Origin of the sequence: Cyanobacterium sp. Dongsha4, from assembly GCF_036345015.1 — a bacterium.
Lineage (GTDB): Bacteria > Cyanobacteriota > Cyanobacteriia > Cyanobacteriales > Cyanobacteriaceae > PCC-10605.
The window spans coordinates 173,015-230,685 of record NZ_CP084098.1; the positions used below are offsets into that span (position 1 = coordinate 173,015).

General features: G+C 35.9%; 53 protein-coding genes, 1 tRNA gene and 1 pseudogene (2 of these 55 running past the window's edge). 29 read left to right on the top strand and 26 right to left on the bottom strand.

Annotated elements, in window-relative coordinates:
* Nucleotides 1-12, top strand: partial view of a hypothetical protein gene (locus Dongsha4_RS00775; RefSeq protein ID WP_330203900.1) — the 3' portion only. It extends 159 nt beyond the left edge of the window; only the last 12 of its 171 coding nucleotides appear in the window; its start codon lies beyond the left edge, outside the window; its stop codon occupies nucleotides 10-12.
* Nucleotides 13-1,062 (top strand): DUF3326 domain-containing protein, encoded by a 1,050-nt coding sequence (locus Dongsha4_RS00780; RefSeq protein ID WP_330203901.1) that lies wholly within the window; start codon nucleotides 13-15, stop codon nucleotides 1,060-1,062.
* A gap of 462 nt (nucleotides 1,063-1,524) precedes the next feature.
* Here the strand turns inward: Dongsha4_RS00780 and Dongsha4_RS00785 are convergent, their stop codons facing one another.
* Nucleotides 1,525-2,682: a glycoside hydrolase family 10 protein gene (locus Dongsha4_RS00785; RefSeq protein ID WP_330203902.1), complete on the bottom strand. Its 1,158-nt coding sequence runs from the start codon at nucleotides 2,680-2,682 to the stop codon at nucleotides 1,525-1,527.
* A gap of 487 nt (nucleotides 2,683-3,169) precedes the next feature.
* Here Dongsha4_RS00785 and Dongsha4_RS00790 point away from each other — a divergent pair, with 487 nt between their 5' ends.
* Nucleotides 3,170-5,638: an ATP-dependent Clp protease ATP-binding subunit gene (locus tag Dongsha4_RS00790; protein ID WP_015219504.1), complete on the top strand. Its 2,469-nt coding sequence runs from the start codon at nucleotides 3,170-3,172 to the stop codon at nucleotides 5,636-5,638.
* A 200-nt stretch (nucleotides 5,639-5,838) separates the two neighbouring features.
* On the opposite strand, the gene rimK is transcribed toward Dongsha4_RS00790, so the two are convergent.
* Nucleotides 5,839-6,744: a 30S ribosomal protein S6--L-glutamate ligase gene (rimK, locus tag Dongsha4_RS00795; protein ID WP_330203903.1), complete on the bottom strand. Its 906-nt coding sequence runs from the start codon at nucleotides 6,742-6,744 to the stop codon at nucleotides 5,839-5,841.
* Between the two features lie 223 nt (nucleotides 6,745-6,967).
* Complete coding sequence (locus Dongsha4_RS00800; RefSeq protein WP_330203904.1) at nucleotides 6,968-7,144, bottom strand: hypothetical protein; 177 nt, start codon at nucleotides 7,142-7,144, stop codon at nucleotides 6,968-6,970.
* Between the two features lie 32 nt (nucleotides 7,145-7,176).
* On the opposite strand from Dongsha4_RS00800, the gene Dongsha4_RS00805 reads away from it, so the two are divergent.
* From Dongsha4_RS00805 to Dongsha4_RS00815, 3 genes are all read left to right on the top strand, one after another.
* Nucleotides 7,177-7,395 carry a DUF4327 family protein gene (locus Dongsha4_RS00805; RefSeq protein WP_015218860.1) on the top strand — a complete coding sequence of 73 codons (219 nt, stop codon included), beginning with the start codon at nucleotides 7,177-7,179 and terminating at the stop codon, nucleotides 7,393-7,395.
* Between the two features lie 152 nt (nucleotides 7,396-7,547).
* On the top strand, nucleotides 7,548-8,357 hold the full coding sequence (locus Dongsha4_RS00810; protein WP_330203905.1) for an HAD-IIB family hydrolase: 810 nt from the start codon (nucleotides 7,548-7,550) through the stop codon (nucleotides 8,355-8,357).
* 192 nt (nucleotides 8,358-8,549) lie between these two features.
* Nucleotides 8,550-9,482 carry an NAD(P)-dependent oxidoreductase gene (locus tag Dongsha4_RS00815; protein WP_330203906.1) on the top strand — a complete coding sequence of 311 codons (933 nt, stop codon included), beginning with the start codon at nucleotides 8,550-8,552 and terminating at the stop codon, nucleotides 9,480-9,482.
* Nucleotides 9,483-9,673: 191 nt separating this feature from the next.
* On the opposite strand, the gene Dongsha4_RS00820 is transcribed toward Dongsha4_RS00815, so the two are convergent.
* Entirely contained in the window at nucleotides 9,674-10,669 is a 996-nt protein-coding gene (locus Dongsha4_RS00820) for a beta-ketoacyl-ACP synthase III (protein ID WP_330203907.1), read from the bottom strand.
* 151 nt (nucleotides 10,670-10,820) lie between these two features.
* Here Dongsha4_RS00820 and Dongsha4_RS00825 point away from each other — a divergent pair, with 151 nt between their 5' ends.
* A complete protein-coding gene (locus tag Dongsha4_RS00825; RefSeq protein WP_330203908.1) occupies nucleotides 10,821-12,041 on the top strand; it encodes a HAMP domain-containing sensor histidine kinase in 1,221 nt (406 codons plus the stop codon).
* 187 nt (nucleotides 12,042-12,228) lie between these two features.
* Nucleotides 12,229-12,315: transfer RNA gene (locus tag Dongsha4_RS00830), tRNA-Ser, on the top strand.
* Between the two features lie 138 nt (nucleotides 12,316-12,453).
* On the opposite strand, the gene Dongsha4_RS00835 is transcribed toward Dongsha4_RS00830, so the two are convergent.
* Nucleotides 12,454-13,725 carry an NAD(P)/FAD-dependent oxidoreductase gene (locus Dongsha4_RS00835; RefSeq protein ID WP_330203909.1) on the bottom strand — a complete coding sequence of 424 codons (1,272 nt, stop codon included), beginning with the start codon at nucleotides 13,723-13,725 and terminating at the stop codon, nucleotides 12,454-12,456.
* Nucleotides 13,726-13,923: 198 nt separating this feature from the next.
* On the opposite strand from Dongsha4_RS00835, the gene upp reads away from it, so the two are divergent.
* Nucleotides 13,924-14,577 carry a uracil phosphoribosyltransferase gene (upp, locus tag Dongsha4_RS00840; protein ID WP_330203910.1) on the top strand — a complete coding sequence of 218 codons (654 nt, stop codon included), beginning with the start codon at nucleotides 13,924-13,926 and terminating at the stop codon, nucleotides 14,575-14,577.
* Between the two features lie 91 nt (nucleotides 14,578-14,668).
* Here the strand turns inward: upp and Dongsha4_RS18960 are convergent, their stop codons facing one another.
* Nucleotides 14,669-14,899, bottom strand: coding sequence for a macro domain-containing protein (locus Dongsha4_RS18960; RefSeq protein ID WP_425590783.1), 231 nt, complete (start codon nucleotides 14,897-14,899; stop codon nucleotides 14,669-14,671).
* 47 nt (nucleotides 14,900-14,946) lie between these two features.
* On the opposite strand from Dongsha4_RS18960, the gene Dongsha4_RS00845 reads away from it, so the two are divergent.
* The 3 genes from Dongsha4_RS00845 to Dongsha4_RS00855 all read left to right on the top strand — a co-directional run bounded on the left by Dongsha4_RS00845 (nucleotide 14,947) and on the right by Dongsha4_RS00855 (nucleotide 17,198).
* Entirely contained in the window at nucleotides 14,947-15,393 is a 447-nt protein-coding gene (locus tag Dongsha4_RS00845; RefSeq protein WP_330203911.1) for a hypothetical protein, read from the top strand.
* A gap of 108 nt (nucleotides 15,394-15,501) precedes the next feature.
* Nucleotides 15,502-15,774, top strand: coding sequence for a hypothetical protein (locus Dongsha4_RS00850; RefSeq protein WP_330203912.1), 273 nt, complete (start codon nucleotides 15,502-15,504; stop codon nucleotides 15,772-15,774).
* A gap of 35 nt (nucleotides 15,775-15,809) precedes the next feature.
* Nucleotides 15,810-17,198: an MFS transporter gene (locus Dongsha4_RS00855; protein ID WP_330203913.1), complete on the top strand. Its 1,389-nt coding sequence runs from the start codon at nucleotides 15,810-15,812 to the stop codon at nucleotides 17,196-17,198.
* Here Dongsha4_RS00855 and Dongsha4_RS00860 read toward each other — a convergent pair.
* The 3 genes from Dongsha4_RS00860 to psaC form a co-directional block, all read right to left on the bottom strand.
* On the bottom strand, nucleotides 17,195-17,707 hold the full coding sequence (locus tag Dongsha4_RS00860; protein ID WP_330203914.1) for a hypothetical protein: 513 nt from the start codon (nucleotides 17,705-17,707) through the stop codon (nucleotides 17,195-17,197). The genes Dongsha4_RS00855 and Dongsha4_RS00860 overlap by 4 nt on opposite strands.
* Before the next feature lie 203 nt (nucleotides 17,708-17,910).
* Nucleotides 17,911-18,300, bottom strand: coding sequence for a RidA family protein (locus Dongsha4_RS00865; protein ID WP_330203915.1), 390 nt, complete (start codon nucleotides 18,298-18,300; stop codon nucleotides 17,911-17,913).
* A gap of 101 nt (nucleotides 18,301-18,401) precedes the next feature.
* On the bottom strand, nucleotides 18,402-18,647 hold the full coding sequence (psaC, locus tag Dongsha4_RS00870) for a photosystem I iron-sulfur center protein PsaC (protein ID WP_012307203.1): 246 nt from the start codon (nucleotides 18,645-18,647) through the stop codon (nucleotides 18,402-18,404).
* Nucleotides 18,648-19,042: 395 nt separating this feature from the next.
* Here psaC and Dongsha4_RS00875 point away from each other — a divergent pair, with 395 nt between their 5' ends.
* The gene (locus Dongsha4_RS00875) at nucleotides 19,043-21,049 is read left to right on the top strand and encodes a hypothetical protein (RefSeq protein ID WP_330203916.1); all 2,007 of its coding nucleotides are present in this window, start codon (nucleotides 19,043-19,045) and stop codon (nucleotides 21,047-21,049) included.
* A 202-nt stretch (nucleotides 21,050-21,251) separates the two neighbouring features.
* Here the strand turns inward: Dongsha4_RS00875 and rseP are convergent, their stop codons facing one another.
* Together rseP and Dongsha4_RS00885 are read right to left on the bottom strand one after the other, a co-directional pair.
* A complete protein-coding gene (gene rseP, locus Dongsha4_RS00880) occupies nucleotides 21,252-22,346 on the bottom strand; it encodes an RIP metalloprotease RseP (protein ID WP_330203917.1) in 1,095 nt (364 codons plus the stop codon).
* Between the two features lie 127 nt (nucleotides 22,347-22,473).
* Entirely contained in the window at nucleotides 22,474-23,718 is a 1,245-nt protein-coding gene (locus Dongsha4_RS00885) for a D-alanyl-D-alanine carboxypeptidase (protein WP_330203918.1), read from the bottom strand.
* A 118-nt stretch (nucleotides 23,719-23,836) separates the two neighbouring features.
* Here Dongsha4_RS00885 and Dongsha4_RS00890 point away from each other — a divergent pair.
* The 3 genes and pseudogenes from Dongsha4_RS00890 to Dongsha4_RS00900 all read left to right on the top strand — a co-directional run.
* Nucleotides 23,837-24,107: pseudogene (locus Dongsha4_RS00890) on the top strand (transposase); the annotation flags it as partial.
* A 125-nt stretch (nucleotides 24,108-24,232) separates the two neighbouring features.
* A complete protein-coding gene (locus tag Dongsha4_RS00895; RefSeq protein WP_330203920.1) occupies nucleotides 24,233-24,388 on the top strand; it encodes a hypothetical protein in 156 nt (51 codons plus the stop codon).
* Nucleotides 24,389-24,775: 387 nt separating this feature from the next.
* A complete protein-coding gene (locus Dongsha4_RS00900; RefSeq protein ID WP_330203921.1) occupies nucleotides 24,776-25,699 on the top strand; it encodes a hypothetical protein in 924 nt (307 codons plus the stop codon).
* A 208-nt stretch (nucleotides 25,700-25,907) separates the two neighbouring features.
* On the opposite strand, the gene Dongsha4_RS00905 is transcribed toward Dongsha4_RS00900, so the two are convergent.
* Together Dongsha4_RS00905 and Dongsha4_RS00910 are read right to left on the bottom strand one after the other, a co-directional pair.
* Entirely contained in the window at nucleotides 25,908-26,546 is a 639-nt protein-coding gene (locus tag Dongsha4_RS00905; RefSeq protein WP_330203922.1) for a response regulator transcription factor, read from the bottom strand.
* 11 nt (nucleotides 26,547-26,557) lie between these two features.
* Nucleotides 26,558-26,986: a ferredoxin gene (locus Dongsha4_RS00910; RefSeq protein ID WP_330203923.1), complete on the bottom strand. Its 429-nt coding sequence runs from the start codon at nucleotides 26,984-26,986 to the stop codon at nucleotides 26,558-26,560.
* 328 nt (nucleotides 26,987-27,314) lie between these two features.
* Here Dongsha4_RS00910 and Dongsha4_RS00915 point away from each other — a divergent pair, with 328 nt between their 5' ends.
* Entirely contained in the window at nucleotides 27,315-29,174 is a 1,860-nt protein-coding gene (locus Dongsha4_RS00915) for a hypothetical protein (protein ID WP_330203924.1), read from the top strand.
* A gap of 101 nt (nucleotides 29,175-29,275) precedes the next feature.
* Nucleotides 29,276-30,721 (top strand): YcjF family protein, encoded by a 1,446-nt coding sequence (locus tag Dongsha4_RS00920; protein ID WP_330203925.1) that lies wholly within the window; start codon nucleotides 29,276-29,278, stop codon nucleotides 30,719-30,721.
* 202 nt (nucleotides 30,722-30,923) lie between these two features.
* On the opposite strand, the gene dusB is transcribed toward Dongsha4_RS00920, so the two are convergent.
* Complete coding sequence (gene dusB, locus Dongsha4_RS00925) at nucleotides 30,924-31,967, bottom strand: tRNA dihydrouridine synthase DusB (RefSeq protein WP_330203926.1); 1,044 nt, start codon at nucleotides 31,965-31,967, stop codon at nucleotides 30,924-30,926.
* 396 nt (nucleotides 31,968-32,363) lie between these two features.
* Between dusB and ilvN the strand changes: the two genes are divergently transcribed.
* Complete coding sequence (gene ilvN / locus Dongsha4_RS00930) at nucleotides 32,364-32,882, top strand: acetolactate synthase small subunit (RefSeq protein WP_330203927.1); 519 nt, start codon at nucleotides 32,364-32,366, stop codon at nucleotides 32,880-32,882.
* 315 nt (nucleotides 32,883-33,197) lie between these two features.
* Here ilvN and Dongsha4_RS00935 read toward each other — a convergent pair whose 3' ends face one another.
* The 6 genes from Dongsha4_RS00935 to Dongsha4_RS00960 form a co-directional block, all read right to left on the bottom strand.
* Nucleotides 33,198-34,154 (bottom strand): MBL fold metallo-hydrolase, encoded by a 957-nt coding sequence (locus tag Dongsha4_RS00935; protein WP_330203928.1) that lies wholly within the window; start codon nucleotides 34,152-34,154, stop codon nucleotides 33,198-33,200.
* A gap of 249 nt (nucleotides 34,155-34,403) precedes the next feature.
* Complete coding sequence (locus Dongsha4_RS00940; RefSeq protein ID WP_330203929.1) at nucleotides 34,404-35,171, bottom strand: copper resistance protein NlpE N-terminal domain-containing protein; 768 nt, start codon at nucleotides 35,169-35,171, stop codon at nucleotides 34,404-34,406.
* A 165-nt stretch (nucleotides 35,172-35,336) separates the two neighbouring features.
* Nucleotides 35,337-35,951 carry a 4Fe-4S single cluster domain-containing protein gene (locus Dongsha4_RS00945; protein WP_330203930.1) on the bottom strand — a complete coding sequence of 205 codons (615 nt, stop codon included), beginning with the start codon at nucleotides 35,949-35,951 and terminating at the stop codon, nucleotides 35,337-35,339.
* An 83-nt stretch (nucleotides 35,952-36,034) separates the two neighbouring features.
* Nucleotides 36,035-36,379, bottom strand: a complete 345-nt coding sequence (locus Dongsha4_RS00950; protein WP_330203931.1) for a hypothetical protein — start codon at nucleotides 36,377-36,379, stop codon at nucleotides 36,035-36,037.
* Nucleotides 36,380-36,417: 38 nt separating this feature from the next.
* On the bottom strand, nucleotides 36,418-36,717 hold the full coding sequence (locus Dongsha4_RS00955; protein ID WP_330203932.1) for a metalloregulator ArsR/SmtB family transcription factor: 300 nt from the start codon (nucleotides 36,715-36,717) through the stop codon (nucleotides 36,418-36,420).
* 162 nt (nucleotides 36,718-36,879) lie between these two features.
* Nucleotides 36,880-38,187, bottom strand: coding sequence for an NAD(P)/FAD-dependent oxidoreductase (locus tag Dongsha4_RS00960; RefSeq protein WP_330203933.1), 1,308 nt, complete (start codon nucleotides 38,185-38,187; stop codon nucleotides 36,880-36,882).
* Nucleotides 38,188-38,532: 345 nt separating this feature from the next.
* Between Dongsha4_RS00960 and Dongsha4_RS00965 the strand changes: the two genes are divergently transcribed.
* From Dongsha4_RS00965 to Dongsha4_RS00975, 3 genes are read left to right on the top strand one after another with little or no spacing between them, the layout of a single operon-like run.
* Nucleotides 38,533-38,943, top strand: a complete 411-nt coding sequence (locus Dongsha4_RS00965; RefSeq protein ID WP_330203934.1) for a DUF302 domain-containing protein — start codon at nucleotides 38,533-38,535, stop codon at nucleotides 38,941-38,943.
* A 22-nt stretch (nucleotides 38,944-38,965) separates the two neighbouring features.
* Nucleotides 38,966-39,430 carry a rhodanese-like domain-containing protein gene (locus Dongsha4_RS00970; RefSeq protein WP_330203935.1) on the top strand — a complete coding sequence of 155 codons (465 nt, stop codon included), beginning with the start codon at nucleotides 38,966-38,968 and terminating at the stop codon, nucleotides 39,428-39,430.
* Between the two features lie 48 nt (nucleotides 39,431-39,478).
* Complete coding sequence (locus Dongsha4_RS00975) at nucleotides 39,479-40,462, top strand: arsenic resistance protein (protein ID WP_330203936.1); 984 nt, start codon at nucleotides 39,479-39,481, stop codon at nucleotides 40,460-40,462.
* Nucleotides 40,463-40,524: 62 nt separating this feature from the next.
* Here the strand turns inward: Dongsha4_RS00975 and Dongsha4_RS00980 are convergent, their stop codons facing one another.
* From Dongsha4_RS00980 to psbX, 3 genes are all read right to left on the bottom strand, one after another.
* Nucleotides 40,525-41,019, bottom strand: a complete 495-nt coding sequence (locus tag Dongsha4_RS00980) for a biopolymer transporter Tol (RefSeq protein WP_330203937.1) — start codon at nucleotides 41,017-41,019, stop codon at nucleotides 40,525-40,527.
* Nucleotides 41,020-41,067: 48 nt separating this feature from the next.
* Nucleotides 41,068-41,898: a Ycf66 family protein gene (locus tag Dongsha4_RS00985; RefSeq protein WP_330203938.1), complete on the bottom strand. Its 831-nt coding sequence runs from the start codon at nucleotides 41,896-41,898 to the stop codon at nucleotides 41,068-41,070.
* 199 nt (nucleotides 41,899-42,097) lie between these two features.
* Nucleotides 42,098-42,211 carry a photosystem II reaction center X protein gene (gene psbX, locus Dongsha4_RS00990; protein WP_015219398.1) on the bottom strand — a complete coding sequence of 38 codons (114 nt, stop codon included), beginning with the start codon at nucleotides 42,209-42,211 and terminating at the stop codon, nucleotides 42,098-42,100.
* 118 nt (nucleotides 42,212-42,329) lie between these two features.
* Here psbX and fabG point away from each other — a divergent pair, with 118 nt between their 5' ends.
* The 7 genes from fabG to Dongsha4_RS01025 all read left to right on the top strand — a co-directional run bounded on the left by fabG (nucleotide 42,330) and on the right by Dongsha4_RS01025 (nucleotide 55,192).
* Nucleotides 42,330-43,094: a 3-oxoacyl-[acyl-carrier-protein] reductase gene (gene fabG / locus Dongsha4_RS00995; RefSeq protein WP_330203939.1), complete on the top strand. Its 765-nt coding sequence runs from the start codon at nucleotides 42,330-42,332 to the stop codon at nucleotides 43,092-43,094.
* A gap of 161 nt (nucleotides 43,095-43,255) precedes the next feature.
* Nucleotides 43,256-44,644, top strand: a complete 1,389-nt coding sequence (locus tag Dongsha4_RS01000) for a TldD/PmbA family protein (protein ID WP_330203940.1) — start codon at nucleotides 43,256-43,258, stop codon at nucleotides 44,642-44,644.
* A 229-nt stretch (nucleotides 44,645-44,873) separates the two neighbouring features.
* Entirely contained in the window at nucleotides 44,874-46,211 is a 1,338-nt protein-coding gene (locus Dongsha4_RS01005; RefSeq protein ID WP_330203941.1) for a histidine phosphatase family protein, read from the top strand.
* A 313-nt stretch (nucleotides 46,212-46,524) separates the two neighbouring features.
* Complete coding sequence (gene rpsT / locus Dongsha4_RS01010; RefSeq protein ID WP_330203942.1) at nucleotides 46,525-46,824, top strand: 30S ribosomal protein S20; 300 nt, start codon at nucleotides 46,525-46,527, stop codon at nucleotides 46,822-46,824.
* A gap of 235 nt (nucleotides 46,825-47,059) precedes the next feature.
* A complete protein-coding gene (locus tag Dongsha4_RS01015) occupies nucleotides 47,060-47,836 on the top strand; it encodes a TatD family hydrolase (RefSeq protein ID WP_330203943.1) in 777 nt (258 codons plus the stop codon).
* 93 nt (nucleotides 47,837-47,929) lie between these two features.
* Nucleotides 47,930-51,205, top strand: a complete 3,276-nt coding sequence (rpoB, locus tag Dongsha4_RS01020) for a DNA-directed RNA polymerase subunit beta (RefSeq protein ID WP_330203944.1) — start codon at nucleotides 47,930-47,932, stop codon at nucleotides 51,203-51,205.
* A 153-nt stretch (nucleotides 51,206-51,358) separates the two neighbouring features.
* Nucleotides 51,359-55,192, top strand: coding sequence for a DNA-directed RNA polymerase subunit beta' (locus tag Dongsha4_RS01025; RefSeq protein WP_330203945.1), 3,834 nt, complete (start codon nucleotides 51,359-51,361; stop codon nucleotides 55,190-55,192).
* Between the two features lie 204 nt (nucleotides 55,193-55,396).
* Here the strand turns inward: Dongsha4_RS01025 and Dongsha4_RS01030 are convergent, their stop codons facing one another.
* The 3 genes from Dongsha4_RS01030 to Dongsha4_RS01040 all read right to left on the bottom strand — a co-directional run.
* Nucleotides 55,397-56,275 carry an IS982 family transposase gene (locus Dongsha4_RS01030; RefSeq protein ID WP_217983190.1) on the bottom strand — a complete coding sequence of 293 codons (879 nt, stop codon included), beginning with the start codon at nucleotides 56,273-56,275 and terminating at the stop codon, nucleotides 55,397-55,399.
* 200 nt (nucleotides 56,276-56,475) lie between these two features.
* Nucleotides 56,476-56,697: a hypothetical protein gene (locus Dongsha4_RS01035; protein ID WP_330203946.1), complete on the bottom strand. Its 222-nt coding sequence runs from the start codon at nucleotides 56,695-56,697 to the stop codon at nucleotides 56,476-56,478.
* 162 nt (nucleotides 56,698-56,859) lie between these two features.
* On the bottom strand, nucleotides 56,860-57,671 hold the 3' portion of the coding sequence (locus tag Dongsha4_RS01040; protein WP_330203947.1) for an AAA family ATPase. It continues 1,816 nt past the right edge of the window; the window shows 812 of its 2,628 coding nt (coding positions 1,817-2,628); the start codon falls outside the window, past its right edge; its stop codon occupies nucleotides 56,860-56,862.

Sequence of the window (57,671 nt, forward strand, 5' to 3'; positions counted from 1 at the left end):
ATAACCAAATAAGTGACAAACAATAAACCTTACTCCACAGTTTTAATTATTCCCACAGGAATCGGTGCTGATATAGGCGGTTATGCAGGAGATGCACTACCCATAGCTAGAGCCATAGCACAAGGATGCGATCGCCTCATTACCCACCCTAATGTTATGAATGGGGCAAATTTATATTGGTCAACAGATAACATCTATTATGTAGAAGGATACGCCCTCGACCAATTTGCCAGTGCCAAATGGGGATTGCAACCAGTCAGACAAAATAATATCGGTATCATTTTCGATCAAAGTATTGAAACAGAATTACTCTACCGACATATACAAACTATTGATGCTGTTAGGGCAACTTTAGGAATAGAAATCAACGAATATATTATTACCGATGAACCATTAGGAGTAGAGTTAAGAATTGCCGATAGTGGAGCAAGTTGGGGTACAATCAAAAACCCAGATAGTTTATTAAGAGCAGGAGAAAAACTGATTAAAGAAAAGAAAGTTAATGCTCTTGCCGTTGTTGCTCGGTTTCCTGATGATAATGATAATCAAGCCCTACAAAACTATCGTTATGGAGAAGGTGTTGACGCTTTAGCAGGAGCGGAGGCAGTGATTTCTCACTTATTAGTAAGAGAGTTTCAAATCCCTAGCGCTCACGCCCCTGCTTTATCCCCTTTACCCTTAGATATTAATATATCACCAAAAGCGGCCGCTGAGGAATTAGGTTTTACATTTCTTCCTTGTGTGTTAGTTGGTTTAAGTCGAGCACCTCAATATACCTTAATGAAAGATAACTATAGTTTTTGGGCAGAGGATGTGGATTGTTTAATTATTCCTGCAAATGCCTGTGGTGGAAGTGCAACCCTAAGTTTTAGCGGTTTAAATACTTTAATCATTGCCGTAAAAGAAAATAACACTGTTTTAGATGTCACCCCAGAAAAATTAGGCTTAAATGTTGTCACCGTTAACTCTTATTTAGAAGCAATTGGAGTAATGGTTGCCCATCGTGGTGGCATTAGTTTACAAGCGTTAAAACCGAAAATAAATTCTATTTTTACTTTCTAGCTTATATGGCAATCCTAATCTTAACCTCAGTTTCAAACTAGAATTTTAGGTAAAAGTCGGCAACAAGCAAAGTTAAAAAAGCAAGAGACAAGCCCCTTGTGTCTCCAGGGCTGTTTCATTCTAAAATTTTCTGGTTAAGGCAGGGAATGGGGAATAGGCACTCTTGCAATAGTTTTTAATGGTTTATGGTTATAAATTGATAATCTCAACATTTTTAACTACTTCTTAGTCCTCAAAGCTCTAAAACGCTATATTCTTTTACTGGCAATAGTTTTAGCGTTTTTGTATTTCTACTTTGAAACAGCCCTGCCCTGTGTCTCGCCTTTTAAGGGAAGAAGAGCAAAAGTGTTTAATTAACACGCTTCCCTAACACCCTAAGCCCGTATTTCTCCTCAATACCTTAATACCCTAATACCCCAACTAATGACTTCTACCTATTATTAATTATTTCTGTCTCTCTCTTCATATTTTACTAATAGGAAAACGAGGCTGAGGATTAAAAAATAAAGCCCTAACAACAGCTTTTCTCAAATCAGATGTTTCAGTTGCTTTTTCTATCCAAAGAGTTTCATAATAAAAAAATGAGATACCTAATCTATGTCTTCTTGCTTGTCTAACTTTATCTTCAATAAGAGTTATCGGTGTTGGATTGTTTCTTAATCCCGTTAGAATTGCAACTCCAGTTGGTATTTTTTTACGAGCATTTTGCACTTCAGGTAAATTTAACTCTCGAACAAAACTTTTCAAATCGGGGCGATAAACTTGAATAATTAATTCATCGACAATACCTAAATCAACCCATCTTTTCCAATCCTGTAAAAAGAGATTATAAGCAGTAGAGTAAGGATTAGGAGCAACAGAAAAAATAAAATTGCGATTTCTTTGTTTAAGAAGAGTATTTAATCTCACCATGAAATCAGTAATCTTATCAGCACGCCATTTTACCCATTCTCTATCTTGAGGATTAGCGGGAGGATTTTTTTTCGTTTCTTGTTTATAAAGATTTACAGTGTAAGGATCATAGCCGAAGTCTCTTGGTAGTGCCATGTGATCATCAAATTGAATACCATCTACTCGATAGCGAGTGCAAATTTCAAGAATTAAATCAGTGATAAATTGTTGCACTTGAGGATGAAAAGGATTTAGCCAGACAACCTGCCCTGCCGCACTATCCCCCATCTTACTACCATCTCGCCTATTGGTTAGCCATCGGGGATGCTTGGTTGCTAACTCAGAAGAGGGAGGAGTCATAAAACCAAATTCAAACCAAGGTACAACCAAAAGTCGGTTAAGATGACCTTGATAGGTAATTTCGGCAATTATATCTTGGTTATTACCTGCTTTAATGATAGGTATTCCCACTCTTTTAGCCACAGCACTATCATAAGAAACATAACCAGAATTCCAGACAACAGGGTAAATAGTATTAAAGTTAAGTTGAGCTAATTCTTGAATGCTTGATTCTAATTTAGGAGTATCTAACCATATGTCGCTATCATTTTTTGTAATCCAGACTCCTCTAATTTCCGAAGGGGATGTTTGACCCCATATTTTTGAAGGTTGGGGCAGTGTGATGACCATTAGTAGGGAGATAATAAACAAAATTACTATTTTTTTCATTCTTCAACTATCATTAAATTTTATAGGTCGTTTTATTGTTGTCTAAAAAGCGTGGTTACTTGTTTTTGATATTTTTTTTCATTTCAAATAATTTTCACTTTCACCATAATATCAGATGAAAAATTTTCTTATGATTTTCGCAGGTGGATTATATCGAAATAGCTTCAGTTTGATATAAGAATATCTGATTTAGACAGGTATCAAATATTCAGATGGCATATTTTCTCAACATTTATTAGTGAGTTAAAGAATTAAAAATCAACAAATTCCCACAAATTTGATATTGTTGCTAAATCAATGAGGGCAATAAGAGTTATTTTGTCGAGGTAACAATTATTTTTCTCATTTTCTAAAATGGCTGTTTTTTGCTTTTTTCAAAGTGTTAATACAGATTACCGAACAATTGAATGTACCCTCAGACACAGACTAACCCTAATCCTATGTTAAAATCAGCTATAAACATGGCATAGGGTGAGTAAAGACAATTATGTTTGAACGCTTCACAGAAAAAGCGATAAAAGTGATTATGTTAGCCCAAGAAGAAGCTCGTCGCTTGGGTCATAACTTTGTTGGCACTGAGCAAATACTGCTCGGTTTGATAGGAGAAGGCACTGGAGTAGCGGCAAAGGTGCTCAAATCTATGGGAGTCAATCTCAAGGATGCTCGGATTGAAGTAGAAAAAATTATTGGGCGTGGTTCTGGTTTTGTGGCGGTAGAAATTCCATTCACTCCTAGAGCGAAAAGAGTCCTAGAATTATCTTTAGAAGAGGCTCGTCAATTAGGCCATAATTATATCGGTACAGAACATTTGCTTCTCGGTTTAATTCGTGAAGGAGAAGGAGTTGCCGCTAGAGTTTTAGAAAATCTGGGAGTGGACTTAGGCAAGGTTCGCACTCAAGTAATTCGGATGTTAGGTGAGACAGAAACCACTGCAGTAGGTGTGGGTGGTGGTAGTCGCTCTAATAAAACTCCTACTTTAGATGAATTTGGTTCTAATTTGACGGTTTTGGCGGTGGATGGAAAATTAGATCCTGTGGTTGGTCGTCAAAAAGAGATTGAACGGGTTATTCAAATTCTCGGTCGTCGCACCAAAAATAATCCTGTGTTAATTGGTGAACCGGGGGTTGGTAAAACTGCGATCGCAGAAGGTTTAGCTCAACGTATAGCGAATAAAGATGTTCCTGATTTATTGGAAGAAAAAAGAGTTGTCACCCTTGATATTGGCTTATTGGTAGCTGGTACTAAATATCGTGGTGAGTTTGAAGAAAGACTCAAAAAAATTATGGATGAAATTCGTCAAGCAGGAAATGTTATTCTTGTAATTGATGAGGTTCATACTTTAATTGGTGCTGGGGCGGCAGAAGGTGCGATCGATGCGGCAAATATCCTCAAACCTGCTTTAGCTAGAGGTGAATTACAGTGTATCGGTGCGACAACTCTTGATGAATACCGTAAGCACATTGAAAGAGATGCGGCTTTAGCAAGACGTTTTCAGCCCGTCATGGTGGGTGAACCTAGCGTAGAAGAAACCATCGAAATTTTATTCGGGTTACGTGAAAAATATGAGCAACATCACAAGCTCAAAATTGCTGATGAGGCTTTGGCGGCGGCGGCTAAATTGTCTGATCGTTATATCAGCGATCGCTATTTACCTGATAAAGCCATTGACCTTATTGACGAAGCAGGTTCAAGGGTACGCCTTTTAAATTCTCAACTTCCTCCCGAAGCTAAAGAGTTAGACCAAGAATTAAGACAAGTTCTGAAAGAAAAAGATGAAGCGGTGAGATCCCAAGATTTCGATAAAGCAGGAGAATTGCGCGATCGAGAAATGGAAATTAAAGCCGAAATCAGATCTTTAGCAGATCAGAAGAAAAAAAGTGCCGATATTAACGATAATCCCATTGTCGATGAAGAAGAAATAGCTCATATCGTTGCTTCTTGGACTGGTGTACCTGTGCAAAAATTAACCGAATCTGAAGCTGATAAACTCTTACACATGGAAGAAACCCTCCATCAAAGAATTATCGGTCAGGAAGACGCTGTAAAAGCTATTTCTCGTGCTATTCGTCGAGCTAGAGTTGGCTTGAAAAATCCTAACCGTCCGATCGCATCTTTCATCTTTTCTGGCCCCACTGGTGTAGGTAAAACCGAACTTACCAAAGCCCTTGCAACCTATTTCTTCGGCTCGGAAGATGCAATGATTCGCTTAGATATGTCAGAATTCATGGAACGCCATACTGTTTCTAAATTAATTGGCTCTCCTCCCGGATATGTAGGTTACAACGAAGGAGGACAGTTAACAGAAGCCGTTCGTCGTCGCCCTTATACTGTAGTGCTTTTCGATGAAATTGAAAAAGCCCATCCTGATGTATTTAACCTATTGTTGCAAATTTTAGAAGATGGACGCTTAACTGATTCTAAAGGTCGTACCGTTGACTTTAAAAACACTCTCTTAATCATGACCTCTAACATCGGTTCAAAAGTCATTGAAAAAGGTGGCGGTGGTTTAGGATTTGAATTGGAAGAAGACCAAAATGAATCTCAATACAATCGCATTCGTTCTCTAGTTAACGAAGAATTGAAAAACTACTTCCGTCCTGAGTTTCTCAACCGTTTAGATGAAATTATCGTCTTCCGTCAACTCAATAAAGAAGAAGTGAAAGAAATTTCGGAAATCTTGTTAAAAGAAGTCTTTGCCCGTTTAACTGAGCAGGAAATAACTTTGCAAGTAACCGATAAATTCAAAGAACGTTTAATAGAAGAAGGATTCAACCCTGCTTATGGAGCTAGACCTTTACGTCGTGCTATAATGAGACTACTTGAAGATATTTTAGCCGAAGAAATTTTATCTAAACGTCTTCAGGAAGGTGATTCCGCCATTGTGGACATTGGCGAAGATGGAAAAGTCATCATCAATGCCCAAAGAGAAAATCCTTTATTAGCAAAAGCTAACTAAATTTGGGTTTGGATAGAACGCCCATGCACATCTTAACTCCTTTCAGTCGTGAACGGAGTTGGGAAATAAGTTTCAAGTCCTAGGGAAGCGTGTTAATTAAACACTTTTGCCTTTTGCCCTTCCCCCTAAATAAGGGGGATAAATGGGGGTTTCCTTTTTGCCTCTTGCCCCTTGCCCTTCACTTCTAGCTCATCAGAGACTCAAAATTGGATGCGATCGCGGTTATTCCCCGATTCTACGTTTTTTTCAATAAATTCGATAATTTTATCAGCAATGTCAATATTAGTTGCCTTTTCTATTCCTTCTAAACCGGGAGAAGAGTTAACTTCCATCACCACAGGACCGTGATTAGAACGTAGCAAGTCAACCCCCGCAATCCTTAATCCCATTGCCTTAGCTGAACGAATAGCGGTGCTTCTTTCTTCGGGAGTGAGTTTAATTTTCTCTGCCTTGCCTCCTCGATGAAGATTCGATCGAAATTCCCCTTCCGCCCCTTGTCTCTTCATGGCCGCTACCACCTTATTACCCACCACAAAACAACGAATATCTGCTCCTCCTGCTTCTCTGATAAATTCCTGTACCAATATATTCGCATTCAAACCCCTAAAAGCCTGAATTACTGACTTTGCCGCTTGATAAGTCTCGGCTAATACCACTCCAATCCCCTGAGTGCCTTCCAATAGCTTAATCACTAACGGAGCACCGCCCACAGTCTCGATTAAGCCATCAATATCTTCCGTATCATGGGCAAACCCCGTCACAGGTAAACCAATGCCTTCCCTAGCTAAAATCTGTACACACCTTAACTTATCGCGCGATCGAGATATAGCCTGAGATTCATTAGCACTAAATACCCCCATTACCTCAAACTGACGCACCACAGCACAACCATAGAAAGTACGAGAAGCTCCGATGCGTGGTATGATTGCATCAAAATTTTCTAACTCCTTGCCACCGTAAACTACCGAGGGTTTATGGGAGGTAATGTTCATATAGCATCTCAGATAGTTAACGACCTTTACTTCATGTCCCCTTTTTTCTCCTGCATCTCTTAATCTTCTGGTGGAATAAAGGCTACTATCTTGAGATAAAATAGCGATTTTCATGGAATCTTCTCAAATTAATTTTTCATCTTCCTTATTGTACATTTACAATTGATTTAAAGAAATTGTGAAAATCTCGTTAGTAAGTGCTATAATGTGTTAACATAATCAAAGGCAATAATATTCTATTCACCGTTGCCAAGTATTTTAATTAGGTCTAACAATTAACTTATGAATCCTGTCATAAATTGCTTAATTATTTATGTGTATTGAATCGTCAAAATTACTAAGCTATTTCAGGAATGGTAAATAATGTGTCTAAGGATAGATAAAATGTAATGGTTGCAATAAAATCCTCGCAATCATCACTCTTTTCTTTATATTTAGGTTGGTATGTATAAATTTTCAATTCATACTCATCTCTGACTAGACATAATAACCAAGTAAGCGTAATTGTTAGCATCAATTGTCATTATTAGAAAATTTAAGAAATATATGCCTAGAAAGCAAGTAATTCACCCAATGGTGAAGTTGCAACAAAAAGTGTCTTCTTTAGTAAATTCACAGATTATAAGTCCTGATGATAGTATAGGAAAAATAGCTCTGCTTTTCGGCAGTGATTGGGCTTTTCTGAAATCAGAATTAATATCCTTTGGTTTTTCAATGCAAGATCCTGTTCGTGACTTATTAGTAGTACAAAAATGGGATGATTAATAAATGGGTAAGTAAAGTTAATTGAATGTTTAAGTTGTGAAAGGGTAAAAATGCACCAAGCAAAGGCAATTAACAATTAGTGATTAAGTCAAGCCTAAAACTCGCATCTGAGGTCTAAAACCTGCAATTTGCCGCCTTTTAAGGTCTTTCCTATGCTATTTATTTTTACAGACTTAGATGGTACATTACTCAATCAAAATGACTATCGTTACGATGATGCCTTGCCAATTTTAGGGGTTTTAGAGAATAAAAATATTCCCGTTATCCCCGTCACCAGTAAAACAAAAGCGGAAGTTGAAAGTCTATGTAATAAAATAGGCTTAAATAGTCCTTTTATTACTGAAAATGGTAGCGGTATTTTTATCCCAAAAGGTGATTTTCGTTTTGATACAACACAAGCATTAACTACAGATTTGTATAAGTATATAAGTTTAGGTCTTGATTATCATAACGCCAGAGGTATTTTAGGGGAAATATCTCAAAAGTTAAAAACTGATTTAGTGGGTTTTGGGGACTTATCTCCAGAAGATATTGTTAATTTAACTGGTTTATCTTTAAATGAAGCGATTTTAGCCAAAAAAAGAGATTTTACAGAGCCTTTTCTTACTCCTAAGCACATTAATGCCGACTTATTACAAAATATTGCCAAAGAATATCAAACTACAATAGTAGTGGGCGATCGCTTCTCCCATTTAATTAGTGAAAAAGCGGGGAAGGGAAACGCAGTGAAATGGCTACTCAATCATTACCATAACCGTGAGGAAAAAATAGCAACTATAGGTTTGGGGAATAGTCCCAATGATATTAGTTTATTAGAAAACGTAGATATTCCTATTATCATCCCGAATCCTGATGGAGTACACAAAGGATTACAAAATAAGAATTGGCAAGTTGCCCCCCATAGCGGCAGTAAAGGATGGAGTCAAATTATTACAGAAATAATTTTAGGTCATAAAATATGATAGCTTTTCCCGATTTTTTCGTTGATTAATAAATGTTTGAAACGTTAAACCTAAAATCTGGTCTTTCTAACACCTGAAACCTGACACCTAACCTTGTCCGATATTCTTAAACCGAACTGAGGTTAAGATAAGACTGTGCAAAATCTAAGTTATGATTAAATACTGCATAAAAAGTATGAAGAAAAGTTAAAAATGAAAGTTTTAATTACTGGTGGTGCAGGTTATATCGGGTCAGTTTTAACCCCGACACTTCTAAAGAGAGGTTACGAGGTAACTGTTGTTGATAACTTTATGTTTCATCAAAATAGTCTCGCTGATTGTTGCCAATACGAAACTTTTAATGTTGTCAGAGGCGATTGTCGAGATGAGTCTTTAATGAAAGATTTAGTTAAAGATGCAGACGTAATCATTCCCCTAGCGGCTTTAGTGGGAGCTCCCTTATGTAATCGGGATAAAATCGCTACTGAAACCACAAACAGAGATGCAATTCAAATGTTGTGTCGTCTAGCCAGTAAAGAACAAAGATTTTTAGTACCAATTACCAATAGTGGTTATGGTGTCGGTGAAAAGGGTAAATTTTGTACAGAAGAAAGTCCTCTACGCCCAATTTCTACCTATGGAGTGACTAAAGTTGAAGCAGAAAAAGCCATCTTGGAAAGAGAGAATAGTATTAGTTTCCGTCTTGCTACTGTCTTTGGTATGTCTCCGAGAATGCGTATTGATTTGTTAGTGAATGATTTTGTCTATCGTGCTGTAACTGATCGCACTGTTGTATTATTTGAGGGACATTTCAAGCGTAATTATATTCATATTCGTGATGTGGTGAATGTCTTTTTACACGGATTAGATAATTTTGAGGCGATGAAAGGAAAACCTTATAATGTGGGCTTAGAAGACGCTAATCTTTCTAAACTGGAACTATGTGCCGAAATACAGAAGCAAATTCCTAGTTTTGTTTATATGGAAGCTCCTATTGGCGAAGACCCAGATAAAAGAGATTATATTGTTTCTAATGCCCGTATTTTAAGCACTGGTTTTGAACCCCAATGGCCTTTAAGTCGAGGTATTAAAGAGTTAATCAAGGGTTACACGATGATTCGTAATACTATTTATTCCAATGTTTAACTAAAATTTTCGGTGTTGAAAAGGTGACAGGTATCACCTGAGTTTGATATAAATTTGTCGGTTAAGGTGAGCAACAGGCAAAAATATTTAATTAACACGCTTCCCTAATATCTCAACACCTTAAGGGTTGAATATATTCAACCCCTAGCCCCAACATCTCAACACCCCCATACCCGAATTCGGATTTTTTTCTATCCCCAGCGAAAAACTGTTGCACCCCATGTCAAACCTGCACCAAATCCAGAGGTAACGATGGTATCTCCTGCTCTAATTTTTCCTTTACTAACAGCTTCATCTAAGGCTATGGGAATAGATGCGGCGGAAGTGTTGCCATATTCGCTCAGATTTGAGATTACTTTCCATTTGGGGATATTAAGTCTTTCGGCTACTGCATCGAGTATTCTTTGGTTTGCCTGATGAAGAATCAACCAATCTATCTTTTCGGTGGTTAAGTCTGCTTTGTAAAGGGCTTTTTCTATGACTTCGGGAACTTTATTAACAGCAAAACGATAAACTTCTCTTCCATTCATGGTAATGGGGTTATATTTTCCCTGAGTAACTTGATGATTATTTCCTAGTTTTTGAGTTTCTCCTGTGAAGGCAAGATTTAGACAGCCGTTAAGTGTTCCATTACTACACATTTCAAAACCTAACAGGTTATCTTTTTCCTTGCTACCTTGACAGACTACTGCACCAGCACCATCACCAAATAAGACACAAGTAGTGCGATCGCGCCAATCAACCCAACGAGATAAACAATCTGCACCTATCACAAGGATATTCTGATAAACTCCATTGCGTAAAAATTGGGAAGCAGTATTTAAAGCAAAAACAAATCCTGAACAAGCGGCAGTTAAATCAAAAGCAACAGCACGAGAAGCCCCCAACATTCCTTGAACTTTACTAGCACTACCAAATAGGTCATCTGGGGTAGATGTTGCTAAAATAATCATATCAATATCTTCCGAGGTCAAACCTGCATTGAGAATGGCTTTTTCCCCTGCTTTCACCGCTAAATCAGAAAGAGATTCAGAGGAACAAATATGGCGTTTTTGAATACCTGTACGAGTTTTAATCCAATCGTCAGAAGTATCAACTATTTTGCTTAAATCGTGATTATCTAGGATTTGTGGGCTAGTGGCTGAACCGCTACTGATGATTGTTACCCCTCGTTTTATTTGCTCCAATGATTTTCTCCTTTTTTGTGATGATGTTAATTATTAATTGTCGATTATTATGGTTTTATATTAATTATTTAGACTATCATACCACCCTAGTTTCACAACAGCGATAAAATGGTTTGAGATGGATTTTGATAACGAGGAAAAGTTAAAGCTAATGAAAATCGCTCCCTTACCTAATAACGAGTCCGAGCGAATTGAAGCCCTATTAAGATACGATATTTTGGACACGGAATTTGAAAAAGCCTATGACGAGATTACGCAATTAGCCGCCGCCATTTGTGGTACTCCTGTCGCTCTAATTAGTCTCATAGATCGCGATCGCCAATGGTTTAAATCTAAAAGAGGTATTGAACCGAGGGAAACTCCCAGAAATTTGGCCTTTTGCTCCCATGCTATTCTCGATACAGAAATATTTATCGTTGAAGATGCCTCTCAAGATGAACGCTTTGCCGATAATCCCTTAGTTTTAGAAAATCCTCCTAATATCCGTTTTTATGCAGGCGCACCTTTAATTACACCAGACGGATTTGCACTAGGTACATTATGCACCATTGACTCTCAACCACGTTGTTTAACAGAAGAACAATTAAACTCTCTAAGAATACTCGCAAAACAAGTTGTTACCCAGTTAGAGTTAAGATTAGCAATGAAAACTCTACAAAACTATTCTCAAGAATTAAAAGAATTAAATGCTAGTAAAGATAAATTTTTTTCTATTATTGCCCATGATTTAAAATCCCCTTTTAACACAATTTTAGGATTTGCTGAAATTCTCAAAAATAATATTTTAGAGCTTACCAAAGAAGAGATAGAAGAATTAGCAGGGGAGATATATAGTTCTGGTAAAAATGCCTTTAAATTATTACAAAATCTTTTACAGTGGTCTAGGTTAGAAACAGGAAATATGCAAATCAATCCTGAAATATTAGATCTTGATAAGTTAATTAAGGAAGTTTTACTAATTATTGGACCAATAGCAAAGGAAAAAAATATTCAAATTCATACTAATTTTTCAACCAATAATTTTATGGTGAAATGGGACTATAATATGTTAGTTTCTACCATTCAAAATCTATTAACTAATGGTATTAAATTTACTCCTTCAGGAGGAAAAATCACCATCGAATTAGAAGAAAAAGAAGCTCAAATACAGGTAAATATTATTGACAATGGGGTAGGAATGACAGAAAAACAACTGGAAAATTTATTTAAAATTGATTGTTGTCAAACAACGGAAGGAACATCAGGAGAAATAGGAACAGGATTAGGCTTATTATTGTGTAAGGAATTTGTGGAAAAAAATGGAGGTCAAATTTGGGTTAAATCTCAAATCAATCAAGGATCAACTTTTTCTTTTACTATTCCATTGAGGTGATTAACCTAAGTTTGGTTTAAGTTATCGCCTTGTGACTTTTATGTTTACAAAAAAGGATTTTTATCTTGAACTCAGGCTAAATTTAATTTAAATTAAATTAGCCCTAAATTAACAAATTCAAAAGGCAATGGATAACTAAACTCAAGCCAAAAACAAACCGTATTGGTTATAATAATATACCTAAAGTGGAGAGATGGCAGAGTGGTTGAATGCGGCAGTCTCGAAAATTGCTAAGGGGTAACACCCTTCGAGGGTTCAAATCCCTCTCTCTCCGTACTTTTATTCTATTGTTGATAATATCATTTGGTAACTTTAGTTGTACCATTTAACTTAATTAAATAGGCAGAAAGAGAGGAAATTGTGGGAACTAATTTAGACTTGAAAAAAGTAAATAAGCAGTTGTCTAAAATTGCTAAAGAGTAACACCCTTCGAGAGTTCAAATCCATCTCTCTCCGTTGCAGATATAGCTATTCCAGCTAACCATCCCGTAGTCCAAGCATTCTGAAAATTAAATCCCCCCGTTACTCCATCAATATCTAAAATTTCTCCTGCAAAATATAAATCAGAGCATTTTTTACTCATCATCGTTTTAAAATCTATTTCTTTTAAACTCACACCTCCACAAGTAACAAATTCATCTTTAAATACTCCTTTTCCCTGAATTTGATATGCACCTCTTATTAATTCTTCTGTCAATTTATCTATTTCTTTTTTTGTAATTTCAGCCCAAGTTTTGTCCCGATTAGTTAAGCTATAAGTAACCAAACTTTGCCATAGTCTTTTTGGTAAATCAAAACCATGATAATTAATAACTTTTTGTTTAGCTATGGTATCTTTACAGCTAATTAACTCTTTCTTGACTGATTCATAATCTTTTTGAGGAAGCCAATTAATCACTAACGGTAAATTATATTTATTATCATGTAAAACCCTTGCACACCATGCTGATAATTTTAGAGTAGCAGGTCCACTTATCCCCCAATGAGTAACTAATAAAGCACCATTTTGCTCTAATTTTTTACCTTTTTTTAGAGATAATTTTAATTGAACATTTTCGCAAGTAATTCCTGCTAAATCTGCTAAACGTTGGTCTTTTATTTTAAAGGTAAATAAAGAGGGAATAGGAGTTTGTATCGTATGCCCCAATTTTTTTGCCCATTGATAACCATTAGGATTACTGCCAGTCGCAATTAATACTTTTTCAGCTTCGATAATTTCCCCTGATTTAAGAGCAATATTAAAGCCTAATTCTGATTTATCAATATCCTTAACAGGAGTTTGAGTATAAATTTTTACCCCCAATTGAGTAGCAGTTTCGGTTAAGCAGTCAATAATCGTTTGAGAGTTATCGGTGACAGGAAACATACGCCCATCGCCTTCAGTTTTTAACTTAACTCCTCGTTTCTCAAACCAGTTAATGGTATCTTGGGGTTGAAAACGAGAAAAAGCACCTCTTAATTCTCTACCACCACGAGGATAATTATTGACTAATTCAGAAGGGTTAAAGCAATGATGAGTAACATTACATCTACCTCCCCCCGAAATTTTGACTTTTGTGAGAGGTTGTTTTCCTGCCTCTAGGATAGTCACCGTCAGAGGAGGATAGCCAGAAACACAATTTATTGCCCCGAAAAATCCTGCGGCACCTCCCCCAATGACTACTACTTGCGATTTTTTGATCATTTATTTTTTTAGTTATCTGAGTTTCAAGAAAAAATTATTAAACAAGGTATTGATTTCGATACTTATTTAACTATGTAGTGTTTTTTATTTTGGCCACTCATGCTTTTGGGCATAGTAAAATAACCTCATATTGCAATCAGTTGTTAGGGTATAATTAAACACGAAATTAAATTTTTATACAATTTAGAATAAAGTTGAATGGCGCCTCAATTAAAAATATATGTCCCCCCTCATCCTTTAATCAAACATTGGCTCGGAGTTGCAAGAGATAAAAATACACCTACTACTCTATTTAAAACCGCTATGGTGGAATTGGGACGTTGGTTAACCTATGAGGCAATTAGAGAATGGTTGCCGACGATGGATGTGACAATTGAAACTCCTCTTGCCTTTGCACCAGCCACTTTTCTAAATCCTGAAACAAAAATAGCAATTATCCCTATTTTGAGGGCTGGTTTAACCCTTGCTGAAGGTAGTCAAACTATATTACCTTTAGCTTCTACTTATCATCTTGGAATGATAAGAGATGAAAAAACACTTACCCCAACCTGTTATCTAAATAAATTACCAACACAATTTACTGCTGATACTCATATTCTAATTCTTGATCCTATGTTGGCCACTGGGGGTACAATTATATTAGCGATGGAAGAAATTATCAAACGGGGTGGGAATCCTGATCTAACTAGAATTGTTTCCGTAGTATCTGCACCTCCAGCCTTACAAAAATTAAGTGCTAGTTATCCTACTCTTAATATTTATAGTGCCATGATTGATGAGCAGATCAATGATAATGGTTTTATTGTACCGGGTTTAGGTGATGCTGGCGATCGCACTTTTGGTACTGAATAGAGAGTTAGGAGTTAGGAGTTAGGAGTTATTTATTATCAATATTAATCATATAATTATCCATAATTTCTTTTAACTTTTTTTTCGTGACTTCTTAAATAACTTTGATGTTGGGCTTTTGAGATTTTAATTGATAGTCTAAAACTGCCCCATGAAAAATATATTTTGCTGACAAATTACCAGCATTTGTTATGGCTACATCCCCTAATTTAATGGGTGCTAATTTTCTGGATTCTTCTCTAATATTTTTTCTGCTTTTCTTAAAATAGTTCCAGAAACATCTCCTCTCATTAGTTAGATAATTATCATCTGAACTTACTATAATGTAGAATTATGAATCTTTACTTTCTACAAACATTAAATGATTATCAGATGGAAAAATCTCTTTTTTTGCATTATATGAAACCTAATTTAAAAGCCCAACGAATAAGAATACAAACTAGCACTATGCGATCGCATCTCAGTTGTTTTTTACTATCATTAATTTGCTTATTCACTGGTTTAACGAATTTTTCTTATGCTCAAGACAATCAATCTTCTGATTCACTCTCTATATTAGCCAAACGTTGTCGCTACTATTATATTCGTTCTCGTGCAGGAGATTCTCGTGCCACCTACTTATTGATTAGTAAAAATGAAGGTAAAAATACTTTAACAGGCTTGGAAAAATGTTTAAATGTACTAAATGAATATCTAGTTAGTGATAGTATTACTAATGATGAGAAAAAAGTCTATCAACAAGTTTACGATCATTTGTTTATATTGAAAGATAAATTACCTAAAGATGAAGAAACGAATAATTCTAATAATCAGCAATAATTTAAACGTGAGTAAAACTTCAACTCTTTAGATAAATTTTAGATTTAATATTTGATAATTAATGGCTAATTTAGGTTTTAAAAGAGACGAAAATTAAAATTAAAATAAATGGTTTATTTAACGGAAGTTGAAGAAATAAAAGAGATTATTCTTGATTTAACAGATACTGATATTCTTTGGGTAGATACTGAAGTTGCCGATTATCAAACTTCTCATCCTCGCTTATCTCTTATTCAAGTTTTAGCCTATCCTCAAGACACAAGAGGCGATCTCGAAGGGATCTACTACGCAGCACGCACTTATATAATTGATGTATTAGAAAAATCAGAAATAATAGAATTTTTTATTGATCATATTATAGTAAATGAAGACATTACCTAATTGATACTCTCTTCAAATTTTATAGTTGATAGAAAATGAGTCAATTTGAACAAGCATTAGATAAGTCAAAACTAACTACTCCCATGTGGTTATTATGGATTTTATCCGCAGGATTAATCGCCCTTGATGGTTTTGATTTTTTCATCATCGGCATTGCTTTACCTTTCCTCGAAAAAGATTTTTTACTAACTCCTGCCCAAATTGGTTCGGTAGCAGTAGCGGCAATTGTTGGTTCACTAATTGGCTCACTAACTTTAGGGGCAGTAACGGATAAAATTGGGCGACAAAAAATGTTATTAATTGATGTCATAATTTTTATCATTTCTAGTGCAGGTACAGCTTTAGCTTGGGACGCTTTTTCTTTAATTTTCTTCCGCTTTTTAGTCGGCATTGGTATTGGTGCAGATTATCCCATTAGTGTTGCCTATATTACGGAAAATATTCCTTCTCGACTGCGGGGAAGAATGGTTGTCGGTGCATTCACTTTTCAGGCTGTGGGTGCTTTATTCGGTGCTTTAACGGGTATTTTAGTCATTAAAGGATGTCTTTTTTTCTCTGATGATGCGACTATTTTTGCTATTCAATATGGTTGGCGAATTATGCTAGGAGTAGGTTTAATTTTAGCTATTTTAGTGGGCTTTTTAAGGATGCAATTTTTATTAGAAAGTCCTCGTTATTTTATTGCTAAAGGAGATTATCAAGAAGCTACCCTTGCCGCTTCAGAATTATTGGATATAAATATAAAAATTACCCCTGAAACTGACCCTCAACCTCAAGAAAACGATTTTAATTATAATACTTTATTCTCGAAAAAATATCTTAAAAATACTTTATTTGCTTCTTTACCGTGGTTTTTACAAGATATTGCCACTTATGGTATTGGTATTTTTACTCCTACAATTATCGCTGTTTTAGCTTTTACCCAAGAGGATAATTTTTTGTTAAGTCAAAGTCAATCGGCACAGGGTTCAGCTATTGTGGATTTATTCTTAATAATTGGTTTTTTAGCGGCAGTTTTATTAGTAGATAAAATAGGCAGAATTAAATTACAAATTTTCGGCTTCATTGGCATGGCTGTAGGCTTATTTCTTTTAGCTTTAGCAGGAGTTAGTAATTCTAATTTAATTTTGGTTTTTACAGGATTTTTTATCTTTAATTTTTCTATGAATGCTGGTCCTAATTCTACAACTTTCCTACTTTCAGGAGAGGTTTTTCCCACTTCTATTCGGGCTAGTGGTGCTGGATTGTCGGCTGCGATCGCAAAGTTAGGTGCTGTTTTAGGCACTTTTTTACTACCGATTCTCAGAGTTAAAATAGGAGTTAATAATGTATTATATTTTTTAGTTATTATTTGTTTATTAGCGGCAATTTCAACTTATTTCTTAAGAATTGAAACCATGAATAAACCATTAGAAAATGTTTAATCTTCATCAAGTTTGGAAGCGATAGAAAGATGTAAAGTGTCTCGTCGTTCTTCTAACTTAAAATCAAAAATAACACGATCAATATCAGCAAAATATTCTAACTTTCTGTTAATAAAACCTTGTAAAAATTTTTTAAAAGCCTGACTTTCTAAAGGGTCATTATCAATACCTAAATCCACTAAATAACTATTAATATTATCTTTTCTTTCTTCTTCGGATAATAGGGATAAGTTCCATGCTAATATTGCCAAAGAAACTAACCTATGACCTTCTTCTAAATCACTTACGATTTCCATCTCTGGAGCAACAAAATCCCATATTACTTGAGACATTTTCAATTCTCCTTTTTTGACTTTTCTCATCACTAAATCAGGATGATTTTCTTTTATATCATGAGCGAAATTATCAAGAGAAGATGATTTTTTTCTACTTATTTTAATCTTTTGTTTTTTTTCTATGGGTTTTAGATTTTGTAAGTCTTGCAATGCTTTAGATAGTTTTTTTCCCATGACAATGATTGTTTTCTATTTTATTCATTGTAAACCGTGATCTAAGTAGCTCAACTTTTTTTGTCATAAATTTACCTGAGAGGCAAAAGTAATGAATAATTAACAATAAAACATTAGACTTCCAAAAATTCTGATTTTTACATTGTATTTCGGGCTTCTAGCCCGAATTTTGCTATATCTATGGGCTGTTTTTTTGTATTGTTTTATTTTACAGCAATACATTCAATTTCTACTAAAACATCCTTGGGTAAACGAGAAACTTCCACACAAGCACGGGCAGGAGGTTGTTCTTGAAAATACTCGGCATAAACCTCATTCATGGGAACAAAATTAGTTAAATCACTGAGAAAAACTCCCGTTTTGACAACATTAGACCAATTAACACCACTTTCGATTAAAATGGCTTCAATATTTTTCATCACTTGTCTAGTTTGTGCTTTTATGTCTCCCTCTCCGACAATTTCCCCCGTTTCTGGATTTAAAGGAATTTGCCCAGCAAGAAAAATTAATTCCCCCGTAGCTGAGATAGCCTGACTATAGGGGCCAAGGGGAAAAGGGGCATTTTCTGTAAAAATAACTTTTTTCTGACTCATAATAAAATTTAGTTAATGATCATAAAAGACTATTTAAGCAAAAAAAAACCAACTGCCGTCAAAAAAAGAGACAACAGTGGCGATTTTGATATATATATTTATTAGTAGGCTAGACCCATACTGCGAGTGGTTTCTGCACCTAAATAAACACGGATACTTAAAAAGTCGGTAGGACAAGCAGTTTCACAACGTTTGCAACCTACACAATCCTCAGTGCGAGGAGAAGACGCAATTTGTCCAGCTTTACAGCCATCCCAAGGTACCATTTCTAATACATCAAGGGGACAAGCACGAACACATTGAGTACAACCAATACAAGTATCGTAAATTTTTACACTATGGGACATAAAAAATACTCCTTAGCGAGTTGTTATTAATGATTTCTTAAGTCAGTTTACTTAAACGCAGTATATAATCTCTGTCACCTTTTCTGATATATAACTTCAAACTCTGTAACAATTTTTCTTCTTTTAGGATGGACAACGATAGATAAAAATCAATGATTAGAAATTATAAAGTTTAAAATCAGGATAAACAATAAATAATTCAATTTTAAATATATAGTCAATGATTAAATTTCCATTGAGAAAGAGTCGTTTTTTAAACTTTTGCCATGTGAAATCTAGCTTCTTATTTTACTTCTGTAAGAAGTTTGACAATACTAAAAAAAGTAATAATTATATTACATAACTATGATATATAATTTCTCATCATTAACCAATTTTGTTTTTCTAATAACACTTTGAACACATCATCAACGGTACATAAAAGAAAGTCAGAAAAAGTCATTTTACTATTAACATTAACCTCTGGTTGTATTCTGATTCCCTCATTCATATTACTTATCGCCTCATCATGGGGTATTGATGACTACTTTATCGCTAAACTTTATCAGACAGAGAACTTTCATGGTTTATTTAACAGAATTTTCTTTTGGAGTCCAAGGTTTTTTTCCGAAATTGTTTTATATATATATTATCGATTAGTTCCTTTTCTTGGTAAACCATTAACAGGAGGGGTTAATCTGATCACATGGCTTTTTTTAATAAGTTCTATTTTTTTATTTATCAGGGAAACTCTGAAACAACATAGTTTAGTCCAACAAGATGTTTACGTAAAATTATTAATCCCACTTTTAGTAACATTTATTCTGCTAATTTACTTCCTCTTTAGTCAAAATCCAGGTGAAATGTTTTACGTAACTGTAGTTAGCTCCGCATATATTTTAACGTTAGGAGGAATCATCTTTAATCTCAACTTTTTTATTAATCAAAGTAATTCTCAGCACATTTCTAGACCTTATATTTTTTATTTAATTATCTTTGGTATTATTACATCGTCTTCATGGGAAATGGGAGCAATTTATCAACTATTTTTCAGTACTTGCTTATTTTTAATGTTGTTATTAACAACTTTTTCAACGAAATTTAATTACCTGCCTTTTTTTCATCTGGATAAATTTAATCGCTGGAAATTATCAATAGCCAATTTAATTCCTTTTTGCCTTTCCTTATATATTCTATTCTTGCTGAAATCTCATCGAACCGGTACTGTTGAAGTAATTTACATAGAATCGACTTTGAGAGGTAACTTTCAAGCTAGTATGATTACCTCCTTATGGCAATTTTTTCAAGAAATCTTCTTTTTAAATCAACCCGCATGGAAAACAAATCTTGATTTCTATTCTTTTAGCTATTCTGTAGTTTATAAATTAGGTTTATTGTTATTACTCATCATTTTATTTTATCAAGTAAAATTTAAACTTGATACGGTTACGAGAAATGCTTGTTTTTTATCTATTTTGCCTCTAGTTACTACTAATTTTATCATTACATTTTCTAGTTATTATAAATTCGGGATACCTTCTTTCCCTCGCCAAACAAGTTTTAAATCAGCACTAATAGGATTATTGTTGCTTATCATAGCATTCATTATTTCATCATGGTTTTCATATAGATCAGATAAATTGAGGATAATTTCAATTCTAAATAGCCCAATTAATTTAATAATTACTTTTTCTTTAACTTTTATTCTTTTAGTCAATTTACAATTCAAACATCTCAGGCAAGATCTCAGTAATTTTAATAGTATTATTGTGAGCAATAATCAAAATTGGCAGGAAAATTTAGGTTCTGATCAATCAATTGCTAATTATACAACAATACCAACATTTTATATTTTTAGAACATATTTAGATGATGGAATTTATCCTTCTTGTGAAAAAGAAGAAAGACTTAATATTTTTGCGGAACGGTATGCAAATTACTTTAATAAGAATAAATTATATGTAATTCCTTTTAATTCTGAATCCTCAAGTTTGAATGTAAATATATCGCCAAAAAAAGCAAATAGGATAGATTTTATTTGTAGTCATAGCAGTGATTTTGGTAATGTCGATTCTATTAATCAAAGTGAAATTAAAAATTCTGTTTTTGAGTTAGTGGAAAATCAAGAAATTGTATTAACAGGATGGGCGATAAACCCAGATAAAAGTAAAGGGAAAAAAGTATTAATTACGATGGGTGATGATAATAAAATAATTAAAGAGACACAAGTTAATTTAGCACGTCCAGATGTTGCTGATTATTTCAATAATCCAATTTACCTTGATTCAGGTTGGTCAGTATCTTTTATTCCCACAATTAACGCTTCTGAAGATCCTGTTAAATTTAGAGTATGGTCTTATGACCCTATTATAAAAGAGGCTTACTTATTCAAAGAATTTTACCTTAAGTTTCAGGAATCTTAATTTTACTCTGATTGAATTTGATTAAATAATATGCTTAGAATCTTAATATTCTTGAGAAGAGCGAAAAAAAAAGCTATCAGGGTGAAGCTATTTGATTACAATTTTTTGGGTATTAAGTCATAAATAATAGCTTTCGATAACTTATATCTAAAAATAATAAGTGTTCCTAATTCCAGATAAAATATACAGTATTTTGACTTTTTTATTCGGGCAATAATTGTTGGAAGAAAGCGAGATTTGCAGTGTCTCTTAAAATTAAGAAAACTCCTAAACCTAAAAGTAATACTAAGCCTGTTTGCATAATACCTTCTTGTAATTTATTGGGTAAGGGTTTACCTGTAAGTCCTTCCACCACTAAAAATGCTAGTTGTCCTCCATCGAGGGCGGGTAAAGGTAAGATATTGATAATGGCTAAGTTAATACTAATTAATGCTCCAAATTGGAAAAGATTACCTAGATCATTTTTGGCTAATTCTGCTCCTACTGCAACAATGGCGACAGGCCCCGCTACCTGACGGGCATTTTCTTGAAAATTGGTGATTAATTGTCCAAATCCTTGAACTGTTAAGGTTGTATAGCGTTCAAATTGTTCGGCGGCAAGGGTGAATGGTTCAATTATATTTTGAGGACGACGTTTTATAATTTCTCCATTAGGTGCTAACATTACTCCTATTTTTCCTTGTCCATTTTCTCCCAATTCAGGGGTTATAGGTAAAGATAGGGTTTCTTCTCCTCTTTTAATTGTAAAGTTAAGGGTTTGATTGGGTGATTTCTGGATGGTTTGTCGTAAAATATCGATCGCATCTTCTTGAATAGGTAAAGTTTGATTATCGATGGCTAAAACCACATCACCACTTTTTAAACCTGCTTTTTGGGCTGGAGATTCTATTTCCGTGAGAATTTCAGGAATTAAGACACCTTGTTGATAATTAAAATCCTGAACCCCAACAGTGGCCACTTGTCCTACTAATAAGAGATAGGCAAAAATAAGATTTGCGATAACCCCTGCACTAATAACAATAGCGCGATCGAACACTGGACGATTTCGTAATAAATTGGGATCATCTAAAGGGATTTTACTATCAGGATCATCATCTGGAAAACCGACATAACCCCCTAAAGGAAATGCTCTGAGGGCATATTCTGTTTCTTTACCGTCATATTTAGCCAAAACTGGTCCAAAACCAATAGAAAACTTATTAACGTGAATTCCCTGTAATCTAGCCGCACCAAAATGTCCTAATTCATGTACTACTATTAATATTCCTAAAACGGCGATCGCTGCCAACACTGACATAATTATAATTTACCTTTGTTAAGAAATCTTTAACATTTATTATAATATAACCTCCGTTCGGCATAAGAATAGGCGTTGGTGAATTAACCTATAATCTTTAGTTTAAATCGGGAATATGTGACCTCGCTTAACGGAGATAGCCAAATTTAACTTCAATATCGGAATTTGGTTTTAAGGGTTCAACAGTCCAATGATTATGCAAATTTTGTAATAAAGCATCCTGTTGATTACGCAGGTTATCTAAGCCATTTCCATAGTTAATAATAGCAAAATAAACTTTTTCCCTCTCAGATGTTTGAATAACTCCTGCTAAGGCACTAACTACCGCCAGAGAGCCTGTTTTACAGGGGATACCAAAAGGAATATTTCGAGCTTCGATCGTACCTTTATTATCCACTCCTGATACTGGAAATAAGTCTCCTAAATTGTAATTAGTTTTTTCAAGAAAGGTATCTAACGCCATAAACATTCTAGCGACGGCACGGGGGGAAATACGGTTATCAACTCCCAATCCAGAGCCGTTTTGCAATAAAATTTCTTCTTGAGGTACGTTCGCCACTTGAGACGCAATTTGGGCGATTTTTTCTCCTCCTCCTATCTGTTGAGCAAGAGATTCAGCGATTTTATTGTTACTATAAACATTCATTAAACGCAGAATTTCTCTGAGGGTTAAAGATTGATGCGTTAAGATTAACTGGGAATTATCGGGCTTCTGAGAAAAAACTTTTACTCCCCCTTGAATAGTAATTTTAGGACGTTTTTGCCAGTTTTGAATCTCCTGATATTGTTTTTCGATTACATAAGACCAATTATCGCTGTTGAATGCTTGTTTTAACATTTCCCCCGATTTTAAGGGGTTTTCTTGATAATTCATCTGCCAATTACCCACTAAAATCAAATCCCCTGTAATGCTATTGATACCTAAATCCTGTAGTCTATTAGCAAGGGCGATCGCTTCTTCCCAGACAAATAAAGGATCTCCTCCAGCCTCAACAATTAAATCCCCCTCTAAAACACCATTATTGATTTTTCCTGTAGTGAAAATATTGGTGACAAAACGATGATCTAAAGTCCATGTTTGTAAAGATGCGATCGTAGTGGCAACTTTAGTTAAAGAAGCCGCAGGGGCAGGTATTTTACCTCGATTATCAGCTTCGATCGACCAATTAGACTGAATCCAAACCCCTTGTTGACCTTTTATGAGTCCCTGACTTGCCAAATTGTTGAGATACTGATCAACTATAACTTGTATTTGAGGATCTGATTGAGTTTGAATTTGAAAAATCTTTGCTTCATGCCATTTAATAACAGGAAAAGAATCCGACTGAGGAGACTTGAAAAACAAAAAGGCGAATAAATCAGCTATAAACATCGATGATAGAAGGGAAAAATACCAAATAGTAGCTTATCTTAACTCATTATCGGTACTTAGACAAAAAGATGTTAAGAATTGACTTATAATGATTATATGATAGTGTTTTTAGGTCAAAATGAAAGAAATCACCTCTTCATCAATGCCCCCATGTTTTAATCGCTGGTAATTATTTGGGCGGTTTATTAGGAGATTCTCAAAGAAAAAATATCACTCAAATTGCCAATAATAATCTTGATATTACTTATCATAAATTACATCATTTTCTAACAGAGTCCACATGGAATTATGATGAGGTCAATGATCAAAGATTAGAAATAATAGCATCTTGTCGTCAAACTAAAATAAGTAGATGTTTCTCTTTAATTATCGATGATTCAGGTCATCGTCACTACTCATACAAGAAAGTTTTGAAGAAATAAAGACAGGCAAAAATCAAGAAAACACTCTCTCGGTAGCAACTATAAAGATTAAATTATCAGCTTTATCGGGAATAAAAACTGTAGCTATCGTCATGAATGCAGACAGTTTTGAAAATTCCACAGATATTGATTATTTAATGACGAATAAAGCAGGGGAAAAAGTCAATGGGAATTGGATAGTAGAAACTTATACACAAAGAAATTGGATAGAAGTATTTTACCGTGAAATAAAGGGAAAGATAACGTGAAAGTATTTAGCTTATACAAAGCAAGTTTAGGGTTTATTTGGGCTTAATTTTTGTCTAAGTACCGTTAGGTATTGAGGGACTTATAGAGAGTGGATGATAGGATAAAACCGTATTTTTGATTGACAATTATTGCCTAAACATCTATATTGTCAACTAAAAGTTGACATCGTTTTTATGTAGAGTTAGAAGTTATGGAGTTGAAAGTGTGAGAAATAGTAGTTTTGAGGGGAAGCTAATTTTTAAAATACTTCTGAAACAAATTTTTGTGAAAATAGTCACATTAGATAGTTTATGGATAACAAAAAATAGACAAAAACAAGTTAGAATCTGATTGTTGATAGTTAACTGATGTCTATATTAAAGTTTTAAATTAATCTCGAATTCCTCATGAATAATTATCAAGTTATTTCTCCTCAACATTTACCGTTAATTTTGTTAACGTCTCTATGGCTTCTCACACCTCAGAAAGTTAGTGCAGGTGCGATCGAAATTAGCATTGACCCTTATAATGATTCAGGATATGAGACTATTCCTTTTGCAACGAATCAAAGTGTTGATAACAATAGACAAACACAAACTTCCCCAACACCTAACCTATCCGTTGTCGAGAAAGAAAATATATCTAGTGAAGGAATTTACTATGTAAAAGGAAACTCAACTCCTCCGCCTCCACAAATAGTTGGTGGAAATCTTATCACATCAAACCAGAGCTTACCTGCAATACCTCCTTTAAATGAACCTTACAGCCCTCAACAAACGGCTGATATTAATTCTCGAAATGTTACCCCTGCCAACGAATTATCTGTTTCTGTTTCTCCTTTTAACGTGACACCTTCCAAAGAAAACGCCACTTCTAATAATGTTCCCACAACTAATCAAACTGTGGCAGTAAATTCTAATAATAATGTCCGCAATATCAATATAAGTCCTCAAGACTCTAACTCCATTTCAGTTAGCAACAACTCAAATAACTCTCCCATCGATAATTTAGGTAAAAGAAGAAATCTAAGGGAAATTTTAGTTTTTTCTAATTCGACTAATTCTGAGAATATCAACAATAATGGCAATAATATGCCTTCTGAATCTATAAAACCTTCTTCTAACAATAGTCAAACTGTATATAAAGTTTTAGCTAAAACTAACAGTAATAGCCAAGAAGTGGGAGTAAAATCTCTTTATCCTGAAGCCTTTAAAACTAATTATCAAGGACAATCTTTGCTACAAGTGGGAGTATTTAGCACTCAAGAAAACGCCGAACAAGTATCCCAGTCTCTTGCAAATATAGGAGTTAAGGCTATTATTTTAAAATAATATAAGTTCAGGATAAATTTTTATATATATTGATTGTTTCAAGATTTTTTATTATTACTTAAAATCTGCAAGTCAAAAATCTCCCTAATCCCCTAATCCTCTAATACCCTAACACCCCAAGATTTTAAACAGCTTACTTTGAAACAGCCCTGGGGATAAAGGGAGGTTTGCTCATTGCCCTTTTTACTTTGTCTTTGTGTGAGGAAAATTAGACTAGCTCATTTTGAATTGCCCAGCGAGATAACTCCGTGCGATTATGTAAACCTGTCTTGTTTAACATATTAGAAACATGACTTTCTACAGTTCTCTGACTAACCCCCAATTCTTGAGATATTTCTTTGTTCGATAAACCTCTAGCAACTAAATTGACAACTTTAGTTTCTGTGGGGGTTAACTCTACACTTTTTGGTACTTGAATTCTCAAAGCCGGGTCAACTTTTTTATGACTGCTTCCCATTAAACGCATGGTTTGATTTAATGTGGATTTGACCTGTGCTACTAACTCATCAGGTTCAAAAGGTTTTACCATATAAACATCCGCCCCTTGAGTTAAGCCCTTAATTCGATCTTTACTTTGTCCTTTTGCTGAAAGGAAAATAACAGGCAACCATTCTAAACTCGGATTTTGTCTGATTTCTTGAACGAAATTATAACCATCCATTTCAGGCATCATCACGTCGCAAATGATTAAATCTGGGGTGTCTTGTTCAAGAATTTTGATTGCTTCTCTGCCATGATTGGCGGTGATTACTTCATAACCATTGAATTCGAGATAGTCTTTGACTAAAAGAATAAGGTTAGGATCATCATCTATAAGGAGTAATTTTTTAGTTTCTGAGTCTTTCATGATTTTTGTAATCAGTTTTCTTCATTTTTAGTATCTTCAGGACAAAGTTGTGATGTTTCTGAAAATGGCAAAGGATGTTTATGAAACACATATTCTTCTACTATTTTATTACCGATTAGGTGTTCTGCAATAATTTTTTCTATTACTTCTGGGGTTGCATGACGATACCAGATCCCATCAGGATAAACTAATAGTATTGGCCCATCCAGACAAACTCTCAAACAATTAGCTTTGGTGCGAAATACACAATAATCTCTCTCTGGGGAAGGGCGATCGAGTTTTAGTTCTTTTAGTCTATTTTTTAGGTATTCCCATGACTCTAGGCTATCTTCTTTTGAGCAACATTTAGCCTTAGTTTGATCACAGCAAAGAAAAAGGTGACGCTGGATTTGACCTAAACCTAGTTGTTTAATACACTCATCGAAAGGATTATTCTTCATATAAATATCTTGTTTGTCTTCTAAAATTAGTTAATTTGAGTTGAAATTAATTAGAGATATATAAATATAATATAGTTCTTAAAGAAATCATAAACAAAGGAAAAGTAAAGAAAATTGACTATTTTCCTCTGGAAATTTATTTTAATTCTAGTTTTGCAATAGGTCTAATATTGGAGAGTAATGAAAAAAAGATTGTTAATTGTTAACTATCGACTATTGATTATTAACTATTTATTATCCCTGTTTCCTCTCATTCGTTTTCATGTTAAGATGTGCTAAGAAAATTAAAAGCTGAACAATTAATAGCTTGATTCTTTAAGAACTGATTATGACTACAAAAATTGAGGGTAGTAACTGGAAAGTCTCATGGCAATTTTTAAGCCTGATTTTAGCGTTGACTTTCGGAGGCATCGGTTTCGCCGCTACTTCTGTACTGTTACGATTGCCCACTAATCCTAGTTGTAGTAAAGTTTCCCTTTTTTTTAGTTCCGCTACTAATCGTATTTATTGTGCCCAATTGAAAGCGGAAAAGAATACCGTTGATGATTTGCTAGATGCGATCGCACTTTTACAGGTACTATCGGAAGATCATCCTTTAAGAAATGAAATAAATCGTCACATTAGTGAATGGTCTAATGATATTTTAATTCTGGCACAAAGTAAATTTGATCAAGGAAATTTAGAAGAAGCGATCGCAATTGCCCGTAGGATACCAGAAGATGTGGCAAATCGTACCATGATAGAAGAAAAAATCAGCCAGTGGGGTGAAATTTGGCAAAGTGCAGAAAAAATCCAAGAAGATGTAGAAGCAAAATTACGAGAATCCCAGTGGAATCAGGCATTCTTAGAAGCAGTTAACTTGTTGAATGTAAATAACGAATATTGGCAAACCACCAAATATCAAGAAATTGTCAAAACCATTAATCTTGCCAGAGAAGAAAGCAAACAATTAGATGGTGCCTATGTTGCCCTAAGACAAGGAGGAATTGATAATCTACTCAAAACCATCGACATCGCCTCTATTATTCCAGCAACTAGCTATTCCTACAATGAAGCAAATAAGTTAATCGAAGAAGCAGAAAATAAAATTGTGGTCATAGTGGAAGAATATTTAGTCGATAATGATTGGAATAATCTCAGTAACCTAGCCAGTCAAATTCCCGAAAAAAGTCGCCTTAAAAATCAGGCAAGAGATTGGAATATCTTAGCCAGTGCAGGAAGAAATGCTAATCTGGGCACAGTTTCATCTATGGAATTAGCCATTGCCGAAGCTGAACAAATTCCTAGCGATAGTAAGCTATATCTTCAAAGTCGAGAATTAATGCAAAATTGGACTGCCCAAAAAGAAGACTTAGTTTATCTTGCCAGTGCTAGAGAAATAGCGAGATCTGGAGAAATAGAAGACTTAAACGCCGCAATCACCAAAGCAGAGTTAATTAGCTCAGAAAATCCCCTTTATCGAGAATCTAGGCGTGAAATCAATAAGTGGCAAAGAGAAATACAAGTTATAGAAGACCGCCCCATTTTGGTTCAAGCTAGACAAATAGCCGAAGCTGGGAATGTTCAATCATGGCAAAATGCTATTAATACAGCTACTCAAATTAAATCCAATCGGGCTTTATACAGTGAAGCTAGTGATCTAATTCGTCAATGGCGTCGTAATATAGAAAGAGTGGAAGATCGCCCAATACTAGATCAAGCGATCGCACTTGGTAGCAACAATAACTATCAACAAGCCATAAATGTTGCTAGTCGAATAGGCAGAGGTAGAGCCTTATATTCCGAAGCACAAACCAATATTCGTAATTGGCGTCGAGAAATCAATGCTCAAGAAGACTTGGAAAATGCTTATCGGGTAGCTCAAAACAGCGATCCTCAATCCTTACTCCAAGCCATAAATATAGCCCGTAGAATCCCCTCTAATAGTTCTGTAGGATACCAAAGTCGTCAGGCAGTTGAACAATGGTCAGATCAACTACTTAATAATGCCAGAAGAGTTGCAGAAACCTATTCTCTCTCAGGCTTAGAAGATGCTATAAACATTGCTCAAATGATACCTAGAGGCACTCCTGCTTATAATACCGCCCAACAACAAATAAGAACTTGGAAAAGAAATTTATTTCCGGGTTTTAACGGTGAAAGTCCCTCTAATATTGAAGAAGTACCCTTACAAGAAACCAGTTTCTAAGATTAATTTTTTTTAACAATTAGAGTCATTATTGAGGGTTTTTTCCGTGTAATATATACAATGATTAACCATCGGCGACTATTTATTAATAGCTAGAAATTATGAATATTTTAATCAAAAAACCGATTTTAGTTGCAGGCATTAGCCTTTCCTTTCTATTATGGATAGGACAAAAATTAACTAATTATTGGGATGAAATCGGTAATGTCAGTATTTTTAGCTTAATTTGTCTTGGTGGTTTATCTTATTTCTTACAACAAATTGGTCAGAAAAAATCAGTTAATCAGCTTAATTTTTTAGACATTACCATTAATGATTTAACTGCTAAAATAGCATCTATAAAAAATCAGATAGAAGTATTAAATTGTGAATTAAATGAAATAGAAGATAAAGAAAATAATCAGGACGTTAAAGTTAATATTAGAATTAGCGATTTCCAGCAACAATTAAATGCTATCCAACAGTCATTCCCTCGGAATAAAATTAACATTGCTATTTTAAATTTAAGTCAAAATACTAATTCTTTTACTCTGTCTCAAGATATAGAAAAAAAAGTTAAAACTCTGGTTAATTTTCATGGAATAACTGACGTTTTAGAAACTATTAATAATGCTAACAATTTAGCAAACTTAGTTTTAAACTATGACTTATTACTACTAATTATTAGTGAAGATTTAACCCAGTCTCAAAAAGAAATAATTTCTTACTGTAAAAACCAACAACAGAATTTAATTATAGCTTTTGATGATATTAACTACACTTTACAAGAAGAGAAAAAACTGATTTTTAATAGTCTTAAAAAAGCCCTTAATTCAGTTATTGAAGAAAAATATATTATCCCTATATCTAGTAAAAAACAAACTATCAAAGTAAGAAGATATGAAGAAAATAATACCTATAAAGAATGGGAAGAAACATCTAATGCAGATCATGAAAAACTTACGGAAATCCTCTTAATACTAACAGAAAAAGAATTAGATAAACTAACATTGTCCACAACTTACAGACAAGCAATTAACATAGAAAAACAGATAAGGGAAGAATTAAACACCATTAGAAAAAATAAAAGTTTAAAAGTAGTTGAAAAATATCAAATGGTTGCGGCAACAGCTACGTTTGCTAATCCCGTTTCGAGCTTAGATTTATTGGCAACTGCCGCTATTAATGCTCAAATGATAGTTGATTTAAGTAAAATTTATCAACATCCTCTATCTTTCAATCAAGCACAACAAATATCTTTAACATTAGCTAAAGTGATGCTTAAATTAGGCATTGTAGAAATTTCTAGCCAAACCATTAGTGCTATTTTAAAAACAAACATGATAACCTTTGTTGCAGGGGGATTAATTCAAGGCATTAGTGCCGCCTATCTAACTCGCATTTGTGCTTTGAGTTTAATTGAATATTATGAAATAGCAGACTTTACCGTTAATGACAGCATAAATATTAGTAAGGTGAAAGAAAAAATACAACTAATTTTTGAGCAGAATAAAGAAAATAATTTCTTGAGTCAATTTGTTAAAAAGACATCTTTATTATTAACTTAATTTGACTTTAGGTTCAGGATAAATTTTCTAGTTATGGGAGAGAAAAGGCAATCATTTGAGTTAGGAGTTAGAAGTTAAGATAAAAAAGAAATTTTCCGTAAGGATTGGATATATTCAACCCCTACCACCCCAATACTCTGAAACCTGAAACCTAACACCTGACACTTGAAACTCCAATCTCCTAACACCTGATACCTTATTTTTAGTGTAAAGAAAGTTTTGTTTGTGCGATCGCACTGGGTGTAACTTTAGTGATGGCATCTTGTAAAAGATTAATCCCTTCTTCCACAGTATCAATGCGAGTACATTTATCTCTAAATTCTGTCGCTCCTTTAAACCCCTGACAATACCATGTGAGATGTTTTCGAGCCTGATAAATACCCCTTTTGCCCTTATATTCCCATAAACCAATTAAATGCTCTTTAGCACATTCTAAACGTTCTAATAGAGAAGGAATAGGTAATAATTGCCCCGTTTTCAAAAAATAATCAATTTGTCCTACTAAAAAAGGATAACCCAAAGTGCCACGAGAACACATGATACCATCAGCATTAGTTATTTCTAAACAACGAATGGCATCTTCTACAGAAAAAATATCACCGTTGGCAATAACAGGAATACTCAATTTTTCCTTTACCTGAGCAATTATATCCCATCTAGCTTTACCAGTATAACCCTGCTCACGGGTACGTCCATGAATAGTAATCATTTGAACCCCTGCTGTTTCCATTTTTTCAGCAAAATCAAGAATATTAATTTCATCATCATTCCAACCAATACGGGTTTTCACTGTAACAGGCACATTTACAGCTTGTTTTACTTCTTTAACAATGGCTTCGGCAATTTCTGGTTGTCTGAGTAAGCGAGAGCCTCCCCCTTTTTTGGTAATCTTATTTACTGGACATCCCATATTTATATCAATGGTTTTTGCTCCTTCTCGAACAGCTTTTTGGGCGGCTTCTGCCATAAAATCAGGACGACAATCAAATAATTGAATACTTATGGGTTGCTCATGGGGGTCAATTTCCATTAATCTGGGTAATTGTTGCAGGTGGTGAATTTCTGTCGCACTTACCATCTCTGTATAAGTCATTGACTCAGGGGCATAGCGTCTGACTAATCGGCGAAATACTAAGTCAGTTACTCCCGAAAGAGGGGATTGTAAAACTCGACTGTTAATAAGCACTGAACCGATTTTTAAAGGAGTTGATAGTTTTTCTTTGAGTGAGGTATTTGTTATTTCCATTTTTTCGATTTTTTATTGACATTTATTAATCAATCTTTGAATTTAAACTAGACAGCATTTTCTAAATATTTTTGATTAACTCTTAAACATAGCTAAATTTTTCAATTCTTTGACTAACTAATTAATTTGCCAGAAATAGATTAAACTCTGAATCTGAAACCTTCCTAAATTAAGATATTTTTGGGTCTAACTGAGGTAATTCTTCTTAGAAATTCCTAGCTCGGTGTCCTTGATTTTGATAAAATGGGATGTTGAATTAATTATTTATATTATCAGTGCGATCAACGTAGCCGCACCTTCGGTGACTGCGTTTAAGATAAAACTTCGCATAACGTATCTACAATTAATTCTCTTTCAATCCTTATTATTGTTAACGCATTCAGTATCTAAACATCAATGAAGCATACTATCTCAGTTTTGGTAGAAGATGAAGCAGGGGTTTTAACAAGAATTGCTGGTTTATTTGCCCGTAGGGGTTTCAATATTGAAAGTTTGGCAGTAGGACCTGCTGAACAATCTGGTATTTCAAGAATAACAATGGTTGTCCCCGGTGATGATGATACCATTGAGCAACTAACAAAACAATTACATAAATTAATTAACGTCATTAAAGTAACTGATATTACTAAAATTCCCTGTGTCGAAAGAGAGTTAATGCTAGTAAAAGTCAGTGCTAATAGCAGTAATCGTAGTGAAGTTTTACAAATTGTTCAGATTTTTAGAGCAAAGGTAGTAGATATTTCTGATGATAGTCTTATTTTAGAGGTGGTAGGCGATCCGGGTAAAATGGTGGCAATTATTTCTATGTTAAGTAAATTTGGTATTAAAGAAATTGCTCGAACAGGAAAAGTTGCCCTTGTGAGAGAGTCTGGGGTAAATACTGAATATCTCAAGTCTTTACAAGTAAAAGCCTAATCACAATTAATTAGAATTTAGGGAAGAGGAAATTAAGAATTAGCTTCCTCCTTTTTCCCTATCCTAACCTGAGTTCGGGATAAACTTTCATCTATGAATGATGGTGAAAAGGGCTGCCGTTGGGCAAAGGTGAATAGTGTTGGGGTGAATAGTTGATAATTAAAAGGTGACAGGTTTCAGGTGTTAGATGTTAGAAAATTTCCGAATTTTTAATTCTCCCTACTCCCTACTCCCCACTCCCCTACTTTTATAAAACCCCGAACCCCGAACTCCGAACTCCGAACCCTTATCCGATATTCTTAAACTTAACTGAGGTTAATTTTTAATACCTTGATAGGCAATAGTTAAAAATTGATCAGAAGTTAGAAAACCATCGCCCCATTCTTGATCTAAATCTGCAAGGGGTTTTTCCGAGATAATATCATCTAAAGTCATGTTTTGAGCTACTTTCTGTTTTACTCTTTCATTAACTGTTTTTAACATCTCTTGAAATTTCATTAAAGAAGTGCGATCGCCTCTTTCTCCATGGCCTGGTATAATAATAGTCTGCTCACTACACAACGCCAAAATTTGGTCAATAGCAGAAATCATACCATCAATAGATCCTCCTGCTTCCGTGTCAATAAAAGGATAAAAGCCATTAAAAAATAAATCTCCAGTGTGAATAATATTTTCTTTGGCAAAATGAATCACAATATCACTATTTGTATGAGCAGGTGGTACAGCAAAAGCCTTGATATGATTCCCATTAATATGAAAATTACTCACATCATTAAAAGTAATTTTTGGGAGTGCCGAAACAGGAGATGCTTTGACATCCATTCCTAAAACAGGATAAGAATGATCTTTTTGCATCTGCTTAAAAGTGTTATCGTGAGCAATAATTAGAGCTCCGTCATTAGCAAAGTTCTCATTACCTCCAACATGATCAAAATGATAATGAGTATTGATTAAATAATTAATAGGTCTTCTATTTATGAGCTTAATTTCATCTTTGATTTTGTCCGATAGATAAGCGAATTGACTATCAATCATTAAAACTCCGTCATCCCCAACAGAAAGTCCTATATTACCGCCTTCTCCCGTTAGCATATAAATATTATCTTTCAGAGGAATAATTCTGATATTTACAGCTTCTGAGTTTTGAGCTAAGATTTTTTGACTATCTGTCAAGGGTTTTTCGTGAGCGGCAATACTTTCATTAAAAACAAAAATACTAGCAAGACTCACCAAGAAAATTAAACTTAGAAAACGAGATATTTTTTTCAACATAAAATTCCTCAACTACAAATTCTTTTATATATTACTTTAGTTAGAATTTATTTAAAAGTAGAGATGTTTGAGATATTAGAGATTAAAAGAATTTTTCTTTCATACTTAAAACTCAAAACCTCTGAACTGTTGAGAAATAAAATTGTTAAAAGTTATTAGATCTCTTGCAAAACTAAAATTAAAATCAATTTCTATAGAGAAATAGTCAATTTTCTTAGCTCTTATCTGTTAATTGGAACAACAAGAAATCTATTGAGCCATTTTAAATATTAATAGTGGACTCATTTTGGCTTTATTTAAACTTAGCACTCCATCTTTAATGGTGTAATTATCAACTTGTTCTAAGGTACGCAAAAAACTAATTTCTGTTTCCATATTTTCACAAGCCATCATGGTTGATGCCATTTGTTTTAACATCAGACGATTGCCTTCTTTTATTTCAAAACCGCCCATAAAATTATTACATCCTGCAAATCCGTTCACTCTATTTTCTTCCGAGTTAAAAATGAGAAAAATGGGTTCTCTTTGATTTTCACTTTTTGTGACAGGTTTACCCATCATTTCCGTTAATTGCCAACGAATATCGGTAAGGGAATCTTCATTCATGGATGCTTGTGCTACCTTGTTTAGAATGTATTTATCAGCTAAATCTCCTGAGATGCGATCGCCGTTCATGTCTAATTGAATTAACATATTTTCCCCCACAATGAATTGATTCGGGGCTTGTTCAATCCCTTGTAAAGTAATACGATTACCTGCTTCATTCCACTTAAATGTTCCTTTTTTCTCCCATGTTCTCTCGTCAATTCCTAAGTACTGCACTTGTTGAACAAAAGTTAAATCTTGATTCAAAATAATAGTAGTTTTAATTCCTTCACAACTAGCACAGGGTAAAATTCCTTCATAAACTCCATTCCAGTCTAAAGAATTTTGACTGGTATCACCAATGGCGGGAGTAACAGACTCCATAATGTCTTCAATATCTTCTGAATTTTGAGCATTAAGAGAATTTGACAAAAAATAATTAGGAATTAATAAACTTAATAAAAGAGTGGGTATAAGAATTAACTTGTGCTTCATCATCAACAGAAAAAAATAATCGGTCTTTTTATATTGTCGCATCTAAAAACGTGATACCTAAAATAATTAATCATATTTAATGTTTTTGCGTAATTTGATCACTCAATTCAATTTTCCCCAAAATCCCGTAATCAGACGACTACCATCTTTGAAAATATGAATCTCCGTTTGATCACTTGCCCAAGTAATTCTATCTTCTAATTCGGGATTAAAAACATGAACTCGTTGATTGCGGGAGGAAACGGGAGAATCGGGGGAATTAATTGCCTGAGATTGAATATAAGCACCATCAATTAAAATATCTAGTTGATTTAATAAATCTTGACTGCCGACAGGTGCAGATTCTGACTTAAGTTGTTCTAAAGTGAATCCAGTAAAAGACATCACATTTAATCCTTTAGCTTTGACTTGACGGGCAATTTCCGCTAAAGCCTCCCCTTGCCAAAAAGGTTCTCCCCCCGAAAAAGTAACTCCCTCATGACGAGGATTACTAAGGATTTTTTCCACTAATTCATCTACAGATATTAACTGATTAATTTCAAAAGACCAAGAATCGGTATTAAAACACCCTTCACATTCTCGCAAACAACCCTGAACCCAGATTACCGCACGACATCCAGGTCCATTTACTTCTGATTCATCCACATAACCCATAATGTTAAGGTATCCAGAGGGAATTTTGAGTTGTTCAAGGTAGGGATTTTTGTTGATTGCCATAAAATATTCCTTATATTAAACCTGAAACCTGAAACCTGCTACCAGATACCTGAAACCTTTATCAAATCAAGGAAGGATAATAATTAGTGCAATTCTTCAATCATAGCCGATAGTCTTTGTTTGATGTTTTCCACCTCCCCAGAGGTTTTATCTTCCATTGCCATAGATAAAATGGACAATCCCATTTCGATCGCATCTTCTCGTGTCATAATTAAACCCAATTCTTCCGCCGTAGATAAGAGACTCGGTAATTTTTGGGGATGGGTGACATCAAAAGTGAGATGAATTGTAGAAGAATCCTTGCCTCCTTGATGGGGTTGATCTTCTAAAATGGATACTTGACGACCAGTGACATTAATACTGCTAATATTGCTTAAAGCGGTTAATTCACCAGTTTTCAAAGAATGGGTGATTAATTTAGTGGTCATGATAACACCTCCGAGGTAGTGAAAATGTGTAAATAAATTTAAGATTGTTCGATTAACTGTTGGTTCGCCTGTTGGCATAATCCCAATAAATCCTCGTCAATAATGCGGTAATAACGACAATTACCCTCTCGCCGACAAGCTACCACTCCTGCTATTTTCAGGAATTGTAAATGTTTAGATACATTGGCTTGATTTAATTGAGTGCGATCGCATATCTCCGTAACCGTACATTCATTAGTACAAATAGTTTGGATAATATGTAACCGACTAGGATCGCTCAATATTTTAAAACGGTTTGCTAATTCTTCTAATCGATCGATTTCCAGGGTAGTTTTCATAATAAATTGGTAAATTTGTCTAATTAAGTTAAAATAACTCATGTTTAACTGTTATTTTTAAGTAGTTCAACTTAGATAAACAAACAATGGTTTGATTAAGAAAGAAAAATCTGGATAATCATAGTGATTCAGACATTAAAACAAAACCGATTTGATGTTTGATTAAGTAGAGCTACCTAACTGATGTTTGTCTTTTAATGGGATAGACTGCAACATAGATAAACCAAATAACACTCGCAGTCCTAACTTTTCAAACCACGGCATCCCTAAACCAGTGCGCATTTTTAACAGGAAATATTCCTCAAAAGCGGCTTTAACCCAATTCACCCAACGCCCTCTTACAGCATAGGCAAATCGTCTTTTTCCTGTGTCAGGATTAGGTAAAACAGGGGCGGCAATATAAGCAATGCCAGTATTTCCATACTCAGCAAAACAAAGAGCTTCTAAGGTAGGCTGAGTCAAAGGTGCATCAATCGCTCCTAATTCTACAGCAATATTGTGGGCAACGGCGACTCCCATTGCTTCTGTCATTTGTCCACTTTTAGGTAAGCCGATGGGAAGGAGAGTTTTTTCTGGTTGTTTTAAATCAACACAAGTTCCCAAAGCGTAAATAGATGGATAATCTGGATGTTTCTGAGAGGGTAAAACAGGAATAAAACCCTTTTCATTGGTTAATCCATGAGCTTCTCGAAGAAATTTAACTCCACCATGAGAAGGCAAAATCATAGAGTATTTAAAAGGAAACTGACTACCATCCGCCAAAAGAATTTTATCTGCTTGTATATCGACAATTTGAGCATTAACAATAGTTTTAATCCCTCTTTCCGCCATTAAACCCTCTGAAAGTTCTTGAGCATGGGTTAATCCCCTCACCCCTGTATGACCAATATATGGTTCTGGAGTGATATAGGAAATATTAACTTTATCTCTGATGCCATGACGACGTAATTCTTGATCCGCCATTAAGACAAACTCATAAGCTGGTGCGAAACATCCTGCCCCCGGCATCGCTCCCACCACCAAATCCCCCGGATTTTCCAAAAATTCCAACCAAGCAGATTTCGCTTCTAGAGCGTGTTCAGGAGTACAAACTGATTGAGTATAACCGCCATGGGGTCCCAATCCAGGTATTTCATCAAAGGCTAAAGATGATCCAACTGCGATCGCCAGATAGTCATAATAAATCTTTTGTCCATCTTCTACGGTAATTTGCTGAGTATTAGGATTAAGTGCTGTTACCTTTCCCAAAACCCATTTAATACCGTGTCTTTGAGTTAATTGACTCAAGTTTAATTGAATATGGTCTAGGGAGTTTAAATTCAACGCCACCCTTATCAATCCGGGGATAAAGGTAAATTCAGCCTTATCAGAAATCAAAGTTACAGTATGTTCTTTAGGCAAATAATGCCTTAACTCATAAGCCGTTGGTAATCCACCTAAGCCTCCTCCTATAACTACAACATTCGCCATTGCTTTATTCCTCTTAATTATTTCATTTTTGTTATTTCTTATGGATGATTTTCATTTGTAGATCTAATTTTTAAAAGCTATACAACTATCAAGCTATATAGTTATATAATAGCATTTTTTCAGGATTCGTCAAGAAAATCATAAAATTTACAGTAGAGTCTCTTTAAATCAAGGGTTTGAACCTTAAGCTGATTCCTGACAATAAAATAGACTTCCTGCTCTCTCAAACAACAATAAAAAAAAAGACAATAAATATTGACTATATAACTATTTAGTTATATAATTGAATAGAGAAACTAAAAATTTTCATCTTGCACAAATTTCAGAAAATAAAACATAACATCCATGAACAACTTCAGCATATTTGTAGATACATCTTTTGAAGAAGCAATAGATCAAGTAACAGAGGCTCTTAAACAAGAAGGAATGGGAGTTCTGAACGAAATTGATGTTCAAGCAACCTTAAAGAAAAAAATTGATGTCAATTTTCGCAGATATAAAATTCTTGGGGCTTGTCATGCCTTAATTGCCTATGAAATGTTGCAAACTGACGATAAAGCAGGGTTATTTTATCCTTGCAATGTGGTGGTACAGGAACATGAAGACGGCAGAATCGAGGTGTCGGCGGTTGATCCCTTAATGATGTTTTTAACGATACACAGCCCTAAAGCCAAAGAAATTGCCCTCAATGCCAGTGAAAAAATGCAAAGAGTCATCGAAAGTTTAAAGTCACTCCAGTTAATTTCTCATAGTTAGAGTTAGCAAAAAAATTGGAGTCATGGAAGTAGGTGTAGGGTTTCAGGTATCGGGTGTCAGGTTAAGTGCTTCCCACACAACACTCTATTTAAACAAAAATATCTCAATTACCAAATTAAGTAATTCTCACAAAAAAATGATTAACCTTTCGCCACAAGATTTTATTCAATTAACCGATAAACCTCTTTTAATCGATGTTCGCAGTGGTTTTGAATATAAAATGTTTCGCTCTCCTGATGCTATTAATCTCAGTTTGCCTCGAATTTTAATGGGTAGTAATTCTTGGTTACGCTCTTGGGTTCTACCCCAATGGTTTAAAGATTTATCTTACCACGAACCGATCGCACTTATTTGTTTAACGGCTCACCGAAGTCCGATCGCCGCCGAAGCCCTCATCAAAACTGAATTTAACCAAGTTTACAACATAGAAGGGGGAATGATGGCATGGCAAAAAGAAGGATTACCCACTGTCAAAGGAAAAAAATAATTAATTAACAACACAAATAAATTTACTAATGAAGGAAAAATTAAGGTCATGTGGAAAATATTATCTACTTTTAAAGAAAATCTGATATGGTCAGTACCGGGGTTTATGATCGCAGGGATTATTTTTGGTGGTTTACTAGATGCTAGTTTCCTTAAAGTAACAATCGTACCCCTCACCTTTTTAATGGTTTATCCCATGATGATTAACTTACAAATTGCCAAAGTTTTTGCAGGAGGGGATTTTAAGTTACAAGCGGTCACTCAGTTAATTAATTTTGCGATCGTACCTTTTTTTGCTTTTGGCATCGGTAAATTATTTTTCCATGACAGTCCTTTAGTATTATTAGGATTATTACTAACTTCTCTACTTCCCACCAGTGGCATGACTATTTCTTGGACTGGTTTTGCCAAAGGAAATCTCAATGCGGCGATTAAAATGACGGTGATTGGCTTAATTGCTGGTTCGTTAGCTACTCCCCTTTATGCTAAATTTTTAATGGGTGCAGTGGTGGAAATCCCCCTTGTCGATGTTTTCAAACAAATAGTTATCATTGTCTTTCTGCCCATGATATTGGGATTTGTCACCAAGAAAATTCTCATCGCTACCGTAGGAGAAAATAAATATAATAAAAACCTTAAGCAAAAATTCCCTGTTTTTTCCACTATTGGAGTATTGGGCATTGTTTTTGTGGCTATGGCATTAAAAGCAAAAACCATTCTTGGCAATCCTTTAACAGTGTTATCCTTCTTTATTCCTTTGTTAATTATTTACGGTGGTAATTTCCTTTTAAGTACCCTTATCGGTAAATTTTTCTTTAACCGTGAAGATGCGATCGCACTCGTTTATGGAACAGTAATGCGTAACCTTTCTATCGCTCTTGCCATTGCCATTACCGTATTCGGCTCAGAAAAAGGCTCAGAAATAGCGTTAATTATCGCAATGGGTTATATCATACAAGTACAATCTGCGGCTTGGTACGTCAAATTAACGGACAAAATTTTTGGAACACCATTGGAGCCTTTACCAGAGTAGCGTAACTCAAAATATTACAAAAAAAAATAGGACTATTAAGAAAACAGCTTAAAATAAACTGCTTATTGTACTACCTCCCCATCAGGGCGATCGAGTTCTGTTCTAATACCTAAATCAATAACTTCAATATCCCATTGACCTCGTTTAGCAGTTTCAAAAACTATATAACGACCATCAGGACTAATACGAGGATTTCTTAACCAACTACGATAACCCTGAGTTACCAACTGAGTTTGTTTTGTTGCTCGATCATAAATAAAAATATCTGGTCTGCCTTGTATGCTAGAAATATAAGCAATGTAACGTCCAGTACGACTTAAGCTAGGACTATCATTGATCGCATTACCAATATTTAAACCGGGTAAATCGGCAAAATTTCTTAACTGTAAATCATAGAGTAAAATTTCTCGGCGCCCATTACGATTAGAAACCATTGCCAACCAACGACCATCACCGCTAATGGCAGGTTGTTCATCATTATAGCGACTGTTAAGAGACGTGGAAAAAGAAGAAACATTGCTGGAAGTACACCCATTCAAACTCACAGCAGAAAACACAAGCAGTAACAGAAATAGTTGTTTCAAAACTAGACCAATTTAGCCAAATTAATAATCGAAATTATCAGGATTTGAGGGGCGATCGCCCTTGGGAGAATCATCATAGTCAGATTGTTCGGGTTCAATGGGTTGATAGTCCACATATTCAGTGCCAACGCTAGAAACAATATCATCAGCAGACTTCGGACGACGTTTTTTTGGTCTTGCGACCGTAGAAGGACTTACTCCTCTATCATTACGAGGGCGAGAATAATCTTGACGGGGAGAGGAAGATTCATCATCCCAATGGTCAGGGGTTTCTTGCCAATCTTCATAATTGGAACGACTAGGACGAGTTCTGGTAGTATTACGACTGCGGGGAGTAGGAGGTTCTTGATTATAACCGCTAGAGGGACGACGAGGACGACGAGGGCGAGGGTTTTCTTCTTCATACCCGGTTGTAGGGCGAGGGTTTCTTACTGCTGTACCTTGCAAACGACGGCGAGGAATTTCCTCCTCCTCATAATAATCATCATAAGCATCTGTTTGATCCAACTCTGCACGATAAACACGACGATTAACCGGGCGATCATCTTCTACATAGGAGTTAGCTCTTGAACCTCTAACTTTCTCGGAAGTAGCTCCTCTTAAACGAATACTCTCAACGGCAAAAAAGATAGCAGAGCCAGAAAGTAACAGTTGACTAAATTGCAAAATGGGATCTAAGCGCCACCCTTGAAAGAATAAGATAAAACCGCAAAGTAAGCCAACTGCGGCAAAAAAGATGTCATGATCCCTAGAGACTTCAGGTCTAACAGAACGCATTAAATACAATCCAGCCCCTGCTAAAGCCAAAACGATACCCAATACACTGGCGGAGTTGAAACCAAAATTAACCATTGTTCAAACTAAAACTGCTATGTTTTCTTTTATCTTAACCAGATTATCTGATTCTGCACTGTCTATCTTTAATACCATGTCATAACCAGACATTAATTTTTAATCTTTCTCAAAAACTGTCAGGGGGTTTTACCTTATGAGCAATTTATGGTTATGCCCCCTGAAAAGAAATTGATAACAGAAGTATCAAACTATATTATTAACGGATTTTGTCAGCTTGGCTAACGACAATTAAACCAATAGTAACAGGAATAACTACGATCGCAGCACCCCAAACCAAACTCCAAAGAAAATTAGCTAAAGAAGCAGTCATAAATTTTTATACCTATTTATTTACTAAAAATGATCAATCTCAATTTTACAATAAATCCAGAGTTAAATTAGGGTAAACTATCCAAGGCAACTTTTCAAGGAAAAAATTAAAAAGTCTTATGGTTAAATTGTTACCTGATAACTTACAAAAATTAAAAGAGCAAGTGGCAATTGTTACGGGAGCTTCCAGAGGCATTGGAAAAGCAACCGCCATCGCCCTAGCGGAAGAAGGAGCGAAAGTGGTGATTAATTATGCTAACAGTAGTCAATCTGCAGAAGAATTAGTTAAAGATATTATCGATGCTGGAGGAGATGCGATCGCAGTTCAAGCCGATGTTTCTCAACTGGAGCAAGTAGAAGCCATGATCAAAACTACTACTGATAAATGGGGACGTATAGATATATTAGTCAATAATGCAGGAATTACTCGTGATACATTAATGTTGCGAATGAAATTAGAAGACTGGCAAAAAGTAATTGATTTAAACCTTACAGGGGTCTTTTTATGTTGTAAAGCTGTTAGCAAAATCATGCTCAAACAAAGAAGTGGAAGAATTATCAATATATCTTCAGTAGCAGGACAAATGGGTAATCCTGGACAAGCTAACTATAGTGCCGCAAAAGCAGGAGTTATCGGTTTTACCAAAACCCTCGCCAAAGAATTTGCCAGTCGGGGAGTTACCGTTAATGCCGTAGCCCCCGGATTCATTGAAACGGATATGACAAGTGGATTAGAAGCCGAAGAAATTTTAAAAGCCATTCCTCTTAATCGTTACGGTAAACCAGAAGAAATCGCAGGAATGATTCGCTTTTTAGCCGCCGACACTGCTTCTTCTTACATTACAGGGCAAGTATTTAATGTTGATGGTGGTATGGTTATGTAATAAATAGTTTAGTCTTAAGATAGGAAATTTCTGGGTTAGGGGTTCGGTGTTCGGAGTTATTAATTATCAATTATTTACCTTTGCCTCTTGCCCCTTTCACTTTGTCCTTACTTACACTGCTTAAGTTTAAATTTAACTATTTTTATTGCCATTTACATTCCATGAAAGAAAAAGACTATCCGCAATTCCTATCGCAATTAATTCACTCTTATAAAGATAATGTTGATTTTTTGTCCATTCGCCTAGAGTCATCTCAGGGAAGTAACATCAAAATGCGTAACGGGCAAATTGAAAATATTAGCGAAGGCACTTCAATTGGAGGACAAATTAGAGCTTGTCATAAAGGGGGATGGGGTTTTGCTACTTTTAATGATTTAACTCAGATAGCGGATTGTATCAGTGATGCCATTTCTGCCGCTCAATTGATTGGTGATGACGAAACACTCCTCGCAGAGGTTGAACCCATCCAAATAAGCTGTCAAATGCCCTTAAAAGGAACAAATCCACGCCTGATCCACCTCTCAGAAAAACGGGATTTAGTGGCAAGATGCGATCGCATCTTAAATAGTTATCATGAAGATATTACCAGCACCAGTGTTAGATATAGTGACAGTCAACAAAAAGTAGTTTTAGCCACCTCCGAAGGCACGTTAATTGAGCAAACATGGATAGACAGTGAAATGCGTTTTAGTGCCACTGCAAAACGAGGGGAGTTGGTACAAACAGGGAGAGAAACCACAGGCACAAGGAGAGGCTTTGAAGACTTACTCAACCTTGATAAACAGATAGAAAGTGCCGCAAAAAGGGCAGTTAATGCTTTAGACTTGCCTACCGTCAAAGGAGGAACTTATACTGTAGTTATTGACCCTATCTTAGCAGGATTGTTTGTTCATGAAGCCTTTGGACATTTATCCGAAGCAGATATGGCTTATGAAAACCCCGACTTACTGGAAGTGATGACAATGGGGCGTAAATTCGGCGGTGAATTTTTACAAATTTTTGACGGGGCGCAACCAGAAGGACACCGAGGCAGTTATTATTATGATGATGAAGGTGTAAGCGCTACTACAACTCAATTAATCAAAGATGGGGTATTAGTGGGGCGTTTACATTCCAGAGAAACGGCGGGTAAACTAGGGGAAAAACCCACTGGTAATGCCCGTTGTTTAAACTATCATTATCCTCCCATCGTGAGAATGACTAATACTTGGATAGGTAGAGGTAACACCCCCGTTAAAGACTTATTCAGCAATATAAAAGAAGGGGTTTATGCAGGAAACTGGTTAGGAGGTATGACAAATGGGGAGATGTTTACCTTCACCGCAGGGGAAGCATGGATGATCCGAGATGGTGTAATAGCTGAACCTGTGAAAAACGTTACTTTATCGGGAAATGTCTTTAAAACCCTTGCCAATATAGAAGCAATTGGGGATGATTTTTATTGGGATGAATCGGGAGGATGTGGTAAAGGAGGGCAAAACGGTTTAGCGGTTGGTTGTGGTAGCCCTAGTTTACGCATCAAAGACGTAGTAATTGGTGGTGAAAATTGACAATTTGCCATTGAGAGTTAACAATAGTTAGGTGTCAAGAGTAGGGAGTAAGGGAGAGAGGGAATATTAAACATCTCTTGAAAATATTAATATAACCTCTTTCGTAGTGAGGGCTTTAGCCCTTATTTTAATAACCATTGGATAAGTCAATTCTCTATATTATAACTCCGAACTCCGAACCCCGAACTCCGAACTCAAATCATTCTTAATTCTTAATTCTTAATTCATTATGTCCACTCGTGTAATAATAGCTCGTCATGGTCAAAGTAGTTATAACGCTCAAAAAATGATACAAGGGCGTTGTGATGAATCGGTGATTACGGAAAAAGGAGAAAAACAAGCTCAATTATTAGGGGAAGCCCTCAAGGATGTTAAATTAGGGGCATTTTATAGCAGTCCATTACAACGAGCTTATAAAACCGCTCAAATTGTTCAATCTCTCAATCAGTATAAACCTTCTATCACTGTGATGGAGAAATTGAGAGAAATCAACTTGCCTGAGTGGGAAAAATGGAAAAAAGAAGATGTCAAAAGAGAATTTCCTGAAGCCTATCGCACTTGGAAGGAAAAACCTGATGAGTTAAAAATGACTTTTGAGGGTAAAGAGTTTTATCCCGTATTAGACTTGTATCAACAAGCACAAGAGTTTTGGCAAGAGATTATTCCTAACCACGATGGCGAAACCATTTTAATTACTGCCCATAATGGTATTAACCGTTGCTTAATTCTCACCGCTTTGGGAATGTCTCCAGCTTATTATCACTGTTTGCAACAGTCTAATTGTTGTGTAAATGTTTTGAATTTCACGGGGAATTTTGGAGATTCTGTGCAGTTAGAATCTCTTAATCAAATTGGACATTTAGGTACACCATTACCAGATTTTCGCCCTGAGCAAAAACAGGGGTTAAGATTATTATTGGTACGTCATGGGGAAACAGAATGGAATAGAATGTCACGTTTTCAGGGTGTTAAAGATATTCCTCTCAATGATAATGGCAGACAACAAGCGGAAAAAGCGGCTGAGTTTCTCAAAGATGTGCAGATTGATTTTGCAGTAACTAGCCCATTATCGCGTCCGAAGGAAACCGCAGAGATTATTCTTAAACATCATCCTCATGTCAATTTAACCACTAAAAAAGATTTAGAGGAAATTTCTCATGGTTTATGGGAAGGTAAATTAGAAACGGAAATTGAGGCAGAATTTCCCGGTTTATTGGCACAATGGAAAGCAAAACCTGAAACTGTACAAATGCCTGAAGGCGAAAATTTACAACAAGTGTGGGAGAGAGCGATCTCATCTTGGCAAGAAATCGTCCAAGAGAATATCGAAGAAGGCAAAATGAAAACGGGTTTAGTTGCCGCTCATGATGCTATAAATAAGGTAATTATCTGTTATTTATTAGGGTTAGAATCTGCTAACTTTTGGAATATTAAACAAGGAAATGGTGCAGTAACAGTTGTTGATTATCCTCACGGTTTAAATGGAAAACCGATTTTACAGGCAGTTAATTTAACGAATCATCTCAGTGGTGGTTTGTTTGATAAAACTGCGGCTGGTGCTTTATAAAATCCTTATTCTATGCAAAATTATAAGCTGGGAAAGAGGTGTAAGGGTGTTCGGGAGAAATAGGTTATTGGGTAGGGGATTGCGGAGAAATGAGTTAGGAGTTAGGGCTTAGGTGTTAAGAGTTAGAAATTATTAATTATCAACTATTTACCTTTGCCCTTTGCCCTTCGTCTCTTGCCTCTTGCCCTTTTCTCTCTACTCATAATTAAAGGGGTATTGTCAAGAGTTGCCATAGAAAGTTAAAATAGATATTTTGATATTCTATGAAAAAACTTATCATTAAATAGTAGTCTAAGTAAAACAATAAAGGATAGTGGCTAATTCAAAATCTGCTCTCAAGAGAATCCAAATTAACGAACGTAACCGCCTTCGTAACAAGGCTTACAAATCTGCGGTTAAAACCCTCATGAAAAAATATTTTCAAGCGGTAGAAGCCTATACAACTTCTCCTAGTGATGAGTTAAAACAGGCTGTACAAACTTGTCAATCTGCGGCATATAGCAAAATTGACAAAGCAGTTAAAAGAGGTATTTATCACAAAAATAACGGTGCAAGAAAAAAAGCTAGATTAGCTAGAGCATTTTCTAAAGCAAACCAAGCACAAGCCTCTTAGGTATTGGGGTATTAATTTTTACCGCTTAAACACTCAATACGATAGCTAACAATAGTTAGCTAATTTTTTTCTCAAATCAAAGGGGAATCTAACCCTTAAAAAATTAGGAGTTATCAGAAATTTATCAGTATGAAAATGGAAATTAAGGATTTAAGGAATAATCGCAAAAGCTAATTTCTAATTCTTAGTTCCTAATTCCTAATTAAAATCCTGTACCATTAGGCAAAAAACACTAATGCAACTGATTGATACTCATGTACATATAAACTTTGATGTCTTTCAGGAAGATTTGGATTTAGTTTCCAGTCGTTGGCAATCGGTTGGGGTAAATAAACTTATCCATTCCTGTGTTGAACCTCAAGAGTTCGATCGCATCAAGGAATTATCCGAAAAGTTTCCTGAGTTGTACTGTAGTGTGGGTTTACACCCCCTTTCTGCCAATAAGTGGGAAGGAGAAACTACCTACCAACAATTACTAGAGTTTGCCCAATCCAGCCCCAAAGTGGTGGCAATCGGAGAAATGGGCTTAGATTTTTACAAAGATAATCAACCAGAGTTACAAAAAGAAGTTTTCTGGAAACAGTTAGAAATTGCCTATCAATTAAATAAACCCGTCATTATTCACTGTAGAGATGCGGCTACCGCCCTACGGGATATTTTAGTAAGATTTAATCAAGAACACGGTAAAATAACAGGAGTGATGCACTGTTGGGCAGGAAATCCAGAGGAAACTCAGTGGTTTCTTGATTTAGGAATGTATGTTAGCTTTAGTGGAGTTGTGACTTTTAAAAATGCCAAAACCGTCCATCAAAGTGCGTCTATTGTTCCTGATGATCGTCTTTTAATCGAAACCGATTGTCCTTTTTTAGCTCCTACTCCCCATCGTGGTAAACGCAATGAGCCTTCATATGTGATTCATGTAGCGGAGAAATTAGCACAAATTAGGGGACAATCAGTAGATGCGATCGCATCCCAAACAACCAAGAACGCCTGTAAATTATTTAACCTCTAAATTTAAAATAAAGCAAGGGTAAAGAAAATAAATAACCAAAACCCTGACCCCAGAATCTAAATAGATCAATTCAATATCATTGACAACTAACCTATGAAAACCCAAGAACTGTTACCAGATTTAATCGAAATTCAACGCTCTAGTTACAAATGGTTTTTAGAGCATGGCTTAATCGAAGAACTCAACAGTTTTACGCCTATTACTGATTATGCAGGAAAACTAGAATTACACTTTATTGGGGAGAAATATCGCCTCAAAGAACCAAAATACCACATCGAAGAAGCAAAAAAAAGAGATGCAACTTACTCAGTACAGGTATATGTACCTACATTGTTGCTAAACAAAGAAACAGGAGAAAGAAAAGAACAAGAAGTATTTATCGGTGATCTACCATTGATGACTGATAGAGGTACGTTTTTGATCAATGGTGCAGAAAGGGTAATTGTCAATCAGATAGTGCGATCGCCGGGGGTCTATTTTAAATCAGAGGTGGACAAAAACGGAAAAAGAACTTACTCCGCCTCCGTCATTCCTAACCGTGGTGCATGGCTAAAATTTGAAACTGATAAACATGGTGTAGTGTGGGTCAGAATCGATAAAACCCGCAAAATCTCAGCCCAAGTATTATTGAAAGCTATGGGCTTAACAGATAGAGAAATTATGGATCGTTTACGCCATGCGGAATTTTACCATAAAACTTTGGAGAAAGAGGGCAATCCTAGTACAGATGATGCTCTCATGGAACTTTACCGCAAATTACGCCCCGGTGAACCTCCAACCGTAAGCGGTGGACAAGCCTTATTAGAAAGTCGCTTCTTTGATCCTAAACGTTATGATTTAGGGAAAGTTGGACGCTACAAAATGAACAAAAAACTGCGTTTGACTGTTCCTTATAACGTAAGGGTATTAACCATTGAAGATATTTTATCTGTTGTTGACTATCTCATTAATCTTGAATTTGATATTGGGCAAGTAGATGATATTGATCACCTCGGCAATAGACGAGTCAGAAGTGTGGGAGAATTATTACAAAACCAAGTCAGAGTCGGTTTATCCCGCCTAGAAAGAATTATCAGGGAAAGAATGACCGTTGGTGATCCTAATACCTTAACTCCTGCGGCTTTGGTTAACCCTAAACCTTTAGTAGCGGCCATTAAAGAATTTTTTGGCTCGTCTCAGTTATCTCAATTCATGGATCAAACCAATCCTTTAGCTGAATTAACCCATAAACGTCGTATTTCCGCTTTAGGACCTGGGGGCTTAAGCCGAGATAGAGCAGGTTTTGCCGTGCGAGACATTCACCCTAGCCACTACGGACGTATTTGCCCTGTGGAAACTCCCGAAGGACCTAACGCAGGTTTAATCGGTTCTTTAGCTACCTATGCCAGAATCAATGAGTACGGATTCATTACTACTCCTTACTATAAAGTTGAGAATGGAAAAGTCCGTTGGGATTTAACCCCTGAGTACCTAACTGCTGATGAAGAGGACGATAAAAGGGTTGCTCCGGGTGACATTTCTACCGACGAGGAAGGGAATATTTTAGGGGAATCTGTACCCATTCGTTACCGTCAAGAATTTTCTACCACAACTCCGAATCAGGTGGATTATGTAGCAGTGTCTCCTGTACAGATTGTTTCTGTAGCTACCTCTATGATTCCTTTTCTGGAGCATGATGACGCTAACCGCGCCCTGATGGGTTCTAATATGCAACGTCAAGCTGTTCCTTTATTACGGGCGGAACGTCCTTTAGTGGGTACAGGTTTAGAAGCCCAAGCGGCAAGAGATTCTGGGATGGTAATTGTTTCCCGTCATTATGGCAAAATTACTTATGTAGATGCAAAAACTATTAGGCTCAAAACCAAGGAAGGAGAGGAGTTAGTTTACAATCTTCAAAAGTATGAACGTTCTAACCAAGATACCTGTTTAAATCAAAAGCCTTTGGTTGATGAAGGAGAAGAGGTAGTACCCGGACAGGTATTAGCCGATGGTTCTGCTACCGAAGGGGGAGAGTTAGCATTAGGTAACAATATCACCGTTGCTTATATGCCTTGGGAAGGTTATAACTACGAGGATGCGATCTTAATTAGTGAAAGACTGGTTCAAGAGGATATTTACACCACTATTCACGTGGAAAAACACGAAATTGAAGCCCGTCAAACGAAATTAGGTCCGGAAGAAATTACCCGTGAAATTCCTAATGTGGGAGAAGATGCCTTACTCAACCTCGATGAACAAGGGATTATCCGTGTGGGTGCTTGGGTAGAATCAGGAGATATTTTAGTGGGTAAAGTAACCCCTAAAGGTGAATCGGATCAACCACCAGAAGAAAAACTGTTACGAGCAATTTTCGGGGAAAAAGCCAGAGATGTTCGTGATAACTCCTTACGTTTACCCAACGGTGAAAAAGGAAGGGTTGTCTATGTACGAGTGTTTACCCGTGAACAAGGTGACGAGTTACCCCCTGGTGCAAATATGGTAGTCCGTGTATATGTGGCTCAAAAACGCAAAATCCAAGTGGGGGATAAAATGGCAGGTCGTCATGGTAATAAAGGGATTATTTCTCGCATCCTCCCCCGTGAAGATATGCCCTATATGCCCGATGGAAGCCCCGTGGACATCGTTCTAAATCCTTTGGGTGTTCCTTCCCGTATGAACGTGGGACAGGTGTTTGAGTGTCTTCTAGGGTGGGCAGGTGAACATTTAGGCTATCGCTTCAAGATGACTCCTTTTGATGAAATGTATGGAGAGGAAGCGTCTCGAAATACTGTCAATGGCTTGTTAAAAGATGCCTCGAAGAAACCAAGTAAAGATTGGATTTTTGATGAGAATAACCCTGGTAAAATTCAACTTTATGATGGCCGCAGTGGTGAACCATTTGATCGCCCCGTGACAGTGGGTAAAGCCTATATGCTCAAATTAGTTCACTTGGTGGATGATAAGATTCACGCTCGTTCTACTGGTCCTTACTCATTGGTGACACAACAACCTCTCGGTGGTAAAGCTCAACAGGGTGGACAAAGATTCGGAGAGATGGAGGTATGGGCATTAGAGGCTTATGGTGCGGCTTATACTTTACAGGAATTATTGACAGTCAAATCCGACGATATGCAAGGACGAAATGAAGCCTTAAATGCGATCGTTAAAGGACAACCAATTCCTCATCCCGGTACACCTGAATCCTTTAAGGTACTCTTACGAGAATTACAATCTCTAGGTTTAGATGTTTCTGTCCATAAAGTGGTAGAAGGTAGCGAACACGTAGAAGTTGACTTGATGGATGCTTCTAGTCGAGCACCTAAGCGTCCTACCTATAAAGAAGATTACAGTTTATCTAGTTTAGGTCAAGATGACGACGAGGAGTTGTAAGTTGACTTGAGTTCGGAGTTCGGGGTTTTTAAAAGTAGGTAGGGGTTAAATATATTCAACCCGTAGGTCGTAGGGAGTAGGGAAAGTTAAATAAAACCTGATACCTGACACCTACTTATTGTTCATTGTTAACTGTTCATTGCTAATTGAAATATGGCTAACGAGACTAAAAATAAGACTTTCTATAATAAGGTAATCGATAAAGGGGGCTTAAAAAAGCTCATCGCTAAAACTTTTACCGAACAAGGTTCTGCCCGTTGTGCTTCTGTTTGTGACCAGTTAAAAACTTTGGGTTTCCGTTATGCTACTCAGGCGGCGGTTTCTATTAGTGTGGAAGATTTGAAAATTCCTCCTATTAAAAAAGAAATGTTGGCAGAAGCTGAGTCCACCATTAAAAATACTCTCAGTCGTTATGCTAATGGTGAAATTACTGAGGTTGAACGTTTCCAGAAGGTAATCGATACTTGGAATGATACTTCTGAATCTTTGAAAGATGAGGTGGTTAAAAATTTCCGTGAAACTGATCCTCTTAACTCTGTTTATATGATGGCGTTTTCTGGTGCAAGGGGAAATATCTCTCAGGTGCGTCAGTTAGTTGGTATGCGTGGCTTGATGGCTGATCCTCAAGGGGAAATTATTGACTTACCCATTAAAACTAATTTCCGTGAAGGTTTAACCGTTACTGAGTATATTATTTCTTCTTACGGTGCGCGTAAAGGTTTAGTAGATACGGCTTTGCGTACCGCCGACTCTGGTTATTTAACCCGTCGTTTAGTGGACGTTTCTCAGGATGTAATTATTCGGGAAAATGATTGTGGTACTCATCGAGGTATTGAAGTTACCCCCATGAAAGACGGCGATCGCATCTTGATTCCTTTATCTGATCGTCTATTCGGAAGAGTGTTAGCAGAAGATGTTATTGATCCTGCCACAGGGGAAGTTATTGCTACACGTAATCAAGCCATTGATGATGATTTAGCAAAAGCTATCGGTAAAGCGGTTGATAAAGTAAAAGTAAGATCTCCTTTAACCTGTGAAACTGCTCGTTCTGTATGTCAAAAATGCTATGGATGGTCATTGGCTCACGGTGACTGGGTAAATATGGGAGAAGCGATCGGAATTATTGCCGCTCAATCCATTGGTGAACCCGGTACTCAGTTAACTATGCGTACTTTCCACACAGGAGGGGTATTTACTGGGGAAGTTGCTCGTCGTATTACCACTCCAACCTCTGGCACGGTCAAATTCAGTAAGAAATTAAAAGTCCGTGAAACTCGTACCCGTCATGGAGATCAAAAATTAGTTGTTGAGGTAACTGGGGATATTGTTGTTGGTGCTGAAAAAATTTCTGTACCCAAAGATAGTTTATTAGCAGTCAGAGAAGGGGATGTAGTTCAAGAGAATGATCTCATTGCTGAAGTAATGCCCCAAAAAACCAGATCCACCGAGAAAGTAACTAAAGACGTTGCTACAGACTTATCTGGAGAAGTGCATTTTGCTGATATTGCCCCTGAAAGTAAAACCGATAAACAGGGTAATACTACCACTACCGCCTCTCGTAACGGTTTAATTTGGGTGTTATCGGGACAGGTTTACAATTTACCCCCCGGTGCTGAACCTGCGGTGAAAAATGGCGACAAAGTTAAGCCCGGTTCTGTATTAGCGGAAACTAAGTTAAAAACTAAAAGTGGTGGTGTTTGCCGTTTTGAAGAAGGTAGCCGAGAAATCGAAATTATTACTGCTTCCGTTTCTTTGGATCAGGCAGATATTTATCTCGAACATCATGGTAGTCAACAACAATACGTTATCCATACCCAAAAAGGCGATCGCTTTGCTTTAAAGGTAGTTCAGGGTACAAAAGTACAAAATAATCAAGTTGTTGCCGAATTAATTGATGATACCTATACCACCAATACTGGGGGGTTAATTCGCTATGCAGGGTTAGAAACAGGGCGAGGTAACAAAAAACAAGGTTATGAGGTAATCAAAGAGGGAACTATTGTCTGGATTCCTGAAGAAAGTCACGAAATTAATAAAGACATCTCCTTGTTATTAGTAGAAGATGGTCAATATGTAGAAGCAGGAACAGAAATAGTTAAAGATATTTTCTGTCAGTCTAGTGGGGTGGTTGAGGTTGTTCAGAAAAATGATATTTTAAGAGAAATTATCGTTAAGCCTGGGCAACTATACCTTGACTTAGATCCTGACTATTTAGCTAATATCGACGAAGATAATATTATTCCCCCGGGTACTCAAATTGCTCCTAATAATATTACTGAGGAAGAATACTTTGCCCAATTTGTTGATACCAATGAAGGGGTTGGTTTATTATTACGTCCTATCAGACAATTTGAAGTAATTAACACTACTCAGTCTCCTTCCCAAGAATCATTGAATACTCAGGGTTCAGCTATTAACTTAAAACCCGTAATGCGTACTTTCTTTAAAGATGGAGAAAGAGTTAAAAGTGTTGAAGGAGTACAGTTAGTTACCACTCAATTGGTACTAGAAACCCATGAGGGCATGAGTGCGGATATTGAGTTAGTCCCTCACGAAGCAGAAGAAGGTTGTTTCCGCTTACAAATTGTGGTATTAGAATCTGTCCTTTTACGTCGTGAATTGGAAACAGAACCTAATATTATTACTCGTGTTTTAGTGGAAGATGGACAAGAAATTGCTCCGGGAGATGTAGTTGGTACAACTCAAATTCTCTGTCAAGAGGAGGGTATTATTCAAGGGGTAAGAGAAGGAGTTGAAGCCATTCGCCGTGTGTTAGTGGTCAGAAAATCTGACATGATTGATATACAAACTGAGTCTAAGCCTACTTGTAAGGCAGGGGATTTTATCACTCAAGGGGATCTATTAGCAGAAAATGTAACTGCTCCTGAATCAGCAAAAGTTTTGAAAGTGGAAGATAATCGAGTAGTCTTACGTTATGCTCGTCCTTATCGTGTGTCTGCTGGTGCGATTTTACATATTGAGCAAGGAGATTTAGTTCAACGGGGTGATAATTTAGTATTACTCGTATTTGAACGGGCAAAAACAGGGGACATCGTTCAAGGTTTACCAAGAATTGAAGAATTGCTCGAAGCCCGTAAACCCAAAGAACCTGCCTTGTTGGCACGTCGCCCCGGCTTCTGTCAAGTGGAATATCGTGATGATGAAGCGATCGATGTTAAGGTAATTGAGGATGATGGTACTATTACTGAGTATCCTTTGAGTCCTAACCAAAACATTATCGTGAACGACAATCAAAGAGTGGAAACAGGCGATCCTTTAACCGATGGTTTAGCAAGTCCTCATGAATTGCTGGAAATCTTCTATGCCTACTATCAAGAGCAAGAGGATAATCAGGGAATGTTTGAGTGTGCTTTGGCGGCATTAGAAAAGGCTCAACTATTTTTGGTTAATCAGGTTCAAGGGGTATATCAATCTCAAGGTATCGACATTTCTGATAAACATATTGAGGTGATTGTGCGTCAGATGACTTCTAAAGTAAGAGTTGATGATGGTGGTGATACTATCCGTTTACCCGGGGAGTTGGTGGAATTACGTCAAATTGAAAAAGACAATGAAACCATGTCTATCACTGGCGGCGCACCTGTACAATATACTCCTTTGATTATGGGTATTACTAAATCTAGTTTGAATACTGATAGCTTTATTTCGGCGGCAAGTTTCCAAGAAACCACAAGAGTACTCACAGAAGCTGCGATCGAGGGTAAAAATGATTGGTTAAGAGGTTTGAAAGAAAACGTAATCATCGGACGTTTAATCCCTGCTGGTACTGGCTTCAATGCTTATGAACGTCAGGATTGGGAAGGAAACGACGTTGTCAGAGAGGTAAATGGTAACGATTATGCTCTTATGGATGAAAGTAATCGCTTATCTTCTTCTCTTACGGATGATGAAGATGTGATTATTGATGATCAGTCTGCTCGTACTTATTCTCCTGACAGTATGATTATTGATGATGATGATGAGTAATCATTGATTGGCAAGGGGTTTAAACCCTTTGTTAGGAATTAGGAATTAGTGAGTAATTTAGTTGTTAGTTCGGGCTTCTAGCCCGATTTATGTAGATTTTGTCTATTGATAAAATTTTTTAGCTTCTTCTAGGGCGTGTCTGCAAATTATCAAATTAAGCTGTTGTATGTTTGGTGCTATACAATTACTTAACCTGAGTTTTGGTTAAGCAGATTGAGGTAAAATCCATTCTAAGGAAAGGTGGGGCTTTTTTGGTTGATGACAATATGCGATTAACCCACATAATATATTGACACAGAAATTTATTGGTGAACGATGACGAGAATGTTCTATTTGTGATATGTTTTTGAGCTGATCATTGATTGTTTCGACAATCGCTCGTTTCCGAGATAAAAGTTTGTCATGAAGTCTCATTAATTTGTTCTTCATATTGCGTCTGGGTTTAGCAAAAAACTCAATACCAAAATCTTTCAGTAGCTTTGTGGCTAATTTTTGTGAGACATAACCTCTATCACCAAAAACTTTTCCCCAAAGCTCTTTTAAAAGATCGACTACAGGTTTACGGTCATCGACATTACCTGGGGTTAAACTCATATTCACAATTTCCCCCAGTTCATTGACTACCAGATGGAGTTTAAAACCAAAAAACCAATCCACAGAGGTTTTGCCTCTTTGAGCTAAATTTTTAAATACTTTATGTTGGCGAATACGGCGATTATGACAAACTTGGATCTTAGTAGAATCAATAAAACTAATTCCGGTACAGTTACCAAAACAGTGCTTGAGGTAAACACACAAGGGAATAATCGTTGATGGAATCCATTGGACAAAACGTTGATAACTGGGAAGTTTGGGAAAAGCAGAAGTCCAATATTGTTGAACGTGATTAAGATAAAAATGTTTGAAATTACGGTAATGATTTTGGTGAAAAGCAATGAGAATAGTCATAATTTCACTTAAACAGAGACTTTTAGTACGAACACGTTGGACAGCACCATGAGAGATAAGTTTTTGTTGCCATTGAGGCTCAAATTGTTGGCAGAAATCATCGACATGACAAAATAAATAATCTAAATTAAACATAGGGCAGTAGTTAGTTGATGGTTTGTTATATTCAGCTTACTATCTGCCTGTTTTCTTATCCAAAACTGAGGTTACTTAGATTTTGAAATATGAAAAAGTCTTTGATAATTAGTGTAATATCTACGCTAATTAAAATTGCCCATGCTTTTAGGCCCTTCATTACTGTAGAAGTTACGCTAACCAGTTTTTTTTGATAAAGTTTAGGGCGTGTCTGCAAAATCAGCAACTTGTATCAAGGGAAATCCAATTTCATATAATCCGTTATCTCTTTCCATTAAGAAATGATATTGATGTTGTAAATCTTCATCATCGGCTAATTTGAGAAAAGGGCGATTTTTACTTTTTAAGGTGATAATAGACTCGGATTTAAACGAGTGAATTTTATTGTCTAAATAATCAGCAATACTGGAATAATAAAACATTGTAGTGAATAGTTAATAGTTAATAGTTAATAGTTAATAATGATTAGTAAATTTGGAAGAATTAAATTTCCTTAGTCGCTTTAGCCGACTTTTGCTATTAGCCTCGTCAATTTATTGCGAGGCGGTTTATTGCTTTAAATCATTACCCTACAAACAAATAACCTAATCGTTAATTGTTTCCTGATAAACCATCCCCTTCCATTGAAACTGCCCGTATTGCCCATTTCGTGCCACCTCAAAAGCCTGTTTTAAAGACTCATCCCCCAATTCATCGATGATTCTTTTCAACTCGTCTAACTGGGGTTTAACATTGCTATCCTCTACCATCAAACCCCTTAACTTCGGTAATAATTTTTGTCCAAATTGATCTGCGATCGCGCAGCGCCACGGAGTGATCGCGCTTTTTCTGATATTATCGTCTTGTAGAGCATTAGGATAGTTTACCACATATTTTGCGATCGCCTGATAAACTCGGTGAGCAAAAGGTCTTCCCAAAGCCTCCATAATGTGATTAACTCGATTAACATAGTCCTTAACACTATCTAAAACACTGCTACCATCTTGGGGTTGTTGACACCAACTGTTAAAAGTTTCCCAAGATAAATATTCTTCGGGAATCTCTACCTTCTGCTTAACTCCCCTTAACTTCAATTCGGGAGGTTTGCCAAAAGTCAATACATTTGCCCTATCTAATACCTTATCCGAGAGAGATTGAGTAGTTTCGTCTTCATTCATTGTGCCAACAAATAAAAATTGTTCAGGAATTTTAACCCATTTTTCTTCTGTGGGTAACTTTAAACTACCTGCTTCAATTTCTAAAAAAGTATCCTTATTTCTTCTACTTTCTAATTTAGATAAAAAGTCACTAAAATAATATTCGACTCTTGCCAAATTCATCTCATCTAGCAAAACTAAAACCATGCGATTTTTTAAGTCATTTTGCCTTTTATGTTGATAGAGATAACGCATTAACT

Bases quoted from the DNA above. Each gene is read 5' to 3' on its own strand.
- Dongsha4_RS00785 (WP_330203902.1), bottom strand. From the start codon at position 2,682: ATGAAAAAAATAGTAATTTTGTTTATTATCTCCCTACTAATGGTCATC.
- Dongsha4_RS00790 (WP_015219504.1), top strand. From the start codon at position 3,170: ATGTTTGAACGCTTCACAGAAAAAGCGATAAAAGTGATTATGTTAGCC.
- rimK (WP_330203903.1), bottom strand. From the start codon at position 6,744: ATGAAAATCGCTATTTTATCTCAAGATAGTAGCCTTTATTCCACCAGA.
- Dongsha4_RS00800 (WP_330203904.1), bottom strand. From the start codon at position 7,144: ATGCTAACAATTACGCTTACTTGGTTATTATGTCTAGTCAGAGATGAG.
- Dongsha4_RS00805 (WP_015218860.1), top strand. From the start codon at position 7,177: ATGCCTAGAAAGCAAGTAATTCACCCAATGGTGAAGTTGCAACAAAAA.
- Dongsha4_RS00810 (WP_330203905.1), top strand. From the start codon at position 7,548: ATGCTATTTATTTTTACAGACTTAGATGGTACATTACTCAATCAAAAT.
- Dongsha4_RS00815 (WP_330203906.1), top strand. From the start codon at position 8,550: ATGAAAGTTTTAATTACTGGTGGTGCAGGTTATATCGGGTCAGTTTTA.
- Dongsha4_RS00825 (WP_330203908.1), top strand. From the start codon at position 10,821: ATGAAAATCGCTCCCTTACCTAATAACGAGTCCGAGCGAATTGAAGCC.
- Dongsha4_RS00835 (WP_330203909.1), bottom strand. From the start codon at position 13,725: ATGATCAAAAAATCGCAAGTAGTAGTCATTGGGGGAGGTGCCGCAGGA.
- upp (WP_330203910.1), top strand. From the start codon at position 13,924: ATGGCGCCTCAATTAAAAATATATGTCCCCCCTCATCCTTTAATCAAA.
- Dongsha4_RS00845 (WP_330203911.1), top strand. From the start codon at position 14,947: ATGGAAAAATCTCTTTTTTTGCATTATATGAAACCTAATTTAAAAGCC.
- Dongsha4_RS00850 (WP_330203912.1), top strand. From the start codon at position 15,502: ATGGTTTATTTAACGGAAGTTGAAGAAATAAAAGAGATTATTCTTGAT.
- Dongsha4_RS00855 (WP_330203913.1), top strand. From the start codon at position 15,810: ATGAGTCAATTTGAACAAGCATTAGATAAGTCAAAACTAACTACTCCC.
- Dongsha4_RS00860 (WP_330203914.1), bottom strand. From the start codon at position 17,707: ATGGGAAAAAAACTATCTAAAGCATTGCAAGACTTACAAAATCTAAAA.
- Dongsha4_RS00865 (WP_330203915.1), bottom strand. From the start codon at position 18,300: ATGAGTCAGAAAAAAGTTATTTTTACAGAAAATGCCCCTTTTCCCCTT.
- psaC (WP_012307203.1), bottom strand. From the start codon at position 18,647: ATGTCCCATAGTGTAAAAATTTACGATACTTGTATTGGTTGTACTCAA.
- rseP (WP_330203917.1), bottom strand. From the start codon at position 22,346: ATGTCAGTGTTGGCAGCGATCGCCGTTTTAGGAATATTAATAGTAGTA.
- Dongsha4_RS00885 (WP_330203918.1), bottom strand. From the start codon at position 23,718: ATGTTTATAGCTGATTTATTCGCCTTTTTGTTTTTCAAGTCTCCTCAG.
- Dongsha4_RS00895 (WP_330203920.1), top strand. From the start codon at position 24,233: ATGAATGCAGACAGTTTTGAAAATTCCACAGATATTGATTATTTAATG.
- Dongsha4_RS00900 (WP_330203921.1), top strand. From the start codon at position 24,776: ATGAATAATTATCAAGTTATTTCTCCTCAACATTTACCGTTAATTTTG.
- Dongsha4_RS00905 (WP_330203922.1), bottom strand. From the start codon at position 26,546: ATGAAAGACTCAGAAACTAAAAAATTACTCCTTATAGATGATGATCCT.
- Dongsha4_RS00910 (WP_330203923.1), bottom strand. From the start codon at position 26,986: ATGAAGAATAATCCTTTCGATGAGTGTATTAAACAACTAGGTTTAGGT.
- Dongsha4_RS00915 (WP_330203924.1), top strand. From the start codon at position 27,315: ATGACTACAAAAATTGAGGGTAGTAACTGGAAAGTCTCATGGCAATTT.
- Dongsha4_RS00920 (WP_330203925.1), top strand. From the start codon at position 29,276: ATGAATATTTTAATCAAAAAACCGATTTTAGTTGCAGGCATTAGCCTT.
- dusB (WP_330203926.1), bottom strand. From the start codon at position 31,967: ATGGAAATAACAAATACCTCACTCAAAGAAAAACTATCAACTCCTTTA.
- ilvN (WP_330203927.1), top strand. From the start codon at position 32,364: ATGAAGCATACTATCTCAGTTTTGGTAGAAGATGAAGCAGGGGTTTTA.
- Dongsha4_RS00935 (WP_330203928.1), bottom strand. From the start codon at position 34,154: ATGTTGAAAAAAATATCTCGTTTTCTAAGTTTAATTTTCTTGGTGAGT.
- Dongsha4_RS00945 (WP_330203930.1), bottom strand. From the start codon at position 35,951: ATGGCAATCAACAAAAATCCCTACCTTGAACAACTCAAAATTCCCTCT.
- Dongsha4_RS00950 (WP_330203931.1), bottom strand. From the start codon at position 36,379: ATGACCACTAAATTAATCACCCATTCTTTGAAAACTGGTGAATTAACC.
- Dongsha4_RS00955 (WP_330203932.1), bottom strand. From the start codon at position 36,717: ATGAAAACTACCCTGGAAATCGATCGATTAGAAGAATTAGCAAACCGT.
- Dongsha4_RS00960 (WP_330203933.1), bottom strand. From the start codon at position 38,187: ATGGCGAATGTTGTAGTTATAGGAGGAGGCTTAGGTGGATTACCAACG.
- Dongsha4_RS00965 (WP_330203934.1), top strand. From the start codon at position 38,533: ATGAACAACTTCAGCATATTTGTAGATACATCTTTTGAAGAAGCAATA.
- Dongsha4_RS00970 (WP_330203935.1), top strand. From the start codon at position 38,966: ATGGAAGTAGGTGTAGGGTTTCAGGTATCGGGTGTCAGGTTAAGTGCT.
- Dongsha4_RS00975 (WP_330203936.1), top strand. From the start codon at position 39,479: ATGTGGAAAATATTATCTACTTTTAAAGAAAATCTGATATGGTCAGTA.
- Dongsha4_RS00985 (WP_330203938.1), bottom strand. From the start codon at position 41,898: ATGGTTAATTTTGGTTTCAACTCCGCCAGTGTATTGGGTATCGTTTTG.
- psbX (WP_015219398.1), bottom strand. From the start codon at position 42,211: ATGACTGCTTCTTTAGCTAATTTTCTTTGGAGTTTGGTTTGGGGTGCT.
- fabG (WP_330203939.1), top strand. From the start codon at position 42,330: ATGGTTAAATTGTTACCTGATAACTTACAAAAATTAAAAGAGCAAGTG.
- Dongsha4_RS01000 (WP_330203940.1), top strand. From the start codon at position 43,256: ATGAAAGAAAAAGACTATCCGCAATTCCTATCGCAATTAATTCACTCT.
- Dongsha4_RS01005 (WP_330203941.1), top strand. From the start codon at position 44,874: ATGTCCACTCGTGTAATAATAGCTCGTCATGGTCAAAGTAGTTATAAC.
- Dongsha4_RS01015 (WP_330203943.1), top strand. From the start codon at position 47,060: ATGCAACTGATTGATACTCATGTACATATAAACTTTGATGTCTTTCAG.
- rpoB (WP_330203944.1), top strand. From the start codon at position 47,930: ATGAAAACCCAAGAACTGTTACCAGATTTAATCGAAATTCAACGCTCT.
- Dongsha4_RS01025 (WP_330203945.1), top strand. From the start codon at position 51,359: ATGGCTAACGAGACTAAAAATAAGACTTTCTATAATAAGGTAATCGAT.
- Dongsha4_RS01030 (WP_217983190.1), bottom strand. From the start codon at position 56,275: ATGTTTAATTTAGATTATTTATTTTGTCATGTCGATGATTTCTGCCAA.
- Dongsha4_RS01035 (WP_330203946.1), bottom strand. From the start codon at position 56,697: ATGTTTTATTATTCCAGTATTGCTGATTATTTAGACAATAAAATTCAC.